At 37.8% G+C, this 57,671-nt stretch carries 33 protein-coding genes and 1 pseudogene (1 of these 34 running past the window's edge); 13 read left to right on the top strand and 21 right to left on the bottom strand.

What is annotated here, in order from left to right; translation table 11 throughout:
* Both CJP74_RS00305 and CJP74_RS00300 read right to left on the bottom strand, forming a co-directional pair.
* Positions 1 to 6,253 carry the 5' portion of a hypothetical protein gene (locus CJP74_RS00305; RefSeq protein WP_119496280.1) on the bottom strand. The gene continues 1,160 nt to the left of window position 1, outside the view, so only the first 6,253 of its 7,413 coding nucleotides appear in the window; it begins with the start codon at positions 6,251 to 6,253; its stop codon lies off the left edge, out of view.
* A 113-nt stretch (positions 6,254 to 6,366) separates the two neighbouring features.
* A complete protein-coding gene (locus CJP74_RS00300) occupies positions 6,367 to 7,737 on the bottom strand; it encodes a metallophosphoesterase family protein (RefSeq protein ID WP_119496279.1) in 1,371 nt (456 codons plus the stop codon).
* Between the two features lie 1,369 nt (positions 7,738 to 9,106).
* Between CJP74_RS00300 and thiI the strand changes: the two genes are divergently transcribed.
* From thiI to CJP74_RS00285, 3 genes are read left to right on the top strand one after another with little or no spacing between them, the layout of a single operon-like run.
* Positions 9,107 to 10,642: a tRNA uracil 4-sulfurtransferase ThiI gene (gene thiI / locus CJP74_RS00295; protein ID WP_119496278.1), complete on the top strand. Its 1,536-nt coding sequence runs from the start codon at positions 9,107 to 9,109 to the stop codon at positions 10,640 to 10,642.
* A gap of 3 nt (positions 10,643 to 10,645) precedes the next feature.
* Positions 10,646 to 11,389, top strand: coding sequence for a 16S rRNA (uracil(1498)-N(3))-methyltransferase (locus tag CJP74_RS00290; protein WP_119496277.1), 744 nt, complete (start codon positions 10,646 to 10,648; stop codon positions 11,387 to 11,389).
* 13 nt (positions 11,390 to 11,402) lie between these two features.
* Complete coding sequence (locus CJP74_RS00285; RefSeq protein WP_119496276.1) at positions 11,403 to 18,167, top strand: hypothetical protein; 6,765 nt, start codon at positions 11,403 to 11,405, stop codon at positions 18,165 to 18,167.
* Positions 18,168 to 18,309: 142 nt separating this feature from the next.
* Here CJP74_RS00285 and CJP74_RS00280 read toward each other — a convergent pair whose 3' ends face one another.
* The 5 genes and pseudogenes from CJP74_RS00280 to CJP74_RS00265 all read right to left on the bottom strand — a co-directional run bounded on the left by CJP74_RS00280 (position 18,310) and on the right by CJP74_RS00265 (position 24,605).
* A complete protein-coding gene (locus CJP74_RS00280; protein WP_119496275.1) occupies positions 18,310 to 18,843 on the bottom strand; it encodes a hypothetical protein in 534 nt (177 codons plus the stop codon).
* A gap of 818 nt (positions 18,844 to 19,661) precedes the next feature.
* Positions 19,662 to 20,201 carry a hypothetical protein gene (locus CJP74_RS00275; protein WP_119496274.1) on the bottom strand — a complete coding sequence of 180 codons (540 nt, stop codon included), beginning with the start codon at positions 20,199 to 20,201 and terminating at the stop codon, positions 19,662 to 19,664.
* Positions 20,202 to 20,972: 771 nt separating this feature from the next.
* Positions 20,973 to 21,050, bottom strand: a complete 78-nt coding sequence (locus CJP74_RS08330; RefSeq protein ID WP_427909960.1) for a hypothetical protein — start codon at positions 21,048 to 21,050, stop codon at positions 20,973 to 20,975.
* Positions 21,037 to 22,419 (bottom strand): annotated as a pseudogene (locus CJP74_RS00270) (BspA family leucine-rich repeat surface protein); the annotation flags it as partial. The gene CJP74_RS08330 and the pseudogene CJP74_RS00270, both read right to left, overlap by 14 nt.
* Positions 22,420 to 22,808: 389 nt before the next feature.
* Positions 22,809 to 24,605 (bottom strand): BspA family leucine-rich repeat surface protein, encoded by a 1,797-nt coding sequence (locus CJP74_RS00265; protein ID WP_119496272.1) that lies wholly within the window; start codon positions 24,603 to 24,605, stop codon positions 22,809 to 22,811.
* 433 nt (positions 24,606 to 25,038) lie between these two features.
* Here CJP74_RS00265 and CJP74_RS00260 point away from each other — a divergent pair, with 433 nt between their 5' ends.
* Entirely contained in the window at positions 25,039 to 26,064 is a 1,026-nt protein-coding gene (locus CJP74_RS00260; RefSeq protein ID WP_119496271.1) for a DNA cytosine methyltransferase, read from the top strand.
* A gap of 42 nt (positions 26,065 to 26,106) precedes the next feature.
* Here CJP74_RS00260 and CJP74_RS00255 read toward each other — a convergent pair whose 3' ends face one another.
* Positions 26,107 to 26,733: a hypothetical protein gene (locus tag CJP74_RS00255; protein ID WP_119496270.1), complete on the bottom strand. Its 627-nt coding sequence runs from the start codon at positions 26,731 to 26,733 to the stop codon at positions 26,107 to 26,109.
* A 69-nt stretch (positions 26,734 to 26,802) separates the two neighbouring features.
* On the bottom strand, positions 26,803 to 27,399 hold the full coding sequence (locus CJP74_RS00250) for a hypothetical protein (protein ID WP_147397028.1): 597 nt from the start codon (positions 27,397 to 27,399) through the stop codon (positions 26,803 to 26,805).
* Positions 27,400 to 28,003: 604 nt separating this feature from the next.
* Between CJP74_RS00250 and CJP74_RS00245 the strand changes: the two genes are divergently transcribed.
* From CJP74_RS00245 to CJP74_RS08015, 5 genes are all read left to right on the top strand, one after another.
* Positions 28,004 to 28,630, top strand: coding sequence for a hypothetical protein (locus CJP74_RS00245; RefSeq protein WP_119496268.1), 627 nt, complete (start codon positions 28,004 to 28,006; stop codon positions 28,628 to 28,630).
* 46 nt (positions 28,631 to 28,676) lie between these two features.
* A complete protein-coding gene (locus CJP74_RS00240; protein ID WP_119496267.1) occupies positions 28,677 to 29,288 on the top strand; it encodes a hypothetical protein in 612 nt (203 codons plus the stop codon).
* Positions 29,289 to 29,997: 709 nt separating this feature from the next.
* Positions 29,998 to 30,690, top strand: a complete 693-nt coding sequence (locus CJP74_RS00235) for an HAD-IA family hydrolase (protein WP_119496266.1) — start codon at positions 29,998 to 30,000, stop codon at positions 30,688 to 30,690.
* A gap of 68 nt (positions 30,691 to 30,758) precedes the next feature.
* Positions 30,759 to 32,120 carry a transcription termination factor Rho gene (gene rho / locus CJP74_RS00230; protein ID WP_345788745.1) on the top strand — a complete coding sequence of 454 codons (1,362 nt, stop codon included), beginning with the start codon at positions 30,759 to 30,761 and terminating at the stop codon, positions 32,118 to 32,120.
* Positions 32,121 to 32,224: 104 nt separating this feature from the next.
* Positions 32,225 to 34,459 carry a Dam family site-specific DNA-(adenine-N6)-methyltransferase gene (locus tag CJP74_RS08015; RefSeq protein ID WP_222986779.1) on the top strand — a complete coding sequence of 745 codons (2,235 nt, stop codon included), beginning with the start codon at positions 32,225 to 32,227 and terminating at the stop codon, positions 34,457 to 34,459.
* A 27-nt stretch (positions 34,460 to 34,486) separates the two neighbouring features.
* Here the strand turns inward: CJP74_RS08015 and CJP74_RS00215 are convergent, their stop codons facing one another.
* The 5 genes from CJP74_RS00215 to CJP74_RS00195 all read right to left on the bottom strand — a co-directional run bounded on the left by CJP74_RS00215 (position 34,487) and on the right by CJP74_RS00195 (position 38,934).
* The gene (locus tag CJP74_RS00215; protein WP_119496265.1) at positions 34,487 to 35,065 is read right to left on the bottom strand and encodes a hypothetical protein; all 579 of its coding nucleotides are present in this window, start codon (positions 35,063 to 35,065) and stop codon (positions 34,487 to 34,489) included.
* Positions 35,065 to 35,682, bottom strand: a complete 618-nt coding sequence (locus CJP74_RS00210; RefSeq protein ID WP_119496264.1) for a hypothetical protein — start codon at positions 35,680 to 35,682, stop codon at positions 35,065 to 35,067. Before CJP74_RS00210 ends, CJP74_RS00215 begins: the two co-directional genes overlap by 1 nt.
* Positions 35,683 to 35,747: 65 nt before the next feature.
* Positions 35,748 to 36,413: a hypothetical protein gene (locus CJP74_RS00205; protein WP_119496263.1), complete on the bottom strand. Its 666-nt coding sequence runs from the start codon at positions 36,411 to 36,413 to the stop codon at positions 35,748 to 35,750.
* Positions 36,414 to 37,176: 763 nt separating this feature from the next.
* Positions 37,177 to 37,407: a hypothetical protein gene (locus CJP74_RS00200; RefSeq protein WP_119496262.1), complete on the bottom strand. Its 231-nt coding sequence runs from the start codon at positions 37,405 to 37,407 to the stop codon at positions 37,177 to 37,179.
* Between the two features lie 558 nt (positions 37,408 to 37,965).
* On the bottom strand, positions 37,966 to 38,934 hold the full coding sequence (locus tag CJP74_RS00195) for a carbohydrate kinase family protein (RefSeq protein WP_119496261.1): 969 nt from the start codon (positions 38,932 to 38,934) through the stop codon (positions 37,966 to 37,968).
* A gap of 653 nt (positions 38,935 to 39,587) precedes the next feature.
* On the opposite strand from CJP74_RS00195, the gene CJP74_RS00190 reads away from it, so the two are divergent.
* The gene (locus tag CJP74_RS00190; protein WP_427909959.1) at positions 39,588 to 40,685 is read left to right on the top strand and encodes an alpha/beta hydrolase; all 1,098 of its coding nucleotides are present in this window, start codon (positions 39,588 to 39,590) and stop codon (positions 40,683 to 40,685) included.
* 681 nt (positions 40,686 to 41,366) lie between these two features.
* Here CJP74_RS00190 and CJP74_RS00185 read toward each other — a convergent pair.
* The 4 genes from CJP74_RS00185 to CJP74_RS00170 all read right to left on the bottom strand — a co-directional run bounded on the left by CJP74_RS00185 (position 41,367) and on the right by CJP74_RS00170 (position 45,353).
* Positions 41,367 to 43,283, bottom strand: coding sequence for an ATP-binding cassette domain-containing protein (locus CJP74_RS00185; protein WP_119496259.1), 1,917 nt, complete (start codon positions 43,281 to 43,283; stop codon positions 41,367 to 41,369).
* Positions 43,284 to 43,546: 263 nt separating this feature from the next.
* Positions 43,547 to 44,104: a hypoxanthine phosphoribosyltransferase gene (gene hpt / locus CJP74_RS00180; RefSeq protein WP_119496258.1), complete on the bottom strand. Its 558-nt coding sequence runs from the start codon at positions 44,102 to 44,104 to the stop codon at positions 43,547 to 43,549.
* A 98-nt stretch (positions 44,105 to 44,202) separates the two neighbouring features.
* Positions 44,203 to 44,457, bottom strand: a complete 255-nt coding sequence (locus CJP74_RS00175) for a hypothetical protein (RefSeq protein WP_119496257.1) — start codon at positions 44,455 to 44,457, stop codon at positions 44,203 to 44,205.
* 368 nt (positions 44,458 to 44,825) lie between these two features.
* Complete coding sequence (locus CJP74_RS00170) at positions 44,826 to 45,353, bottom strand: DUF805 domain-containing protein (RefSeq protein WP_119496256.1); 528 nt, start codon at positions 45,351 to 45,353, stop codon at positions 44,826 to 44,828.
* A 273-nt stretch (positions 45,354 to 45,626) separates the two neighbouring features.
* Between CJP74_RS00170 and CJP74_RS00165 the strand changes: the two genes are divergently transcribed.
* From CJP74_RS00165 to CJP74_RS00155, 3 genes are all read left to right on the top strand, one after another.
* The gene (locus CJP74_RS00165) at positions 45,627 to 46,853 is read left to right on the top strand and encodes a cation diffusion facilitator family transporter (protein WP_119496255.1); all 1,227 of its coding nucleotides are present in this window, start codon (positions 45,627 to 45,629) and stop codon (positions 46,851 to 46,853) included.
* Positions 46,854 to 47,168: 315 nt separating this feature from the next.
* Positions 47,169 to 47,582 carry a DUF805 domain-containing protein gene (locus CJP74_RS00160; protein ID WP_119496254.1) on the top strand — a complete coding sequence of 138 codons (414 nt, stop codon included), beginning with the start codon at positions 47,169 to 47,171 and terminating at the stop codon, positions 47,580 to 47,582.
* Between the two features lie 219 nt (positions 47,583 to 47,801).
* Positions 47,802 to 48,347, top strand: a complete 546-nt coding sequence (locus CJP74_RS00155; protein WP_119496253.1) for a DUF805 domain-containing protein — start codon at positions 47,802 to 47,804, stop codon at positions 48,345 to 48,347.
* Positions 48,348 to 48,448: 101 nt separating this feature from the next.
* Here the strand turns inward: CJP74_RS00155 and tsaD are convergent, their stop codons facing one another.
* The 3 genes from tsaD to CJP74_RS00135 all read right to left on the bottom strand — a co-directional run bounded on the left by tsaD (position 48,449) and on the right by CJP74_RS00135 (position 56,968).
* Positions 48,449 to 49,585 carry a tRNA (adenosine(37)-N6)-threonylcarbamoyltransferase complex transferase subunit TsaD gene (tsaD, locus tag CJP74_RS00150; RefSeq protein ID WP_119496252.1) on the bottom strand — a complete coding sequence of 379 codons (1,137 nt, stop codon included), beginning with the start codon at positions 49,583 to 49,585 and terminating at the stop codon, positions 48,449 to 48,451.
* Positions 49,586 to 49,674: 89 nt separating this feature from the next.
* On the bottom strand, positions 49,675 to 55,122 hold the full coding sequence (locus tag CJP74_RS00145) for a two-partner secretion domain-containing protein (protein ID WP_119496251.1): 5,448 nt from the start codon (positions 55,120 to 55,122) through the stop codon (positions 49,675 to 49,677).
* A gap of 958 nt (positions 55,123 to 56,080) precedes the next feature.
* Entirely contained in the window at positions 56,081 to 56,968 is an 888-nt protein-coding gene (locus CJP74_RS00135; RefSeq protein WP_119496249.1) for a glutathione S-transferase C-terminal domain-containing protein, read from the bottom strand.
* Positions 56,969 to 57,671: the final 703 nt, after the last annotated feature.

The following is a 57,671-nucleotide window of genomic DNA, read 5'->3' as shown; positions in this document are numbered from 1 at the left end:
ATGGCGTTTTGGTGATGGTTGTACGCCAAGTATTTAGCGACTCAAACGGCAAGGTTATTTGTCCTTTGGCTACTCTTGGCAGATCTTGCAGTTTTTCCAATACATGATACTGACGCATTAAGGCATTGAAAAGTTTTTGTTGCAAGATTTGGGCATGAGCCCTAAAGGTAGCTAAAAGTTCATGACTTTGTTTGCCTAAATAAGTACTTTCTTCGCTCGTAGCATAAAGTAAGTGTAAAGGACGAGCTGGTAAATAAAGAGCTTGTGGCACTTTATCTTGCAGACGCAGGGTCACCAGATTACGAGCTACTTCACGCTCACTAAAGGCATGAGCAAGGTACAGCTGTTGCAGGCTATAGAGATCCTTGCCTGGGTTTTTACTGAGGAATAGATCCCAAACACTGCCCACTTGTTGCCAGTTGTAGTTAGCTACATAGGTTAAATCGAACACGCGTGGATCGGCGTTACGTTTTTTCCCTTCAAAAAAGTATGGCAGAGTTTTATACCAACCTTTTTGCAGTTGAGCAATTTGTGGAGCGCTAAGAAGACCTGGTACACTTGGGTCAACTTGGATTACCTGATTCTCTATACTCGCAAGTGGGAGATAGAGAGGGATAAATGGAGCCAAGTGTTTGTTTTTCAGGTACTCGTTATATTGATAGTGAATACGACGCGCCTGTTTGTACATAGGGTCTTCTTTATACTTAAGCACACTTAAATTGAGTTGGAGCTTATCTTGTTCGTCTACATCATTGTCATAGTCTTTATGGAAAGCATGGACAATGGCAGGCGTACCTTTAAATAAGTGATACTCAGGGTCGAGCAATGCTGTACTTGCACGTTTAGCTAGCTCTTCCGGGTTATAAGTAGCATAAGCATAGGTTAGGTTAAAGAAAGTATTATTCAGGTGCTGACTTAAGAGCACATCATAACGCACGCCAAGTTCGCGATTAGGATCTATATGGGCATCACCTTGACGACCTAACTCGAGTTTGCCTTGATGATACAGATTATCCAGGGTTTGCTCGAGGTGCAGACCTAATTGCTTGCTTGGCTCTTTGTCTTTACTTAAGTAAGGAGCTAAGCTACTAAAGTATTTAGCAAAAGATTTATAGAATAAATCAATTGGCGTGTACTCTAAAGCATGCCAAGGAGCTAAATTAGTTTCTTGCTCTAAAGCTTTAACTACTTTATCAAGTTGTTTTTGCATTTGCTCGAGGTTAAATACTGGCGTATTTAAGAGCTGAGGCAAAATAGTAAAGTAGAGGTAAGCTTTAAAGTTGGCATTAAAGCCATTGCTTGGAGCTTGCTCTAACAATTTTGCAGTTTCTGGATCTGTTGCGAGCACTTCTTCGAGTTGAGCTCGGCTTAGACCAGCTTGCTGCCAGAGGTAAAGCAATGGAGCAGCTGGGCTATTTAAGTCAAGCTCGCCTGCTAAAGTAGGCACTAGCTGTGGAGCAGTCGCTTGTCCAGCAATGTAAAAACGACTAAAGATCCCTTCGGCAATAGCATCATCGCCTCTATAACCAAACTCAGGATAGAGCATTGCCAAGCTCGAAGCAAAGACACGGCTTGGATGAGTCGAAAGAAAACGACAGGCTAGACCAGTTTGGGCTTTAAGGTTCAGATGTTGCACTAAGGCTTTTAACCAACGCACACAGTAGGCACTGGTGCCCTTACCTGGAGTAAATACCCCCTGAGTTAGTGACAATTGCAGTTGGTATCTTGCACTTTCAAGCAGTTCCTTTTCTTGGGCAAAGAATTTTTCTAGGCTTTGCCAGAGCAGAGGCTCTTTGCTTTGAGCAAATTGTTCTAAGCTTGCCAGTTTGAGGTTTTTATTGCCTACATAAGCTGGATCTTGCGCCTGAGCGATAGATTCAAGGGCATAGCTTGCACTTGGAGCCAAGCGCACCCCGCTAGGTAAATAAGCACTAAAGGCATTAACTGTGTCTACGGCAAAGGCATAGGTGCTTGGCTCTTGCTCTAGGTTAAGGTTAGCTAACCAGAGAAGTTGCCCATCAAGTTGGGCAATATAATCAAGAGCCTGCTCTAGTTGTTTGGTGCTCAGTTGTTGCACCAGTTGCTCGAGGTTATCTGGCACCCCACTGCTAGTTAACTGATTTAACCATGCTAGTTTGCCTGTAGGGCGTCGAGTTTTGTGTTGAGGTCGCACTAACAGACGAGCCTTTTTCACAAAATCAGCGAGTTCAGTTTGACTAAACTTAGTTAAACGCTTAAAGAGCTCTTCGAGGTTTTCCCCTGGATTAAAGTAAGTAAGCATTTGACTAAGAGGGACTTTATAATCTTGGAGCTGTGCCTCACTGAGGTCATAGGCTACTTTAACCGCAGGTTCAAGAGCTTTTAAGTAAAGAGCGAGGTTAATGCGATCTAGTTTAGAGTTAATAAAGTCTAAGCGATCGCCAAAGAGCTGATAAACGAACCAGAGTTCTAAACTCGTTGGATCTACTGGGTAAGGTAAAATTTGCCCTTGTTTTTGGGCTTGTTCTCTTGCTTGCTCAAAGTCTTGCGCTTGGAGATTATGACGCCATTTTTGTTGATAGCTTTCTAAATCTTGCTCTAATAGAGTTGGTTTATGCTCAATTGGAATAGGCACCACAAAAAGGTGTGTATCTTGTTGGGCATATAAAGCACTGCGTTCGTTTAAGGCTGGAATTAATAAAGCCTTGCGCAGATGCTCGCTCATAAAGCTTAATTTGTCTTCGAGCTCTTGAGCTAGAGTAGTGAAAAAGCCATCGGCAGCTGCCTTGCTCGCAATAAACACACTGTTAGTCACCGTGAGATCTAAACGGAGACGCTCATAGAACTCATTTAAATGCACATAGTTAGCAAACACATCCGAAGCATTACGCATTAACGGCTGTTCGTCATAGGCAAATAAATTAGTGTTATTGCGGAAGCGAAGCATGTTCACCGCAGGATCAGCATCATAGGTATAAACTTGCGGATCCAGTGTAGCACTAGCAATATATTGCCAACGCGTGGTTGGTAAGTTATAGCTATTTTGTAACTCAGCTGGCGAACTAAAGTCAGCAAATACTTGCCCAACCTTGGTTTTTTGTCTTTTGGCAAGGCTAAGCGAAGCTTGCCCCAGAGTTTTAGCTTTGAAGTTACTTGCTTTTTGTAGTTTAACTTCTTGAGCAAAAACATCAAGATAGAGTTGGTTTTCTTTACGATTGTATTTGCCGCGACTAAAGCTATCGAGTCCCAGACTAACAAAGTAGGTTAGGTTTTGTGGACGCATTAAGTAGAGATCCACATTTTCCATAATATAGTAAACGCGGTTATACAGGGCTTTCATGAGAATATTCTCATAGCTCTTACGCGGTGGTAAACCTAGACCTACGCCACGAATTTGGTTGTGAGCAAATGCAAAGTATTGCTTGAACTTATCAGCAAGATTTGGGTACTCTAACGAAGGTAGAGTGTTCGTACTTAAGTGATAGTAAACATTACCTAGTGCCCCAAAGCCCTTGCCTCCTGCTTTAAAGTATTCTTTGGCAGTGTTATAACGCCAAATTAATTGCGGGAACATTTGCATCCAAGCTTGTAATGGAGCCTTGAGAATAGCCTCTTCACTGGCAAAAGACTCAAGCATGCGCTCAGGTTCTTCGAGGTAACTAATTTTATTGCGTTTAATTTGCGCTTGATACTCGTGTTCGATTTCCTGCATTACCGCAGCTACGGTTGGATCTTGAGTGCTCACTTGCAGTTTGCGTACTGGGTAAGAAGCATCTTTTTGCTTTTTAAGCTCAACCAGCTCCATAGGGCGTTGCGTCTGAGCGACAAACTCAGGCTCTTGATAAGCATAAGGGAAGTCAGCCGGATCCTGATTAACGAGCGGGCTCAAGCTCACTTGCAGACGTTGCTCTGGAGCTAAGTGCGGATTTAAGCGTGCACTTATGGTCGCAAGGTTATTGCTACTCATTGGACTAAAGCTTTGCTTGTACTCGCGAGCTAAGAAAATATTTGCTAAAGCACTGCGGTAAATAATTTGCTCATAAGCCAGTTGTCTTGGCTCTTCTAAATAAGCAGGAATATTTAAAGGGGTCAGACGTAAGTCTTCTTGCATTGCCTTATACTGCTCGAGACGCAGACGCAGGCGAGCACTACCTGTAATGAGCATAGGCTCATACGGGTTATAGTAGGCCGCATTATAGTTAGTAAAGCCTGGATAATTGTACTCCCCAAATAAACGCGAAGTTACGGCAAAGGTTGCAGGGTTGAGGAGATAAAAGCCTTTACTAAACTGCTTGTACATATCCTTACTTGAGTCATAGTTAGACTCAAGCATAATGCCCAGAGTAAAGTCTTTACTGCGTTTTGCTAATAAGGCTGGGTCGAGGTCATATTTACCTATTGGACCAAACTGATTTGCCCAAGTAAGAAAATGGCTATACTGACTCAGGTTCACTAGCTGTTGTAAACGCGTACGTTGCTCTTCGCCAATTAAAGCTTCTTGATAAGCTTGAGCTACTTGACGCTCTTCAAGGCTATTGCCTCTTCTTGCCCAAAAACCTTGAATTAGTTTGCTTGCATGTTTAAAGCCTCTGCCTAGTTGTCTAAACGTAAGCGGAGTGTTTACTTTTTTAAGGACGAGATCAAGCAGATCTAAATAAGCATAGCGAATGCCAATTTGGCTAATTTGGGTAGTGACATAATTAGTAAAAGGAGCAAAATCCACTAAAGCTCGTGGTAAGTTTGCGGTGCGCTTAAAGTTAATTGGCTCTTTAGCAGGAGCAATTGGCTCTTGCTCTAGGTGTGCCAGTTCCATAAAGTAAAGATAAGAGTCGAGATCTTTTAAGACATCTTTACCATAAAACGGACGCGGAGTTAAATAAGGAGCGACACTTTTTGCTCGCTCTAAAGCAGGTTCTGGCAGTTTAAGGCTCGCATTAAAGCGTAATTCCCCACCTTGTTTTAGAGCAAAGGCGTTAGCTAGATTGAGATCATTAAAAATCTTGTCAGATGCCGTCTGTAAGGTAATTTTTTGCTGATAGTAAAGCTGGAGATACTCTTTAGCCGCGTGCGCAAAACCAGGGAACTTTTCTTTTTCTTGGCTCGTAAGTTTTTTCGCAAAACTCGCGTCACTCAGAGCGAGATTAATTGGCGTTGTACTGTAAGTTAAACGCTCGCCATAAGCTCGAGACAGAGATTTTACACCCCCAGTGTTTTCATAGTCGACAGCAAAGGCAGTACGCTCATAGGTTCCTAACCAAGGTAAGTCAGCAGCTTTAAACTCTTTACTGAGTTTAGGATCCATACCTGTCATATCCTCAACCAGCGGAGCTTTATCGCGTAAAAACTCAGAAAGGTCATCTACCGACCAGTATTTGAGGTTGTTTTTTACAGCACCAATAATATAGTCATTGACCATTTTTTCCACGCGATTATGGTGTCTGAACTTAGTTTCACTGCGTTGATACACCGTCACTAAGTCCTCTTGAGTTTGGTTAGGACGCAGGTGATAGAGAACTTTTACAGGATCCTGGATATTTTTGGCAATCGGGTTAGTAATAAAGCGCTGATAAATGGCATAAGAAACAGCGTCCCCAAAGTAAAATGGGGGCTCAATAGTATTTTTCTTGCGCGCTAACTCCATATATGCCGCGAAAATATCACCCTTTTCTGGCGGATTACCTGGATTATGGTATTTATTGTCGTGTTGCCAACGTCTTTCGCGCGGTGCCATACCCTTAAGGCTCGAGCTATAAGAGTTAGGATCAAATAGATTATTTAACTCGGTATGGTAAAAAGAAACACGATAAGGTTTAGCAACCAGAGCAGGAAGAGCGTCATATTTTACAGGTAAAGGCAAACTCTCATAGGTTGGCATTAAACTTGCTGGCACATTTTGGTAGAGGTTGTCATATACCAGACGATAGAGGCTCAGGTTATAGGTTGAACTTGCTAATTGGGCAAAAGGAATTACTTTACGAGTTGCCTCTTTACCAAACGGACCGCCCTGCACTAATTGATAGTCAAGCAATTGTGAGGGAAAGGCATTGCTGGCAATAAAGTTAAATTCCACTATTTGCGGATAATTATCTACCCCGAGTTCAAAAACAAACGGCATACTATGGAAGCGAATGTTCTCTATCCCACGGTAAGTATAGGCTTGCTTAAAATCAAGACTTTGAATAGTATTGGCATTTAATAACTCTTTTAGGTCAGTTAAAGAGTTTTGCCCATGTAAAACAAAGACTTTTAAGCGCGGTAAAGATTGTTTCGACATAAAAATTTGGGAAATAGTTATTTTTCTTTTTAGGCTTAGACTTAGCGGTAAGCCATATCTCTATTTTACCAGTTCTACTCGCTTTAAGGGGAAAAAAAAGCCCTTAAACTAAGTTAAAGGCTAATAAAGGCAAAAGCAAAAGTATTAACTATTTGTTCTTGGCTATAAGCTTGCTGCACAAGCAAGCCAATTGAGGTTGGACTTTGCTTGGTTTGTGTCCAAGCTACTTTTTGTCTTACTTGTTCTTGGGCTTGCTGTTGCCAAGATTTAACCGCTTGGGCTTGGAGTTGCTCTTGGTGGGCAAGATCTGCCTCACTGAGCCAGTCTGCCATAGAAGCGGTGTAAAAATCTTGGCGAGTAAGAGGTAAAAGATTTTGGCTTAGAGCGTCAAGTTTAGCCCAAGCTTGCTCAGATGCATCAGGTTCTTGCTTAATTCCCGCAGTAAAAGTACGAATTTTACCCACGGGAATAGGGTAAAGATCATCTACTTCGGTGTAAATGCTTGGGGTATTAACCTGGTTTAGGTTACCAAAAGCAATTTTTTGTTCCCCACTAGCATAAGCTTGCACTTGGGGGTCGGCAAGGTTCCAACTAAGAATTCTTTGTCGATGAACATGACCATAGACAAGGAGATTAGCTTGACTTAACTGGGCTAAAAAATGGGTGTAGTTTAAGTCGATATCTGCCATATCCAGACTTGAGAGCTCGCCCCAAGTTGCGGTAATTTGGGTTTGGCGTTCTTCGTGCTCTTGACGTTTACGCTGCGATGCTGCTGAAATTCTTTGGGCAATTTTTTTTACCAACCAAGTTGGGATCAGTTTTTCCACTCCTTGCATTAAGCCCGAACGAATAAAGCGACGATATTTTTGGTAGGCTTCATCGCTAAGGCAGAGGTTATCGCCATGACATAACCAGAGGCGTAAACTATCCTCAGTTTTGGCAAGAGGGGCATGCTCTTGTAAGCGGTGCTTAAACTCGGCACACAGTTGTTCACGCTTGCTATAGGTTTGTTCATTGCTGACAATACTGGTCAGACTAGGAGATAAATACTGGTAGTAAGCCTGAGCTCCAGTTGCATTAGTACTAAAGTCAACTATAGTGTTTTCTGGCAAAAAAGTAGCTCCTATGCCTTGACTAAATTTTTTCCCTAAGAGAAAATCGCGGTTGCCTACCATAAAGAAAATTTCTACTCCAGCCTGGGCTAGAGTTTGTAAGCTTTCTTGATAGGGTTTAAACCAATCGGGAATAAAGTCGCCAATGCCGAGGGCGAGAAAGTCACCGAGGATATAAAGGCGTAAATGGCGTTTAGTATTTTCCCTTTTATTGTTTTGGGCTAGGGTAAGTAGTTGCTGGATAAAAGCAGCAAACTGCTGATTTAGTTCAGCAGTTGATTCTTGTAAGTGTAAATCACTTATAAAAAAATTATAAATCCAAAGGTTGGCGTAGTTTTCACGTTCAACCTGAGTAACAAAAGGTAAGGCCATAGCTTTTTTACGGGATAAAAAATAGATTATTACGCAATTATTTTAACATAAGAGAAAAAAACCAAGAGCAGGTCACTCTTGGTATTTGCAATTCACATACTATTTTAGGTGTGTAGCCTCGTAGGTGACAGTATGTGAGCCGAATCTCTCAAAAAAATTGGGAGCTACCAATTTTTTTTAAATATCCTAGAGGCTACACATTGAGATATAAGGTAAGGCAAGAGGTATGCAGGCAGCCATCTGAGTTTAAGTAACTAAAGCTTGCCGTGCCGAATTTAACTTGCCAGTCTCTGCGAGCTAAGTTGTACCTAACTAAAACAAAATACTTTGCGAGGCTTGTTATCTAGGCAGATTTATACTTGTTAACTAGCCAGACTAGTACTTGTTATCTTTCCTGATTTGTACTTGTTATTTAGCTAGATTTGTACTTGTTATCTAGCATAGGCACAATTACTATTTTACATAGGTACTGTGGTTATCTTGTAGAGGCATTATTACTATCTTGTATACGTACTATTGGTAAGCAATGGACGTACAGCAACTAGCTATCTCAAGGGAGATATTGCTAAATAGCTTAAAGGGCAAACATTTTTGTTGTTAGCTTAGGGAGATTATTTTGCTCGTGAGAAGAATTATCTTGGCTTGTGAGAAGAAGTATAGGGGTAGTATCTCTCTTGAGGGGAATTATAGATTTTTAGCTCTGGGGAGTTATTAAGTCTGTTTTAGCTCGAGAGGATGCTTTAGCTTTTTTAGCTGAGGCTGATTTTTTATTATTTATTATTGGTTAAGGACTAAAATATTATCCTTATCCTCTAATCTCATTATAGAGAGTAAATGCAAGTTTTATTTTGTTTTTTTGTCAAAATGTGACCTAGATCACACTTTCTGAGAAAAAAATGAACATTATTGGCAAAAAAAACCTAAAAATCAGCTTAAAACAAGGAGATAAAATTCAGCTTAAAGCAAGGAAGTAGAAAAATAACTTGAAATAAGAAAATAAAAAACAACTTAAAGCAAGAATATAAAAATAAGCTTGAACTAAGAAAAATGAAGTTAGGGAGCAGTTTGTATTTGGGATTTGGTAACGGCGGGTTTAGAGTTTTATTTTAAGGTACAGTTGATTCAGAATTTTGCTAAGAACTTGCTCTCTTTTTTGTTAAAGCCTTGCCTAGGTTTTAGCTCCGGGTTTTCTTGCTTGCTAAGGCAAGTTGGCTAAGGCAAAAAAGCGAGCTAAAGTCGCGGAAAATGCGACAAAATGCTTTTGCGGGGATTGGCTAAACGCGGTATAATAGACAATACTTGAAGTTATTTTCTAACTCAAGGAAATTGATATTTAAGTTAGTATTTAAAAACCTCTACAAGGATAGATATGTATTTGCGCATTAAACTGCATCCTGAGATAGTGACCAAGTCAGACTCAGTACGCAAGCGTTTTGTAAAAATTCTTTCATCAAACATACGTCAAAGTTTAAAAACTTATAATCTTGATTGTTCCATTCAACCTAACTGGGACAATATTCTCGTGCGAGCAAAATGTGATCCAGCGTTATATCCTGTATTTGTGCAGATTCTGCGTCAAGTACCTGGAATTCAGAAGATCCTAAAAATTAAGCTCGTGCCTTTTGTGGATATGCATCAATTATTTGAGGAAGTGTTAAAACTTAATGCTCAACGTCTGCAAAATAAAACTTTTTGTGTGCGGGTAAAACGTAAAGGTAAACACCAAGTACGTTCAATCGATATCGAACGCTACGTTGGTGGTGGCTTACGACAAAATATTCCTGGGGCTAGTGTAAACCTTACCAAGCCTGAAGAAACCGTACAAATTGAAATTGACAATGAGCAAGCTTTTTTAATTGAGCATAGTTTTTCTGGTTTAGGGGGCTTCCCAATTGGTACTCAAGATGCCGTACTCTCAATGATTTCTGGGGGTTACGACTCAGCAGTATCTTCATGGCAAATGATTCGTCGAGGCTGTAAACTGCATTATGTCTTTTTCAATCTCGGGGGACAAGAGCATGAGTATTATGTAAAACGTATTGCGAGAAAAATTTGGCAAGGCTACTCAGCTTCGCATAATGTAAAATTTGTTACCGTAGACTTTTACCCAATTATGCTCAATATTGCCAATGCCGTAAGTGATGGTTATACAGGCGTGTGCTTAAAACGTATGTTCTATCGCGTGGCTAATGCCATTGCCCGTCGTTTACGCATCGATGGTCTGGTAACAGGTGAAGCTCTAGGGCAAGTAAGTTCGCAAACACTAAAAAACCTTGCCGAAATTGAACGTGTAAGTGAAATACCAGTCTTACGTCCATTAATTGCCATGGACAAAGAAGAAATTATTCGCATTGCCCAGCAAATCCAAACTGCCGAAATCTCGGCACGCGTGCAAGAGTTCTGTGGCATTATGGGGAAAAAACCAACCATAGCTGCCGACCGTGCTACTTTAGAGCAAGAAGAAAGTAAACTTGATATAGAAGCTCTAGTAGCTCAAGCTTTAGATTCAGCTAAAGTAGAAAGTTTACGTGACATTGCCAGTCAAGATTTAGCTCACATAGAGTCGACGCAATTAACTTTTGTGCATCACTTAAATCCTGCTACTGACGTGGTAATAGATGTACGTGACGCTGAGACTTTTGAGCAAGCTAATAATCCATGGCCAGTAAGCGTGCTTAATATACCTTTCTTTGCTTTAGGAGAAAAGTTTGCTGAATTAGATCAAAGCAAACGTTATGTGCTTTACTGTACTAAAGGCTTACTAAGCCGGATTCAGGCAGTAAATCTCATTGAAAATGGTCATAAAAATGTTGTAGTGCTGGCTAAAGACTTTAGCTTTGAGGATCCTTTAGTTAAAGGACAAGCTGACGACACTACCTCTTCCTTAACTTCGAAATACAAATAGATTATGCGTTTATATCGTACCTATCACCCGCAAGTGCTTGAAGTAAGCCTACCTTATACTTTAACCTTGAGCGATGATTCTTTTCAGCATCTATGCAAAGTGTTACGTTTAACTGACGGCGAACAAATTCATGTTGTTGATGGCTCGGGTGGTCACTATGTGGGTACTCTAGTTAATGTGGCAAAAAAATCTGCCCAAGTAGAACTGCATGAATATGTGGTGGCAAACAATGAGTCGCCTCTACATTTGCATTTAATTCAAGGTATTTCCCGTGGTGATCGCATGGATCTTACTATCCAAAAAGCAGTAGAATTAGGGGTAAAAGAAATTACCCCTATTTTTACCGAGCGTTGTGGGGTAAGCCTGAGCGGCGAACGCCTCGCTAAAAAAATGGCACACTGGCAAGCAATTATCGTTGCTGCTTGTTTGCAGAGTTATCGCGATAGCATTCCTCGTTTAAATCCAGCCATTAGCATAAAAGAGTACTTTGCCCAAGTAAAACCTCAGGATAAGTGCCTCTATGTTAATTTAAATCCTTTTGCGGGGCAACGCTTACGCAATATAGCTCCTGAGTATGAGCAAATTAATCTGCTCATAGGCTCAGAAGGTGGCTTATCCGAGCAAGAAATTGCCCAAGCAAGCGAGGTAGGTTTTACCGATTTCAATTTAGGACCGCGCGTTTTACGGACAGAAACAGCTGGGCTTACTGCCCTAGCGATTCTCCAAGCTCAACTTGGAGACTTATAGACGAGAAATTGCCATGCAAAATGTCTTAAATAAGTATTTTGTTTTTCGGTATTCAGCAGCTAACTTTGCCCTCAAAGAAGATCATTATTATTTAATTGTCAGCAATCAACTTGAGCGCAACTATCGGCAAAAAGGTCAAGATGCCGCGGGAGTAAATAGCTTTGCTAGTGCAAGCTTTTTCCAGCAGCCGCAAAGGTATCTTGCCGTTCGTCTCAACCAAAAAACAAAATCTACTTTTAACCTGCATGTAGACCCTAATTTGGCAGCTCATGCAGGGACTAACCTCAACCAAATTCCTCTTTACCGTGGTGGCCGCGGACGAGAAATAAACCTCATGGTTTACGACAAGGGAGCACAAGCAACCTATTTTCTCGAACAAAAACAAACTCTACTTTTTTTAGGAGCAATTCGCAGATATTGCCTGCAGTATGACCAAAGAGTAAGAACTCTAGGTTATGATGCGCGTAAGCTTGTGCGTTTATACCAAAAAAGCCAAAAGTGCCCTGCCTTTAAAGCCAAAAGCAAGGTAATAAAACAAGAGGCACGTGGCTATTTACATAATTTACAAACCAGTAAAAAACGCTTACAAGAGTTAAGTAAACGCCAACGTACAAGTTGGAATGAAGCGGCTCCGTTTTTAAGTAGTAAACCTGCTTTAGGTAAAATGCTGGGCTTTGCTGAGCAAATAAAGCAGTATCTTGCCTCGGAGTTTACTTCTGCCCCACCAACGCTAGGCATCTGCTTACGGATTTTACATCTTAACTTTAGTTGCAAAGGCTTTTGTGCTCCCAATATAACTGTAGGTTCGTCTTACGATTTACATTTTGATTATGAGAAAGTTCCTAATCTGCCGAGCATTAATTGGTTAATTCCTTATAAAGATCGCCAGAGTTTACCTACATTTAATGGCGACCTTGCCCGCTACTATTGGGGGAATGAGGTATATGCCCTATTTGATGTAAGCAAGTATAGTTTTGCTCCTTACTTAAGTAACACTATTAATGCCGAAGGTGCTTTATTATTTCCAGAGCAAGCCTATGCCAGCCTCGGGCAGTATTTAGGGGTAACGACAAGCAGTAAAGCTCTCAAAGATATAGAAAAAAGTAAAGACCTGGAGCATCCTTATACCGCTGCTATGGTGCTAAGTGGAGATATTCTCGAAGCCCTAGCGAACCTAGGGCAAGAAGAGTTAGCTCCTTTTGCTAATTTATTAGCTCGTCTGGGCCAGCAAATTTATGCTCAGGCAACTAGCGAGAAAAAATCAAGCAAGCTTCCGAGCCCTGAACAACTCAAAGCTAAAGCGCAAGATTTAATTGCAGACTTTATTACCTGCATAGACGAGCAAATAAAAACTTGTTATGGGCGTAAAAAAGGCAAAGACAAGCAACTGAGCTTTGCCGAACTCACGCGTGATTTAGGGCAAGATTATGTTTCTCCATTTGCTCCTGCTCCTGAGTTAGGTGCTTATGAGTATCTCGAGGCTTTAGCCCATGAGCGAGAAGAAAAGCCAACTCTGCTTGATTTTAACTCTTGGTTAAAACTTCCTGCCTCTGCCAAAGAACAAAGTTTTGCCCAGGCTGTTTTACCTGCCCATGCCCCAAGACTAGTAGTGCAAAAGTTTAACAAGCGCTTAGATGACGTAATCCTCCAACTCGAAAGTTTATTTGCCTTAAAACTAGAAGCAAGTCGCTATAAGCTCGAGGAGTTTGCTTCTTTACCTGGGCAATATAGCCAAACGCATAATAATCTAAGCCTGCTAGGCAAGAATAGCGAGGACTTAGCTCCAGGCATTCAAGAGCACCTAGAGCACATTCTCAGTGCTGCTCAAGGTAATAGCTTTTTAAGCTATAAAGATGCTAGCGAAAATCAACCTTTTGCTCGTTACTTTGCTTATTTACAAAGTGATGATCCGCACGCTTTTGCTCACTTGCGTTATCTCGAACAAGAGCTGAGTTTAAACAATGCTCAACTTGAGTTCTATAATCGCTACTTAACCTTGCAGTTTGCTTTAGGTTATTTAAATCTCAATGCTTATTTTGTCGCTCGTTTACGTGGTCTCGAAGTTGCTTATGCTCTGAGCCTCAACAAAGAAAAAAGCAAAACTAAAGTTAAAGCTGCTAAAAAAGTTGATCCTTATGCTCTGGCTTTAAGTGACGGCTACCTGAATGACAAAGTAGCTCCTTTAGTAAGAGCTCTCTATGCTCAATTTAAGCAAGAGGGCATTCTCGGTAAAACACTGGCACAGGCTTTACGTCAATTAAGCCCGCGCCCGCAAGTGCTGCGACAAGAGCTTGACTTAGGGCTTCCGAGTCCACAGCGCTTAGATTATATTTTGCCTCGCATTGGGCAAGAAGTTAAGCCAGTGGTGGTTGAAGCTGAACCAAAAGCAAAATCTTGGATTGCCCTAGCACTCGAAGGACAAGTGCCTGAGGGAGTGAAAGTAACAAAAATCACTGACGTTAAGCAGATAAAGAAAATCGAACCTCAAGTGCAACCTCTCCCAGAGCCAGAACAAGACTTGCCAACTTTTGCTGAACTGGGCGAGCGAGGCGAGGAAATTATTGATCTTAACTTTATTAAGCGTAATCTCCTGACCTTTTTAAATCTCAAGCGTCAGCAAGATGCCAAAGTAAGCTTTTTACAACAGCCATTTGCTGATAGTTCACGGGTGGTAAACCCTATAGGTTTACTCTCATTAAGAGATGTTGCGGGCTTAAAAGATTTAGAGATAAAAATCTATGTCGGGGTTGAGCTTTTAAGTTATTTACCAAAAAGAATTTCAACCTTTACTAATCCAAGTAAATATCCTGAGCTCTATACCGTGCCAACGAATAGTGAGGCTATTTTCCAAGGTACAGAGCAAGCTTTAGCTCCTTATAAGGTGCAAGCGCAACTGCCTATGGGGCATTTACAAAATCTGGCCTACAACTATGCAGGTTCGGTAATTGGCAGTGCTCTATTACGCAATCGCCTCGGGCACTTTGCCGATAGAGATCGCCTCTATACCTATCAAGTTTATATTCCCGAAGAAATAGATTTTCTTACCCTAGATTATGGCATGCGGGAAATAGCTTCGGTACAACTAACACAAGCAAGCAAAGCCTATGCGATGGGAGCAAAAACCTGCTCTCAAGTGCTAAAACGCTTGCAGCAAAAGTACCCAGGCAAGCAAGCTTTTAAGAGCTTTCCAAGTTATGGTGAGGCTTTAGGGCAAGCTCTTAGCCATTTTGCCCAAGAGCGTGAGATTAAAAAAGGTAACGAGCAGTTTAGTCTCGAGCAAGGACGCCATATTTTACAAAACTTTGGTAACTTGCTTTATTACCAAGTAGAGCAATTGGTTCAGCCTTATGCTTTACCTAATCACCATGCTACAACCATTCACTATTTAGGCTTACTGGAAAAAATTAATAAACTCTATAACTCTTGGTATAGCAAGCAAAAGGTTGAGTATTATTTTACTGGGGAGCAAAGTGGTGCCAAAGGACAAATAGCTCCGCCCCTGCCAGTAAATGGTGAACGCGAGCAAAAAGCGATTTATGAGCAATATCAACATTATGAGAAAATTGTAACTCATATTAAAACTGCTTATGGCAAGGCTAAGAGTACGCGCAAGTACTTACGCCATTTTTACGCAGGCATTGCAGGGCAGTATACAGCTCTAGCTCATAAACTTCATGCTCTGGGGTATCCAGTTCCAGGTAAAGAGAAAGCAAAAAGCCCTGAGGCTGCTGCTCATGAGTTAGCCATTGCTAAAATTCGGGCAAGATTACGCAATCAGCCGCATATTGAAGTACCTCTTGAGCCACCAACGCATATTTTAGATAAGGCTGCCCGCTTAAAACAAAAGCAAATTAGCCAAAAAGTGCTCGAAGAGATTCTCAAGATCAATACCAAGGCTGAGCAATATGTTAATTTACATAACTTGCCTCTCATTAAGCATGTGCCTGAGTTTGCTCCTGTGCGCGAGTTTGTCGAAGAAATTTCCCAACAAACGATTAACGAACTCAAAGATAACTGTCGTCGTGCTTTACGTGATCTCTATCGTAAAGTACTGCTCTGTAATCTAGAAAAACGGCAAATGGTGGCAGCTCAGCGTCCTGAGCTTTATGCTGTGCGCATTCATGCTCTCGAAGACAAGATCTGGGATTTAGAGCTCGATTGGTGTCGTTTAATTGCTCGTTTTGTTTGTATGGGAGCAAGCCAAAAAGAACTACGTCCTGAGTTCTTTAACTATGCCTTACATGCAGGCATGCGCCCTTATTTAGTAGCGCAGGTAGAAAAAACGGTACGTGACTATATGGGCACGCGTAAGTTTATTACGGCAATTGAAATTCTCGAAAAGAGCTTTATCCCCCATAAAAGTGCGTATCGCCGCAATAAAGCCTTACGTGAAGCTCTTAGTCGTTCTTTACGCGAGTATCAATCCTTTAAGCGCGATGGAGCAAATGTACCAAGCCGAGAGCAAGTGCTTAGTCAGTATGATGAGCCAGTAAAACCTCGAGCGACGCCAAGAGAGCGCAAGTATCGCTCGTATCGCGATCGTATTGAAGACTTTTTCTATGAACAAACCTATGAGCGAGTTTTTAATCGTAATTATCACGATACCAAAGACGCCTTTGATGATTTCAATCTGGAAAACGTCATGGCACAAGTGCTCGAGGGTTTAAGTGAAATAGAAATTAGTTTAGACGACTTTTTAGATTTGCCTCTCGAACGCATCAAGGCCTTGCTCTTAGAGCCAAGGATCTATAATCGCATAGTTTCGCGTTGGTTCGATTTTGATACGCCATTGCTCAAAGAGATTTTAGCTAATACTTTAATGCGACATCTCTTTAAGTTCTGTCGCACTTATCATCAGCATGGTTGCAAAGTTCATGTTGCCGATCCTCTGCTCTATGCCCACAACTGGTTAAGAGTGTTCTATAACCTGCTTGATGAGCTCTATTACTCGCAAGAGATAATGCTCAATGATGCCAAAATGCGCATGTTTACGCCATGGCAGAGGTTACAAGTGCATCATCAAGTGCTCGACAAACTCATTGGCTTTATTCATGAGGCTGTAGATGAAGTAGAGCAAGAGTTCAAGCAGTTCAATAGAGTAAATATTATTGTCAAAGAGCAACTTGCGCAAGCCAAAGAAGAGGCCTATGCCTTCTTAAGCAAAAAGTATGACAAAGAGCAAGCTTCCTTAGTTAAAGCTAAGAAAAAGCTCAAGCAACTCGAGACTAAAGCTCTAGAAGGCTTAGATGAGCACATGCAAGATTTAGCTCTTAACCAAGCTAACTACACGCTCAAGCATTTAACTAAAGTACGCAAGTTTACTCTCGATCCGGTGCCAAGACTCGAGTATGAGTTAGTAAAACGCTATCGTCAGAGTCTCCAAGATGCTACTTTAGATAATATGCAGTTCTACAACCTGCATCAATATATAGTTGCTGAGAAAGTAGAGCAAATAAAAGAGCAAATTGCTAACTATCGTAAGTTTATGCAAGTAGCTTACAATATTAGCGATGCTGAGCTAGAAGCTAAGCAAGCCCAACTAAGCCAAGTGGAAATAGCTCCTTACTTAAAAGAGCATTACAAACTGCAACATCTTCTCTTGTTAATTAACCCGATTAGTGAACAAGAGTTAGCCCAAGTGCGACCTTTAGATTTTGCGAGTTTTAATGCCCTGCTCTTAGGACGCATGCAACAAGAGCAACCGCAAGCCCCAAATCAAGGGATTTGGCAACTGGCACCTGAGCAAGAAAGAGATGATGCCATAGCCACAGTCTATCGGCAAATTCTTACTCAGCTCGAAGACAATCCTTTTGCTGATTATGAGCAAGGGCAAGAGTTACTCAAACAAATTCTAGCTGGAAAAACTGAATTCAGTCTAGAAAACTGGTTGCAAATGTGTAAACTCAACCTGAGCTTAGGTCGGAGTCATGCGGGCTTTACCCATGCTTTACTCGCTTGGTTAATTGCGAGTTTAACTAAATTAAACTATGGTCTGGTATATGCAAGTGTTGCTCACCCTGAGTTTTTAACCTTCTATCGTGAGTTTAGTGTTGACTATACCTATTTACAACGACAATACCAACATTTAGCTCAAGGAGGTAAAGGACACCAACGCATAGCTCCACCGCAACTTGAGTATCCTGTAGCTGCCTTACGGGAGTTAGATACTTTTGATGCAAGAAGATTTGTGAGCATGCCAGATGAGTTTAAGAGCAATGCGTTTGTTTTATTTGCTCTTAAAGCAAGTAACAAATACCAACTTAAGCAAAAAGCTTTTGCCAAACAAATACCAGCAGTATTTGCCGAACGCTTTAAACTCAAGCCTGAGCAGTATCCAGCCCTCTATGCTGACTTTGCTCAATACTTACAAGAGCAATTCTGGCAAGGGCAAGCTTACACTGCTTTAGTGCACTGGGTTAGCTTAAAAGACAAGCTGGGCTACAAGGACTTTAACCTAGCTTTTGGTAGTCTTTACCGCTTTAAAGACAAGGTAAATAACTTGTATACTAGTCCTTATTACTGGAATAGTATTGATTTAACGCAAATTATTGTTCCTGTTAATAGACGTCAAGGCAATTATGCTGATCTTGTTGCTTACTTTAACTGGCAAAAATCGGTCTTTGAGGATCAGGGTGCCCGGATCCAAAGATATCTTTCTCATCGTCGTAAGTTTGAGAGAAATTCAACTCCTTCAGCTACGGCACAAGAGGTTTGGGAAAAATGGCAAGAAGAATTTGCTAAGCCTAAGCCTAAGGACAAGACTGATAAAGAACAATAACTTAATAAAAAGCAATAACTTAAAAGAGCAGAGGAATTATTCCCCTGCTCTTTTTTTTTGACAAAAAAATACCACTGCCCAAAGGCAGTGGTACCACTGTAGTTAGATATCCCCAACTAACCACAGATTTTCATAAGGATGATTAGAATTTAACACCAGCGTATAGTGCGTAAGTATATTGACCACGGTTTTCTGATGAAGCAAAGTCTTTAGATAAAGAAGCTGCTTGTACACGTACACCAAAGTCTAAGTATTTACCGTAAAGTGAACCTACTTCTAAAGCACCGTAAACACCACCTGTGTGTTTGCTGAATTCATCAGAAGCACGAGTTTGTTGGTAACCTAAAGCAAAACCTGCATATGGAGTAAAGTCAGTTGAAGTTTCCCATAAGTATTTAGTTTTTGCACCCGCACCAAAGTTGTAGTAGTTAACTGAGTTTTGACGACCGTAGTTGAAGAAAGCTTCACCACCTACGTACCAACCGTAGTTATTGAATACGCGGTAATTGTAGTCTGCATTTACCCCGTATGATTGTACGTTTTCACCTAGAACACGTTGACCACCTACTACACCGTGTACTGTACCAAAGTGTTTATCTAAAGAAGTAGCGTTAGCTAATGTTGGAACTAAAGCTGCTGATAATGCTGCTACTGAAACTGCTAATAGTTTTTTCATAATATAAATCCTTTTGTTTTGTTTAAGTTGTGTTTAAAACAAATAATTAGTTGTGGACTAATCGCTCAAGCAAGTGTGGTTGAGAACTTTATATTTAAATGTTTGTATTTTTTTCATTTCTTATTTTTTGCTTGCTTGAGTGATTACTCACTTATGATTATAGACCAGCAAAAAATAAAAATAAAGCAAAAAAGAAAAATTTTTCTAAAAAAATGCAATTTTTTAAGAAATTCTTACATTTGCAAGTTTTATTTTAGAAAAAATCTTGCAAATGAGAGTGTTTAACTAAGTGTACACTTAATTAAATAGGTTTTTGTATTTTTTAGCAGAGAAAAATAAGATCGCGAGCAATATTAAACAAAAGTTGAGGCAAAGTTGGAGAAAGTTAGGAAGAGGTAGGTAAAGCTAGGAAAGTAAGTCCAGATAGATAAAGCAAAGGTGATAAGCTCAGGGAGACAAAGAAAAATTGATCCAAAGTTAGAGAAAGTTAGGAAGAGGTAGGTAAACTAAGGAAAGTAAGCTTAGATAGATAAAGCAAAGATGATAAGCTCAGGTAGATAAAATAAGTCAAATAAAAAAGCAATCTAAGTTCAGGAAAAAAATAACTCAAACTCTCTTTAAGTTAACTATTTAAATAATTAACCAAACATTAACTAGATAACTAATTAATCTAAATAGCTATTAACTATTTAAATTACTCCTAACTAAAAGCACCGCAAATAAAAAAATTCCTCAGACTTTAAAACGTTCCATAGAATTTGAACAATAATAAAAGCACTTGGTCTTGACCAAGTGCTTTTATTTTTAAATCAGTTTGATTAGAATTTAACACCAGCGTATAGAGCGTAAGTGTATTGTGCACGTGAAGCACTGTCAGCAAATCCTTTAGATAGAGATGCTGTTTGTACACGTAAACCGAAGTCAAAGTGTTGACCGTATAATGAACCAACTTCTAATGCACCGTAAACACCACCTGTGTGTTTGCTGAATTCGTCAGAAGCACGAGTTTGTTGGTAACCAATAGCTAAACCTGCGTATGGAGTAAAGTCAGTTGCTGTTTCCCATAAGTATTTAGTTTTAGCACCTACACCGTAGTTGTAGTAGTTAACTGAGTTTTGACGACCGTAGTTGAAGAAACCTTCAGCACCTACGTACCAACCGTAGTCATTGAATACACGGTAGTTGTAGTCACCGTTTAAACCGTATGATTGTACGTTTTCACCTAAAACGCGTTGACCACCGATTACACCGTGAACTGTACCAAATTGTTGGTTTAATGATGCAGCATTAGCAAATGAAGGAGCAACTAGTGCAGCTGCTGTTAAAGCTGTTGCTGATAAAGCTAATAATTTTTTCATAATTTTTTCCTTATGTGTTTTGCTTTATATGTTTTTTCTTACCCTAAGGTAAGGGGGATTGAATAATGAAGTCACAACCTCATTATGCAAAAGTATCTAGATTTCTCTAGACAACTATGTTGTCGGATTAAATTGTAGAATGTTTAATTAAGTTACCTCGAACTTAACTTAATTAATCATTCTCCTGTTGTTTTGTTGTGTTACTTAGCTTTTCTTACTAAACTCTAGCCTAGGGTTAAAAGCTATGGTTGAGTAAATGCTTGCTAATTATATTCCTCTAAAATGAAAAAAGTAAAGAGAGAAAATTGCATAGTTTTGCTAACTTATTCTAAATTAAGACGTAAAAAACTATATTCAGCTTGTGCAAGACTTGGAATCACAAGCTATTTCTCTTTAGTTCTTTATTTTTAGAGTGCTAGAATAATTTCTGTTGTTTGAATGCATTTGCTTTATGAATTGTTTACGTGCCTTTTATACCCCTAGAAAAAATGATTTAAAGAGAAAAATTCTTTAAATTGTTAATAATTAGAGTAAATTTTACTGAAGAAAATTGTTTATTAAATGAATTAAATCCCTGGAAAAAATAAAATTCAAAGCTTAAATTCAAGGGGTAAGATTATATACAGAACTCAACAAATAGCTTAAAATGAAATTACCCTAGAATAACAATCTCAATACTAGATAAGACTAATAAAGGTAAAATTAAACTTAGACCCTAAAAAGGTACCCCTAAAATTTTTAGAGGTACCTTATTTAAGCTTAATATGAAAGTTATGTGGGATTTAAAATAGTAAGATTACTAGTTCTTGAATCTTGGGGCATAGTTAGGATTAAAAGCCGCAGCTCCAAATAGTATTCCCTTATATTCTGTAACTTTGGCTACATTCCAATTTCTTAAATCACTTATAAAATTTCCAGTAAATGCGAACATATAACTCATATCAGTAACATTAGATACATTCCAACGGCTTAGATCACTGTTAAATTTTTTCGCTCCGTTAAACATAAATGCCATATCAGTAACTTTACTCACATTCCACTTACTTAGATCACTAGTAAAGTTTTCCGCTCCAATGAACATTCCAGCCATATTTGTAACATTAGAAACATCCCATTGGCTTAAGTTACTATTAAATTTTTTCGCTCTATAAAACATGGCTTTCATATTAGTAACTTTGCTAACATTCCATTTACTTAGATCACTAGTAAAGTTTTGAGCGTCATTGAACATTACATGCATATTTGTAACATTAGAAACGTCCCATTGGCTTAAGTTACTGTTAAATTTTTTTGCTTTGTTAAACATGGCACTCATATCAGTGACTTTGCTTACATTCCATTTACTAAGATCACTAGTAAAGTTTTCCGCATCTTGGAACATTCCTCTCATAGTTGTTACCTTAGAAACATCCCATTGACTTAAGTTACTATTAAATTTTTTTGCTTTGTTAAACATAAGTTCCGTATTAGTAACTTTACTGACATTCCATTTACTTAGATCACTAGTAAAGTTTTCCGCTTCACTGAACATAGCATACATATTCGTAACATTAGATACATCCCATTGGCTTAAGTCACTATTAAATTTTTTTGCCTCGCTAAACATAAATGACATATTAGTAACTTTTCTCACATTCCACTGGCTTAAGTCACTATTAAAATTATTTGCTCCGTTAAACATACCTTTCATATCAGTAACTTTGCTTACATTCCATTTACTCAGATCACCAGTAAAACTTTTAGCTCCATCAAACATATTTTTCATGTTTGTAACATTTGCTACATTCCATTTACTCAGATCTTGGTTAAAGTTAGAAAGAGCAAACATCCCAGTCATATTTTTGACTTGAGAAACATCCCACTTACTTATACTTATATTTTGATTAAAATATGTACTAAAGAACATAAATGCCATGTTTTGGACATGCGATACATTCCAATCACTAATATCTTTAGGAAGAATAAGATTATTACTAAATAGATGACTCATGTTAGTGACATTGGAGATATCTAATTTTGAGATATCATTTGGGAAGTAAGAACAAGCAAAGGTGCCTTGCATAGATTTTACTCGGCTAATATCTAAAGTGTATAAGTCGATATTAAATTTCCTAACTTCAAGAAAATAGTTGCACGTATAGTAAACTGTACCATCATCGAATTCATGTTTTTTTAGATTTCCAGCAAAAAGAAAGTCAATGTTTCTAATGTAAGCCATGTTAATAAAGCTTAAATCTAAAGGTTCTCCTTCTTCATCATTAAACTTTTCTACATAAACATCTAAGAATCTTTTTAGGTTCTCGGTTGTAGTAAAAGTTAATCTTACATTAGTTGGGTCTATTCTTTGTCCTTTGATTTCTTCAGGAAGCTGATCAAATGTAACATCTTTAAGCTTATATTGATAATTGTAGTTTGGGTTAGCTCCTGTGTCTCTAAATTGATAGTAATTATAGTAAACACTAGCTCCAATAGCTAAAGCAGAGCCAATAATACTTAGGCTAATAATTATGTTTTTTAGTTTCATATGCATTTAAGTTGAGAAAATATTGTTTATAAGCAAACTCTATGGAGTTTTTCAAAGTTTACATAAAAGCTATTATTTTGAGGTTAGTTCTTGAATCTTGGAAAATGGTAAATATTAAAAGCTTTAGCTTCATATATTATTCCACCAAATTCTTTAACCTTGCCTACATTCCAATTTCTTAAATCACTTCTAAAATTATCTGTTAATGCGAACATATGAGTCATATCAGTAACATTAGATACATTCCAACGGCTTAGATCACTGTTAAATTTTTTTGCTCCTTCAAACATATATGACATATCAGTAACTTTACTCACATTCCATCGACTTAGATCACTAGTAAAGTTTTGAGCGTCACCGAACATAGCTTTCATATTTGTAACATTAGAAACATCCCATTGGCTTAAGTTACTATTAAATTTTTTTGCTTGGTTAAACATATATGCCATATTAGTCACTTTGCTCACATTCCATTTACTTAGATCACTAGTAAAGTTTTCCGCCAAATTAAACATAGCTTCCATATTTGTAACATTAGAAACATCCCATTGGCTTAAGTTACTGTTAAATTTTTTTGCTCCGTTAAACATAAATTTCATATCAGTAACTTTACTCACATTCCATTTACTAAGATCACTAGTAAAGTTTTCTGCTAATTGGAACATAGTATTCATATCTGTAACATTAGAAACATTCCATTGACTTAAGTCACTATTAAATTTTTTTGCTTTGTTAAACATAAATTTCATATTAGTAACTTTACTCACATTCCATTGACTTAAGTTACTATTAAATTTTTTTGCTCCTTCAAACATAAATGCCATATCAGAAACTTTACTCACATTCCACTTACTTAGATCACTAGTAAAGTTTTCTGCTTCACTGAACATAGCATACATATCTGTAACATTAGAAACATCCCATTGGCTTAAGTCACTATTAAATTTTTTTGCTTCGTTAAACATACCAAGCATATTAGTAACTTTGCTCACATTCCATTTACTCAGATCACTAGTAAAGTTTGTTGCTTTGTTAAACATACAATACATATTAGTAACTTTGCTCACATTCCATTTACTCAGATCACTAGTAAAACTTGTTGCTCCATCAAACATATTTCTCATGTTTGTAACATTTGCCACATTCCATTTGCTGAGATCTTGATTAAAGAGAATTGCACCTGCAAACATCCCATCCATATTTTTGACTTGAGATACATCCCAATTACTTATATCTTGATTAAATACCTCTGCCTTAAAGAACATAAATGCCATATTTTGGACATTAGAGACATTCCAATCACTAATATCTTTATGAAGAATAAGATTATTACTAAATAGATGACTCATGTCAGTGACATTGGAGATATCTAATTTTGAGATATCATTAGAGAAAAGAGTACAAGCAAAGGTTCCTTGCATAGATTTTACTCGGCTAATATCTAAAGTATACAAGTCGATATTGAATCTCTTAACATCAGAAAAATAGTCGCATGTATAGTAAACTGTACCATCATCGAATTTATGTTTTTTTAGATTTCCAGCAAAAAGAAAGTCAATGTTTCTAATATAAGCCATATTAATAAAGCTTAAATCTAAAGGTTCTCCGAATTGATCATTAAACTTTTGTACATAAACATCTAAGAATCTTTTTAGGTTCTCAGTTGTAGTAAAGGTTAATCTTACATTAGTTGGGTCTATTCTTTGTCCTTTGATTTCTTCAGGAAGCTGATCAAATGTAACATCTTTGAGTTTATATTGATAATTGTAGTTTGGGTTAGCTCCTGTGTCTCTAAATTGATAGTTATAGTAAGCAGCTGCACCAACAGCTAAAGCAGAGCCAATAACCCCTAGGCTAATAATTATGTTTTTTAGTTTCATATGTATTTAAGTTGAGAAATTTAAGTTGAGAATATATAGTTAACAGGAAATGCTCTAAAACTGAGAAGAAGAGATGTAAAAATGCGGAAAAAGTTTGGTAAAAGAGTAGCAGAAATATTCTTCTCAAATTTTCTAGAATCTTACTTTTATTATAGCAAGATACAAGCAAATCTGAGGCAAACTCAGTGAGGATTTATAATGATTTTTTTAGAAAAAAACTGCAAAAGAAAGGTTTAGTATTTATCTGCAGTTTGTCTAGGAGAATTTGACTGGATTAGTGAGGATAAAGAGTTTTTCTAAAAACAAAAAACGAGCTTTGTAAACTACTAAAAAGTTTATCGCAAATAACTTGCTTTTCCGTTAAAATAGAAGCTTGGTTATATAGAAAAAAAATAATATTACTTTTTCTAACAACAGTAATGAGAACTTATATATGAATGATAAAAATTATACTAGTATTGAATTATTTGCTGGAGCTGGGGGACTAGCTCTAGGTTTAGAAATGGCAGGGTTTAAGCATCTTGGCTTAGTAGAATTTGATAAGCATGCAGCTAATACCTTAAAGCACAATCGCCCGCAGTGGCATGTCCTTTGTGAGGATATAGCTAAGGTAGCGGAACGTGATCTTGAAGCTGAGTTTGGTATCGAAAAGTACCAATTAGATCTTCTCACGGGTGGTTCTCCTTGCCAAAGCTTTAGTTATGCAGGTAAAAGACTGGGCTTAGAGGATACGCGTGGTACTATGTTCTACCATTACGCAACATTTTTAGCAAAGCTACAACCCAAAATGTTTCTTTTTGAGAATGTAAAAGGATTACTTAGTCACGACAAAGGAAGAACTTTCCAAACGATTCTCGATATTTTTGCGCAACAGGGGTATCAAGTTAGTTACCAAGTGCTCAATGCTCTTGATTATAGTGTGGCGCAAAAACGAGAAAGACTTATTGTTATTGGTATTCGCAATGACTTAGCAGAGCACACCTCTTTTACTTTTCCTGCAAAACAAGCAAAGCAACTTGTCTTAGGTGATATCTTACAAGACGTACCTCCAAGTGAAGGAGCCAAATATTCCGAAGCCAAAGCAAAAATCTTTCAGCTAGTTCCTCCTGGAGGCTATTGGCGAGATATAGATCCAGCTATAGCTAAAGCCTACATGAAAAGCTGTTGGGATATGGAAGGAGGACGCACAGGGATTTTGCGTCGCTTAAGTATGGATGAGCCGAGTTTAACCATTCTAACTACCCCCCAAATGAAACAAACTGATCGTTGTCATCCTAGCCAAGTTAGACCTTTTACTGTTCGCGAAAGTGCAAGAATTCAATCATTTCCTGATTATTGGGAGTTTACAGGAACCATGGCAGCCAAGTACAAGCAAATTGGCAATGCTGTACCTTGTAATCTTGCTCGTGCTGTTGGGGAGCAAATTAAACTAACTCTCGACTCCCTCAAAAAAATATAACTCCACAAAAAAAGCTAAGCTCCAAGAGCCTAGCTTTTTTCTTTACTGGATAACATATTTTTTAAATACTGGAAGTTTTAAATAGTCTTCTAAACTTGGCAGAGTATAGCTATAACCATAGCCTCCATTTTGAGCTTTTTCTAACTCACTACTTGGAAGTAGGTTTTTTCCTGCTTGCACATTTAGACTAAATACTTGCTCAGGCGTTAAACCTGTTAAGAACACGCGGTCTACGGCTAAGACTAAATCACAGAGGTAACTTGCCTCAGGATAGGTAGCAGCCAGTTCTTTTAAAAGGTCGACATGAGGTTTTGCTTGAGTACAGGTGTCAAAGAGAAACTTAAAGCCAGTATAACCTGGAAAAAGAAGAGTATCACCTTCTACTACAGGGGCTTGGTTGGCATTTAAAGTGGTAAATACCTGTTGATAAAGCTCAGCAACATTACTTTTATAAATGTAACGTTGTGGATCTGGATTACGCAGAGTTACATTACTATTTTGCAAGCTGGTATCTAACTGACGTAAATATAAATCATGCTGAGTCATTTCTCGATTAAATTGCTTTAACTGTTCGGCAGAAAATGAATTAGTGCCTTTAAAGTAAAAAATTAGCACAAATGCTACCAGTAAAGCTACGGGCGATAAGATTTTAACTAGCTTTTTTTGCATAACAAGTCTCCTTGACTTGCATAAAAAATAGATCCATATACTTAATATAATAATACAAGATTATTATAATTAAATTTCTTTTTTTAGATCAGCTTTCATAGCCTCAATACGTTGACGACGTTCGCTAACAGCACGAGCTCGATTGGTCTTAGAAGTTCTCTTGCGTGCTTTTTCCAGTTGGCGTTGTCTTTGCGTTTCTGGCTTTACTGCACGACGAGGACGATAGGGATACTCATACACTGGGGTATCTTCATCTAACCAACGTTCATAGAGCTTTTCTAGCGAATCATAAGCCATGCCATGCTTACGTACTAAATCCATTTCTACTACCGCTCGTAAAAAGTTCTTATAACGTCGAGCTACATTCTCAAAGTCTTCGGCAAGTTCACGATAGATAGTAAAAGGTTTACGTCCTCGACGTGACATGTTTGCTTGCATTTCTTCTAAGCAAGCTTCAACATTGAGGTTATTCCGTAATACCGCTTGGACGCGATAACTCATGGTTTTATTTGAAGAACACTTGAGGTCGAGATTTTTTTCTTGGTTTACCCGATTAATATAATTGGTTAAACCGCGATGAAGCTCACTGAGGTTTAAGTGCCGCTTGTAATTAACGCTAGTAATTTTAATCGGCGAGCCATGGGTATCGAGATGTCTTTTCTCCATAGCTTGAATATACTTTATGATAAAAAGCAATTCTACCCGTAGCAGAAAAGAAGCAAGTTTGTTTTTCGGCATAAGTATTCCTGTAAAGAAAGAATGAGCATTATTATTGTAGCAAAAATTACAGCTAAATAAATGAGCAAATGTAAAAAAGAGCTTGGTAAGAAAGAGATAAAGAAGAAAATTATTATTTTGCCTCAGATCAGAAAACTGGTTCAAGACGATTAAGAGAAGCAAAGGCAAGCAAACGAAGATCTTTACACTTTACAGAGGCAAGAGTAAGACTCTAAGACAAGGGCAAGTAAAAAAGACAGTGATAGCAAACAAAGACAAGGACAAACAAAATAAAGTAAGCTCAAGCAAATTTTTGCTATCTAGCTCAAGAGTAAGAAACTAAACTGGTTCTTTTTCTTCTCAAAGTTAGTTTTCTCTGCTAAAAAATTAATCTTTTCTCTTCCCTAAAATCTAGTTCTTTTTCTAATCCCAAGAGAAAAAATTTAGGGCTTTGACTGGAAAAACTTAAAGTTAGTTATATAAATAATATAAGCAATTGCTTATATAGACTATAGCAAAGCATAGTCCAGAATTTTTTATCTCAAGGAAAACTATGACCACAAAAAATATCAAGCATTGGTTAGTAGTTTGTTGTATAACCCTTGCGAGCTTGGTCTTAGCTGGTTGTAATAAGGGAAATCCAGAACAAATTGGTTCTAATTTAACTCCCCCACAAGTGCAAAAATTTGAAAAGGTTTATGCCAAATATGGTCCAGCTTGGATAGACATCTATACTTTATATAATATGTTCGGTCTAGACGCAAATCGCCTCAATGGTCCAGTTAGCGAAAACTCAGTGTATATGTTCTACATGATGTTAAATGTTCCTGATATAGGATCTAAGGTATTTAACAAGGATGAAGAGTTTGTTGCTCCTGCTCTAGACAATTATCGTTTTGCTTATCAAGTGTGTAATCTAGTGTTAGATGACACCGAGCAAATGGATAAATTAGCTCGTATTCCTGATATTAAGCAATTTTGTCAGAATACCAACTACTATTATCGATTATTTATTAGTAATTTTAGTGAAGATTTAGTAAAATCTATAACGGCAAGCATTTATGCGAATAAGATTCCGCCTCGTTTATGGGAAAAAATCCAAAGTAATCAAGCGGGATTCATTTATGTTAATTTAACAGCTGCCGATTTAGAAAAAACTTCGCCAAAAGACAGATACTAAAAAAAGAGAGGCAACTCTCTTTTTTGTTGCCTTTTTTTATACCAGCATGTACAAATCTATATTTTCGCTAGCTCTTGGCGTAGTGCTACTGGCTCCTGCGTACAGTAAGACTACCCTAACTAATAATGATCTCAAACGCTTTAACCAAATTTACCAAACCTATGGTAAGCAATGGCTCGCAGGCTATCGTGAACTCTTAACCAAAAACATTTCTCCAGGTACTGGAGCTCGCCCTGTAGTTAACTCTCGGACTATGGTAAATGAGGTGGTAATTTCTTTTTACCGCACAATTAATGCCAATAAACGTCCGCAGTTAAAACAAAGCAAGTATACTTTTCCTGCCTTTAATGATTTTACCTTTGCCCAACAAGTTTGTCGTATTGCCCAAAAGTCACCTGCTCAGATGACAAAGCTAGAAAAAAGTAATTTTGTGGCAAAGAAGTTTTGTGAGTACACTACTTTTTACTATGGTCTCTTTGTTGCGGACTTTAAAAGCGAGCAAGTAAATAGCTTAAATGCTTTAGCTAGTCGTAAGTTTTTTACCCAACAACAATGGCAATCTTTAACCCGAGGGCGTTATGGTTTTAGCTATCGTCCTTTAAAAACTAGTGACTTACATTCTACGCGTTTAGGCAAATATGTTATAGCTCTGAAATAACTCAAGGCACAAAAGCCAACGCAAACTCAAGGCACAAAAGCCAACGCAAACTCAAGACACAAAAGCCAACTCAAGGTTATAAGAGCAAACTTCAAGTAGCAAACATGGAAAAAAGTCGATTTGCCTTTTTCCTTGCCTTAGAGAACCTCAAAAGAGAAAACTAAAAAGAGAAACTCAAACGAAAAAGAGAATCTCAAACACAAAAGCTAAAACACAAAAGCTAAAACTCAAAAGCTAAAACTCAAAAGCTAAAACACAAAAGCCTAAACTAAAAAAAGCCAACACAAAAGACAAAAAGCAAACCCAAAAAAGATAAAAAATCTCCCCCAACTGCAAAAAAAATAAAGTGATAATTTTTGCGAAGTTAACCCTCTAAACAGAGGTTAATTGTTGGATTGTCTTTATATATTTAGATATCGGTAAATTTAAGTAAACTCTTTATTTATCCCTAATTTCCTAGGGTTGTACTACTTGCAATTATATAATAAATTAATTATAATAAGAGGTTCTAATAGCCAAAAAAATATCTGTGTTCATGGATATTTCCTCTGCTTTCTGCAAAATAGAGTTTTCAACTCTATTGACTAATCTCACACTCTAATTTACATAATCTCATTTTTTTCTAGCCGTTTGTTTTTCATACTTTTGTTGTTGCTACTTTCTTTTCTCTAAAATAAATAAACAAGAATATATAAGGTAGAATTTTATTATGTCAGATAAAGAATTTACAAGTATTTTAACACCAGAAGTTATAGACAAATATCAAGGGTTAATCTTTGATATGGACGGTACACTGTTAAATACCTTAGTCGCTCATGGTAAAGCTTGGGAGCTCACAGGGGAACATTTTGGCAAAAAGTTTGATGTAGATGTGATGATTAAACTTACAGGAGCCTCCCCTCGTACTATTGCTCAAGGCATGGTAGAAGATTCGGGCTTAGATCCAAGTTTAGTAGACAAGGTACTACAAACTAAAGTTGAACTCGTTGATCATCTTTTAGTAGATCTTACCGAAGCCTTACCGGCGTATGAGTTAGCCCGTCAATATCAAGGCAAAAAACCAATTGGTATAGGTACAGGAACCTATCGTCAATTTGTTGATCATCTTGATCGTAAGTTCGATATTTACCAAATTTTTGGTAGAGAACACACAGTTACCATGGAAGATGTAACCCGCCATAAACCAGATCCGGAAACCTGGTTAAAAGTAGCTCAAAGTTTACAGATTGAGCCTCAGCATACTTTAGTTTTTGAAGATGGCGCTTTTGGGATAATCGGTGCCTTAGCTTGTGGCATGGATGCTTTTGATGTAGTTCATAATAGATTCTATTACGCTCGCGACTATGAGAATATCGAGCAAATTAAACAAGCTTTAGCTCAACGCCCAATATTTGCCAAATAAACTGCTAAGGAATAGGTTTTCCTTAGTGTCTCCTTAATCAACCCTTCAGAATAATAATCCAGCCCTCTATGCCAAGAAAACCTTCAGTAGCAACACTTAAAAAAAACCCAAGCCTTGAAGCAATGAAACAACTAACCGTAAAGCAATTATATGATATTGCTGAGGCGTTAGGCATGGATACTTCTGAACTTGACCGCTCAGCCCGCCAAGAAGTAGTGTTTAAAATCTTAAAACACCAAGCTGATCAAGGTGTTGAGGTTAAAGGTTCGGGAGTTCTTGAATTACATGCAGATGGTTTTGGTTTCTTAAGAAGTGCCGATTTTTCTTATCTGGCAGGACCAGATGATATATATGTATCTCCAAACCAAATTCGCCGTTTTAACTTACGTACAGGGGACACGGTAAATGGTTTGATTCGTCCACCTAAAGAAGGTGAACGTTATTTTGCTTTATTACGCGTTGATGAAATCAACGGTGAAGAAGCAGAAAAAGCAAAAAACAAAATTCTCTTTGAAAACTTAACGCCGCTTTATGCTAATGAAAGATTTGTCTTAGAGCGCAAAGTAGTTAAAGAAGAAAGCGAAAACATTACCCCACGTTTAATTGACTTTTTAGCCCCAATTGGACGCGGTCAACGTGGTCTAATTGTTGCTCCACCAAAAGCAGGTAAAACCGAGCTGTTAAAATCTATTGCTATTTCTATTGCCCAAAACTCTCCTGATACAAAAATTATTGTTCTTCTGATTGACGAACGTCCAGAAGAGGTAACAGAAATGATTCGTACGGTTAAGGGCGAAGTAGTAGCTTCAACTTTTGATGAGCCAGCAGCACGTCACGTACAAGTGGCAGAAATGGTAATCGAAAGAGCAAAACGTTTAGTTGAGCACCGTAAAGACGTAGTAATTCTCTTAGATTCAATTACGCGTTTAGCTCGTGCTTACAACACTGTAACTCCAGCTTCAGGTAAAGTGCTTTCTGGTGGTATAGATGCTACAGCTCTACACCGTCCAAAACGCTTTTTCGGGGCAGCTCGTAACATTGAAGAAGGTGGCTCTTTAACAATTATTGCTACCGCTTTAGTTGATACGGGGTCAAAAATGGATGATGTAATTTACGAAGAGTTCAAAGGTACAGGTAACATGGAGTTACACCTCAGTCGCCGTATTGCTGAACGTCGTATTTTCCCTGCTATCGATGTACTTCCATCATCAACTCGTAAGGAAAACCTCATGGTGCCTCAAGATGATGTAAATGTACAATGGGAAATGCGTAAAATTCTTTCTGACATCCCGAATGATATTGAACGTTTACAAATTCTGCGTACAGCTATTGAAGAAACAAGCACTAACGAACAAATGCTTGAACTTTTAAAGAAAAAATACGTAGAACCTGAACTGTTTAAAGAAGCTCAAAAAGCTGTTGGAAAATAACCTTAGACCTCCGCCTTGGCGGGGGTCTTTGCTTTGAGCAAAATACCTCTAAAAAAAGTATAATAGTAGAGTCTAAATAATTAACCACACCTTGAGGAACAAGAATGCAAATTGAGAAAGAAAAGTTTAAGCTCGAACAACGTCGATATCTAGGCTCCAAACAAAAGCTCTTGCCTTTTATTGCCCAAGTAATCAACCAACACACCCAAAATGTACAGAGCTTGGCTGATATCTTTGCGGGTACGGGCGTGGTAGCTAACTACTTTGCCAAGCAAGGCAAACAGATTATTGTCAATGATATTTTGCAAGCTAACCACATGATTTATCAAGCTTGGTTTGGGGAGCAAGAAGTAGAACAAGCCAAACTAGAAAAGCTCATTGCCGAGCTCAATGCCTTACCTGCCGAGCAAGAAAACTATGTCTCTCAAAACTTTGGTGACAAGTATTTTTCTTTAGCTAATGCCCGTAAAATTGGAGCTATTCGTGAACAGATAGAAACCCTAGAGGTAAATGCCCGCGAGAAGGCAATTTTATTAACTTCCTTACTCTATGCCATGGATAGAGTTGCTAATACGGTAGGGCATTATGATGCCTATCGCAAGAAAATGGATTCTTGGCAAGCTCTGCAATTAAAGATGCCCGAGCTTTTAGAGCAATCTCAAGCCCAAATCTATTGTGAAGATGCCAATAGTTTAGTGCAAAAGATCCAAGCAGATTTAGTTTATATAGATACTCCCTATAACTCGCGTCAATATGGTGATGCCTACCATTTACTAGAAAATATTATTACTTGGCAAAAACCTCAAGTTGAGGGAGTTGCCCGAAAAATGGTTGACCGACAAGCAACCAAATCAAAATACTCAACTAAAGCTGCTCCAAAAGCTTTTGCGGAGTTAATCAAGCATATAGTTGCCAAGTATATTCTCGTTTCTTATAGCAATATGGCACAAAAAGGAGATGGGCGTTCTAATGCTAAAATCTCGGCAGAAGAGATAATTGCTACTTTAGCTACGCGAGGCAAGGTAGAAGTTTTTTCTCAAGCTTTTAAAGCTTTTACCACAGGTAAATCGCAGATTGACGATCACCAAGAACTTTTATATCTTTGCACTGTAGAGGCAAAAGAAGAAAGAACTGGAGTTGAGGCTAGCTCTTTAGATCTGACAACAGATACAAAAGTAACAGCCCAAGAGGAGTTAGTTGCAGTTGCTAAAGCTGCAGAAGTAGCTAAAGCAGAAGAACCTGCTAAAGCATCTGAGGCATCTCAAGATTCAGAGATAACTAAAGAGCCTGAACTAGCGAAAGCCTCTGAGGTATTTAAAGAGCCAGAGCTAACTAAAGATTCTGAGGAATCTAAAAATCCAGAACCAGAGAAAACCTCTGGAGCAACTAATGCCTCAGAGCCAACTAAAGCTACAAGAGCAACTAAAGCAAATACCCCTGAGTATATAGCTTCACCAATTAACTACTCGGGAGGCAAGTATAAACTCCTAAAACAAATTCTTCCTCTCTTCCCTAAACAAATCCGTCACTTCTATGATGTTTTTGCGGGTGGAGCTAATGTAGCTGTTAATGTGGATGCCGAGCAAACTATTATTTGTGATCGCGAGCAAGAGGTAATGAAGCTTTTTGCTTATATGCAAGAGCATGATCTTGAGACTATGCTCAAGCAAATTGAAGAGCTTATAGCTACTTACGAGCTTTCCAATACAAAAGAAAAAGGCTATGACTTTTATCAAGCTAACTCTTCAGCTGGTTTAAAAGAAGTTAACCAACAAGCCTATTTACAATTGCGAGCTGATTATAATCAGGGCAAGTTTAAAACAGATCCTGAGCTAGTGTTTTATGTGCTTCTTGTCTATGCCTTTAATAACCAAATTCGCTTTAATGCCAAAGGACTGTTTAATATGCCTCCTGGCAAGCGTGATTTTAATGTGCAAATGGAGAAAAAGTTTAAGCTCTTTAAGCAAGCTTTAGATAACAAGCAATTGCATATTAAGTGCCAAGACGGCATAGCTTTATTAGAGCAAATTGATAATCCTCAGGATTTTGTTTATCTTGATCCGCCTTATCTTATTTCTACGGCTAGTTATAATGAAGGACAAGGTTGGACACTCGACAACGAACTTGCTTTACTAGAAGCTCTAGATGAGCTTAATGCTCGTGGGGTAAAATTTGCTCTTTCTAATGTGCTAGCGCACAAGGGCAAAGAAAATACTCATTTGCAACAGTGGGCACAAAAGTACAAGATTCACTATTTAGAGCACCACTATAATAATTCCAATTATCAGTCCCAAGCGGGCAAGCACCAAACTATAGAAGTGCTTATTACCAATTACTAGAAAAACCTCGGCGTTTGCCGAGGTTTTTTATTCGTGCTCTAAAATATAGGGAGCAAATCTAGTACTTTTTAATTCGCTAGCTTGAGGTAAAGCATAGTTAAAGCCCAGTTGATTCTTTTGCCCCAGTTGCCAAACTTGAGGCGAGCTTCTCCGTAATGCCCAAAGATTAAGCGAGGCTACTTGCTCAGGACTAAAGCTTTCAACCATCAGTTGATAGTAAAAAACAGTTTTTTGACAAAACATTTGCAGTGCGGGAGCAAGAACTTGCTTACTCTCTAAAGCTCGACTACAACTTTGTTGGGTCAAGACAAACTCCTCAAAGTGAGGTGCCAAGAGTTTTCCTTCTTGCACTTGGGCTTGAGAGTTGCTATTGAGAGCTATGTAAAAGCCTTTGACATATTTATCGATCAAGTCTTGAGCACTGGCTAGAGGAGCGGGCTTTTTCGCAAAATCGAGTTGGGAAAAAGAGATCAAGGCATACCAACTATGATTGTACTTTTGTGCTCTTGCCTCTAGGTTAGCTACTTCATTTGGCGTAAGGGGTGGTGATGTAGAACAGGCACTAAGCATAGCCACCAGAGCCAAGAGAAGAAATTTCTTTTGCATTATTTAGTCACGTAAGGAGAAAGATTACTCTTAGTTAAGTCCGCCGTGGTTGGTAAAGCATAGGTAAAGCCATACTTACCATCAACGAGCTCGACCCATTTGTCCGTAGGAATATAACGTTTTAATGACCAAGCATTTAGTGAAGCTACTTGATCGGCACTAAAACTCTCTACCATTAATTTATAGTAGAAAGTAGTATTGCGACAAAATTTTTCAACATTGTCAGAAATTTGCGTGAGCTTATTCATTTGCTCAGGGTATTTTAATGCCACTTGGCAAGTTTTTGCCGCTTGAGCAAACTCGGCAAAGTGAGGAGCAATAAATTTTCCGTCTTTAAATTCAGGGGTAGAGTTAGAGTTAAGGGCAATGTAAAAGCCTTTAACATAGCGATCTAAGATTGCATGAGGACTTGCTAGAGGCTTAGCAGGAGTAGTGTAATCTAGTCCTGTTACCGAGAGAATTAAATAACCTGCATTCCAACTTAGACTTTGGTTGTCATAAATTTGGCTAAATTCTTCGACCTCAGCAAGCGAGAGGGTTTTAGGAGCTTGATCACAAGCTCCTAACATCAGGGCTGAGGTAATAATTATAGGAAAAATGAGAGTTTTCTTTGCCATTGTTACTATTTTTTACTTTATTAGGTGAGGCATAGCCTCAGAGAATAAGTATTTATTTAATGTATTTATTCTTCACCTTGAGGAGGTAGACCACTGTCAATTAAGCCCAGTTTAAGCAGATAGTCTTGATTTGGGGCAATATAAGTAAAGCCTGCTTTGTTCTCAACTATTGCTTGCCATTGAGCAGCGGTCATATAGTCTTTTTGCGAGAGTGCATTGAGACTATAAATTTCTTCGCGTGATAAGCCAGCGGTAAAAGGAGTTACCATAGATACAGCCATAAAGCACACGCCCATGGCGTTTTCATTGGCTTTTTCTAGTACCTCAAACTCTTTGTCATCTTGCGGGAAAAGACAAACATTAGTGTAGAACTCTAATTCAGAAAAGCGTTCTGGAAGCTGGTAGTTTCCTTGCACAAATACCGCAGGAACATCGCCATTAAGTACTTTATAGTAGTCTACGAGCAGATTAACTACAGCTTCTGGATCAGGGTTTTCTTGATCAATATCTTCAAGGTTGAGTTTTTCTAGGTTATTGCCAAGATAATCTAAAGCACCACCATCATCAACAATGGAGCTAGTCATTTGCCCAAATTTGCGTAAAGTTTTTTCATCTAAAGAAGTTACCTTGTTTGGGTCTAAATTATTAGTAGCAACAGTTTGTTGTTGCTCGCCACAAGCAGCAAGAAGTGTAGCTGTCCCCACAACGAGGAGGTATTTGCTAAAATTCATATCTAATCCTTATGATTATTGGGAGAGTGTTTTTCTCTAATAGTATACTATGAATTGAGCAAGCAAAACCCTCAACTTTACAGTTGAGGGTAAAAAAGTGCAAATTTGTTTTTATTTTCCTGCTGTAGGATCTACATATGTGAAACCATCTTGGTTATTCACAATTGCATTCCATTCTTTTTCACTCATGCTATCTTTTTGCGTATAAGCATTGTAACTTAAAATTTGCTCACGCGTTAAACCTCGGTTGGTTGTTTCAATAATTGCCGAAGTTAAGAAGCAGTAAGAGATTATATCTGGATCTGGTCCATTAAGAACAGCTAGAGCTTTTGCATCTTTAGATTGACAAAAGTTAGCGTAGAACTCAAAGTTTGAGTAGCGTTGTGGAAGAACATAGTTGCCATTTTGGAAAACAGCTTTAGTTCCTTGGTTCAGTTTTTGATAAGTTGCAAGTCTGTCATTGAGCTTAGCAAAATCATTTTCAAGCTTTTTCTCAGGTTCATTTTTAAGAAAGTCTTTAGTAAGCTGATTGAATTTTGCGACAACAGCATCATCAACTTCGGTAATCTTGTTTGGATCTAGATTATATGGAGCTGATTGACTTGTTGAAGCTGTTTCACCCTATTTGTTATCCTCGCCACCACAAGCTACTAGAGGAGTTGCTAGCAGAAGAGCTAGGAAAATATTTCTTAATTTCATAATGCTACGACCTAATAGAGTTTAAGAGAGAGTTTCATTGCGTGTTTTCTACAAAAGGAGAAGCTTAGATATCACTTGTCTCTGGTAAGTGATGATATTTCAATTTGATTTCTTGAATTTGTTGAACAAGATTCGGGTAATCTAACTGCTCACAAGGAGTACGAGAAATATACACACTCAAGCGAGCGAGGTATCTTTGATCACGATTTGAAGGCAAGCGGAGACGCTTTTTTACCATGCTTTCGGTAAGCAAGGCAAAATCTAGTAAGGCAGCTTTTTGTTGTAAGGTGCACATAAATTATTCCCAATTGTTATAGTGATGTTTGATTGATTAAAGCTATATACTATTTAAGATAGCATAAATATTTTGCTTTGGAAGGAGTTTTGTGCGAAATAATTTTCTTGTAAAAGTTAGATAACGGAATTTGGGGCGAGGCGAAGGTTGGAACTAATTTTATTCCCTGACTATTTACTATGAGAATTAGTCTTTTTTTTGTTGTAAGGGTAAAGGCAATTAAGTTAATTATTTTACTTGAGTTCTGCAAATAAAAGCGTGTAGAAAAAAGAAAACTCCTGAAAAACTCGAGAAAAATGCAAAAAAATAATTAAGCAAGAAAAAAATAAAAGGAAAAAAAGAAAAGGCAAAGAAAAAATCATAAAAAGGCAAAGAAAGAATAAAGCAAAAAAAGAAGAGGTAAAGAGAAGGTAAAAGGCAAAGATAAAGAAGTTTATTTAGCAGGGAATGCCAAAGGAAGAATAAGAGAAAAAAGAAAAGACCAATCTTGTCTCAAGTTAATCTTGTCTATTTGTCTAGTAAAGCTAAAGGACCAGCAGTTGCTGGTCCTTAAGTAAATTAGTTAATTGTATCTAAAGCTTTTACAGGGATAGTTTTCTTTTCGTAAGCGTTAAGCACAAAATCAATATCAGGGATAGCATTACGCACACCTTGTTCTTGAATTTTAATTGCTGAAGTTAAAGCAGCAACGCGTACGATTTTAGATAGTTCCCAACCTTGAGCAATACCGTAGCAGAATGCTCCGTGGAAAATATCCCCAGCACCTGTAGTATCAACAGCACGTACATCATAAGCTGGATATGCATGGAGTAAACCATCGTCAAGGTAAATACCACCACGTTCACCTAAAGTGATTACTGGTTTATTACCTGGAGCACAAAGTTTTTCCATAGCTTCTAAAGCACGAGCAAAGTTGCCTGGGTGAAGATCGTTTTCGTTAATAAGTTTTTGGGCAAACTCTTCTGAAGCTACACAATAGTCAACAAGGTGTAATAAATCTAATACTGGTTCACGTACAGCATCGGCATCAATGATAACGATTTTATTGTGTACACGTGGAATAAAGTATTTACTGATTTCAAGTTCGTGACCATCAAGAAGGATAATGTGAGTTTCAGGTTGAGCATTTAGTTTATCTGCAAGCTCGTTTAATAAAGCGTAGTCTTCTGCAGTTAATACTTTGCTACCGTTGTTTTTGTGGGTCACAATAGTACGAGCAGCTGTTTCAGCACTTACCCATACTGCTGAAAGTGGAGATACTTGATTATCGTTCATAATCACGTAATCTGTATTAACTCCAACTTCATTGTGTTCTTGATTAATCTTACGTCCGTAGATGTCATCTTTTAAGGTAGTAAGAATGTAAGTAGGAGTTTTCCATTTTCCTGTTACATAAGCTGCATTACCAGCTGGGCCACCACCTGACTCTAGGAATTGCGTAGAGAAGGTTTTTACGTTTTCGGCTGGTGTTTGATCAATAAAGAAAAATTGATCATAACAAGATAGACCAATATGTACAATAGCCATTGTCTTAGTTTCTCCGATTATTTAGCATAGTCGGTCTTAATAGCTATTCCCCTACCGACTAACGCCTGAATAAAAAATTTTTAGATGTGTGTCTAGTCGTGTTAATTATACAGGAATCAGACCGAGGTTTCTAAAGTTTTTATTTTTAAACTACTGCATTTAGATATAAGAAAAATGAACAGAGAATAAGTACTTTTAGTTCCTAGGTAGAGTTAGTACTTTTGTCTTGGACTTTTTTAGAATGGATATAGGGTGAGAAAAAAGCTAAGAAGGAAAAGATAAGAAAGAAAAAAAGTAAGCAAGAAATAGTTAGCAAAAAAAGTAAACAAAAAAGCGTTAGCAAAAAAGTAAGCAAGAAAAAGTAAAGAACAAGAGAAAAAAAGAGAAGATAGAAGATAACCCCAATCTCGCAAGGTCTTGCGGTATTGTTGAGTTCAACTCAACATACTTTTACGATTTTCGTAGTTTATCAACTAATATAAATTTACTATAATAGATCACAGATAAAGCAAGATAAAAAAGTTAAATATTATTCTTACTTTATTCAAGTTAGCTTGATCTAATTTAAGTTAACTTCCTAGATATATTTTTTACCTAAACTCAAAACAAAAACAACAGAAGAAAAACAACTTATCATCTTTTAAGGAAAAAACATTATGTTAAAAAAACGAATTCTTGCTACTTTAATTGCTGGTGCTTTAAGTTCAACAGCTTTTGCGGATTTAAGCATTGTAACTAACTCTAATGTAGCTGTGGGCGCAGAAGCTTTAGCTCCTGTATCTTTAGTTTCAAATTGGGACAAAACCTTTGCTGAAAATGCTAATGTAGCTCACCAAAAAGTTACTTTCAAAAATCGCTACGGTATTTCAATTGTAGCTGATTTATATTATCCAAAAGATTTAGATCCTAGTCGTCAATATCCTGCAATTGCTGTATCAGGTCCATTTGGAGCAATTAAAGAACAATCTTCAGGTTTATATGCTCAAACTTTAGCAGCTAGCGGTTTTGTGACTATTGCTTTTGATCCTTCATATACAGGTGAGTCAGGCGGTTTCCCACGCAATATCTCTTCTCCAGATGTAAACACTGAAGACTTTTATGCTGCTGTAGACTTTTTAGGTAGCCAAGCTTTTGTAAATCGTGAGCAAATTGGTATCCTAGGTATTTGTGGTTGGGGTGGCTTTGCTTTAAGTGCAGCTTCAGCTGATACACGTGTTAAAGCAGTAGCTACTACAGTAATGTACGACATGAGCCGTGCTATTGGTTATGGTATGGGTTCAGGTGGAGACTTATACGGTACTGAAGTACGTCAACAAATGAAAGAAGGTATAGCTACACAACGTTACCAAGACTTTACAAACCGTACACCAGCTTACATGCCAAACGCATTTAAAGGCGATATGAATAATGATCCTGTATTATTAGAGTATGCAAGCTACTATGCTACTGAGCGTGGATTCCACGAGCGTTCAATTAACTCTAATGCAGGTTGGGCTTTAACTAATGCTAATAGCTTTATTAACTTCCCAACTTTAAGTAAAACTTATGAAATTACAGCTCCAACTTTAATTGTTGCGGGTGAAGTTGCTTTCTCACGTTACTTCTCTGAAGATGCTTTCAAAGAAGTAGGTGCTAAAAATAAAGAACTTCTAATTGTTCCTGGAGCTAACCACGTTGATCTTTACGACAATGTAAACAAAATCCCATTTGCTAAATTAGTTGAGTTCTATCAAACTAACTTAGTTAAATAACTAAACACAAAAAATTCATAATTTTATTAAACAAGTTGAGTGGGCTTAGAGAAATTCTCTAAGCTCATTTTTTTGCGATTTATTTTTTTGCTATTTATTTTTTTTGTTTTTTAAGGCAAAAAATAAGCTTTTAAACTATTTTTAGCCTTGCTTGAGTGCCTAAAAAAGTATAATAACCCTTTAATTTAGTTGCCTATTAAAAGCTTTTTCTTGCTCAAAGCTAAGTTTTAGTTTATTTTGTTTTTATTTTGCTATTGTAAGAGATTGATTATTAAGAAAAATTAACCATCTACTGTAAGCTAACCTTAAAAAAGTAAATTTTTTATTAAATTTTTCTTAATCTTTAATAAATAATCTTTTTAAGAGGTATATAATATTAAGTAACAATAAAAAAATAACCTATTTTATTGCATGAGGATTTAACAGAAGCGCCAACTTCTGCCTCATACGCCTCTCAACATAAAAGTTTAATAAATATTTATGTTTTTTTATTATTTAAATGCCCGCGGTGGAGTCTAATTTATTTCTTAATTTGACTTCACTTTTTTTCTGCCAAGACGAAAAAAAACCTAGGAAGCACTGCTTTCTAGGTTTTTTACGTTTGGGAAGAAAAGAATTTAGTTGTTTAGATTAAATTGTTTATTAGCAAAAAAGCTAAAAACTATAAACTAATGATCCTAACTAAATAACTTCTCCAGTTCTTTCCCGTTTTTCTTCGAGTTCTAACCAACGTTCTTGCAGTTGTTCTGCAAGTTGTTCTTGGGCTGTGAGCTCTTGCGTTACTTTATCAAGTTCAAGATAGCCATTTGGATCCATACTTAGACTTTCAATTTTTGCGGTAAGCTCAGCAATTTTGCTTTCAGTTTCCTCGAGTTGGATCGGGATATTACGTAAGTCTTGTTTTTCTTTGTAAGATAAACGTTCGCTACGGTTTTGTACTCTTTGTGGTGCAGGTGTTGGAGCAACTTCAGGAGCCTGAGTTTTAACTGGCTCTTGTGGGGCTAAGAGTTGCTCATGCAGAGCAATATTGTCGCTATAGCCACCAACATACGGATAGATCTTACCGTCTTGCATAAACCAAGTTTCCACCGCAACATTGTCAATAAACTGACGGTCATGCGAAACTATAAGAATAGTACCTTGATATTCACTTACTAGATCTTCGAGCAGTTCTAGAGTTTCTATATCTAGGTCATTGGTTGGCTCATCGAGTACGAGCAGGTTGGAAGGTTTAGCAAGAATTTTTGCTAAAAGGAGACGGTTTCTTTCTCCCCCCGAGAGGCTAGCTACCTTAGAGCGAGCCTTATCAGCTGTGAACATAAAGTCAGCTAAATAACCTATGGCATGACGCATATGTCCATGCACATTAGCTTCCACTTTCCCATCAAACACATTATCTATAGCGGTTTTTTCTAGATCTAGTTCAGCACGGAGTTGATCAAAGTAGGCTACTTGTAGGTTAGTGCCTATATGCACTGAACCTTGACTCGCTGGGAGTTCATGCAGCATTACCTTAATAAGCGAACTCTTACCGCAACCATTGTCTCCGACTATGGCAATGCGACTTTTGGCAGAAACGCGATTGGTAAAGCCAGAGAAAATAGTGCGTCCGCCTAGTTCTAAGCCGAGGTTCTCTATCTCAAATACCAGTTTGCCCGAACGCGTAGCTTGCACATTGATACTACCAAAGTCACTGAGCTTACGCATGTTTTGTGCTTCAACACGCATAGCTTTTAGGGCTCTAACGCGTCCTTCATTACGAGTACGGCGCGCTTCGATGCCTTTACGAATCCATTTTTCTTCTTCGGCAAGGTTTTTCTCAAAGAGAGCTACTTGTTTTTTCTCATCTTCGAGGCGTTTGTTGCGTCCTTCGAGGTAAGAGTTAAAGCTCCCAGGGTGGTCATAGATGTGCCCACGGTCAAGTTCGACAATACGTGTTGCCATATGATCAACAAAGGCACGGTCATGGGAAATAAAGACTATTGCCCCTGGAAAACTTTGTAAAGTAGTTTCTAACCACTGAATTGAACTAATATCTAGATGGTTAGTTGGCTCATCAAGCAAGAGGACATTTGGGTTGCTCACAAAGGCTTTGGCAAGTTCTATGCGACGTAACCAACCGCCAGAAAATTCTTGTAGTTTACGATCGGCAGGTATGCCCAGTTGCTCTAAAGTAGCAGTAATGCGTTGTCCGATAGACCAGTAGTCATGGGCAGTGATTTCTTCTTCAAGACGAGAAATAGTAGCTGCTAGTTCAGGGCTTGAGGTATGACTAAAGTCTTCGAGAGCCTGCTGGTGTAGGCTCAGCACTTGATAGGCTCTTTGTGCCCCTTGGCTTACATATTCTAGGGTAGTAATATCTAAACGCTCTGGCGGATCTTGGCGTAAGTAGGCAATTTGCACTTGGTTTTCTAAAATGCGACTGCCTGAGTCTAGGTCTTCACTACCAAGAATTACTTTAAGGAGCGTCGACTTGCCCGAGCCATTGCGCCCCACAATACATACACGTTCATGTGCTTCGATACTAAGATTTATCTGGTCGAGAATAACATGATTCCCAAAAGATAAATTAGCATCAGTTAATCTTATTAAAGACATAAAAATTTTACTTGCTAAGGTTTTTTTGTTAAATATTATAGCAAAAAAAAAGATCTTCCAAACTCAGAGTTTAGAAGATGGGCAAAACAAAAAAAATCCTCTAAACTAGGTGAGTTTAGAGGATTAGGAAAAAAAAGCATAATAAACTTACGAAAAATCAAAATGACCATATTTATTTAACGAAAGTTTACGACGATTTTGATAACGATGTTTGTATTATACAATACAAATTTAAAAAAGAAAATAATTATTAAACTAAAAAATTATTTACTATCTTCGATGTAACCAATAGCAGTTACATTACGATATTTTTGTGCAATCTCAAAACCGTAACCTACAGTGAAACGGTTTTCTACTTCAAAGCCAACCCAATCAACAGGAACGTCAACTAAACGGCGAGCTGGTTTATCCGCACATGTAACAATATGTAAAGATTTTGGATTACGGTCAAGTAATAATTTACGTACTTTATTTAAAGTATGACCTGTATCGATAATATCTTCAATAATTAACACGTGTTTACCTGAAATGTCAGTATCTAAATCTTTTAAGATTTTTACATTTAAAGTTGACTCAGTACCGTCACCGTATGATGAAACAGTCATGAAATCAATTGTTAATGGAATTGTCATTTCACGAGTTAAATCAACTAAAAAGTATACTGCACCACGTAATAGACCTACACATAATACTTCTTCACCTGGGTAGTTTTCGTTATAAAAACGAGAAATTTCTTCCCCTAGTTCGGCATTACGTTTTTTAATTTCTTCGTGGTTAAACCATACATGGAAATTTTCAGGAGTAAATTGTTTTAGTTTCATTATAAAAGTCCAGATCGATTGATTAGCGCGATTATTACCTAATATTATATAGCAAATGAAAATAATTTTGGTAAAAAAATAGGGGAAAGTATAGGTGTCTATTTAAATTTTTGCCGTAAGAGTTCGTCAATATTTAGAAAGGTACCCAAATATTTTTTCCGTGTCTTTTTATAGAGAGGATCCTGAGGAGTGGCATCATAGAAGATTGGATTTTTTTTAATTAGATTCTGGAACTGTTCTTCTCTTTGTCGGAGAAACTGCTCAAAAGCTTGGCGATCCTCTGGTTCAACCTCGAGAGTTAGTGCATCAAAATTAAAAGCCGCAAAATCTTTACTAAACTTACTTTCGCTCATTATATTTTTCTCGTCTGTTATTAAATTACAAAAAAACCTAAACCATAATAATTTTATTATAAACAAATTAAGATGCTTTTATAGCAAAGGAGATACTGGAAAAATAGTTTGATTAGTTTAAGTAATTGATATTTAGGGGATAAAATTTTGCTAACTGCTACACAAAATAGAGGGATTTAAGGGAATTGTCTTTTTTAGGGCAAGAAAAATTCTTTGATAATTGGCATTTTTTAGGATAATAAAATCCTTCAGTAATTGCCTTTTTTAGGGTAAGAAGGTACTAGGGGGGTGTCCTTTTTTTTAGATACCTGCTAATTGGCTTTTTTAGGGCAAAAAAAACTCCCTCAACTCAAGTTAAGGGATAGATTTTAATTTTCCTCTTCCTCTTCAATTTTGAAGATTTCTTCAACAAAAGCAGGACGAACTAAAAATGGGTCTTTAGTACGATATTTATTATCCTCTTCTTGCCCTTGAGCAAGAATGAGTATTAGGGTAAATAAGCCACTAATCGTAAAGCCAAGAGTTACAAGGACTACCGAATTATGGCCAAGAATAACAAAGAGTGCGGTAATAGCTACAACTATTGGGAAAAAAGCACCCGAGTAGCCCATATCATGTAAGCGTCTTACATATGAACTAAAGGTAGCAAGAATTATCGCAAAAGAAAAGGCAAGGAGAATTACCCCAAAGAGTAATGTAAGTAAGATAGCAAGAGTAGGATTACTTACAAAGCGTTTAATATGAAAAACAAAAACTGCTAAAGCCGAAGCAAAGATTACTTGAATAAAACAACCAACAATAAAGTACACAAAAGTACGACGAGATTGATGGCCGTAAAAATTAAAGAGGTTCTTGTAACTCAAACCTATAACTTTAAGGAAACCAGCTTCTTCCATCTCTCCCCCCTTATTGTAGAGAACATGATAAAACTTTAATGATGCTATCTATTATAGCACTATTAGCAAGTCTTTTGTGACAAAGGCTCGCTATTGTCAGGTAAATAAGTTAATGATCTTTAGGAAAAAGTTAGTTTAAATCCCCCACACTATTCAAGGGTAACTAAAGGTGCAGAAAAAAAGAAAGGAGAATTTTATTTGCGTATAATAATAGAAAAGGGGGTATAAAAATCACTCTTTTAGCAAAAAGGCTAAGTTATAAGGATTAGGATTATGTCAGATCATCATCACCATCATCATACGCAAAATAAAAAAGTCCTACTTGTCTCTTTTGTGATAATTGCCTCTTATATGTTCGTGGAGGCTATAGGGGGATGGCTCACAGGGTCTCTGGCTTTACTTTCTGATGCTGGGCATATGTTTAGTGATGCCTTTGCCTTAGGGGCAGCCTTACTAGCATTTAAATTTGCCGAACGCCCTTCGGACATAACGCGCACCTATGGCTATAAACGCCTTGAAACGCTTACTGCCCTGCTCAATGGTATAGCTCTGATAGTAATTGCCGTTTTTATTTTTATTGAGGCAATTGACCGTTTTATTAAGCCACCAGAAATAGCTAGTGTGGGAATGCTAATTATTGCCGTAATTGGTTTAATTGTAAATCTGGCAGTGGCAACCTATATGCTACTCCATGGCGATACCCATGCCAACCTCAATATGCGAGGAGCTTATTTACATGTAATAGGCGACTTACTTGGTTCGCTAGGGGCTATAGTAGCTGCTTTACTGATGTTAGCTTTTTCATGGTACTGGGCAGACCCCGTAGCAAGTATAATAGTAGCAAGTTTAGTTTTTTCTAGTGGCTGGAAAATTTGTGGCGAAGCTGGCAATATCCTCCTAGAGGGTGTAGACAAACAGCTAAAACCAGCTAAAGTGGAAGAGGCTATTAAAAGCGTAGAGGGAGTTAACTCAGTTCATCATTTACACCTTTGGTCGCTAAGTAGTGGCATTCATCTTTGTACTTGTCATGTGGTAGTAAACCCAAATCTCACCGTGGCTCAAGCCCAAGAACTAATAGCTCGCATTAACCAAAGCCTACAAGGCTATGGTATTTATCATGCAACTATTCAAGTGGAAGGGCAAATCACCAACCAAGGTGAATCTCTAGGGTGTGAGGAATGTAACTGTGGTACGGAACATGAACATGCTCATGATGATCATTATGGGCAGGAGCATGAGCACGAGCACGAACATGCACACGAGCACGAACACGCACACGAGCACGAACATGCACACGAGCACGAACATGCTCACGAGCACGAACATGCTCACGAGCATGAACATGCTCACGAGCACGAGCATGCACAGGAGGACGAGCATGCACAGGAGCACAAACATTCTCACGAGGACGCTCACGAGGGTGAGAATGTCTCCGAGGGTGAACATGCTGCAACTAAAGAACAGCAAGCCCACCCCGCTAATACCCAAGCAAAAGAGTAAAGCTTTGCCATAAAGAGCTATTTCTTGCATGTAAAGCTCTCAGCCTTATTTTTAGCAAAGATAACTCTTGGCTATTTCACAAAAAAATAGCAAAAACTAAGAGCTAGTCTAGAGTTCTAGACTAGCTCTTTTGCAATTTTTGTCTTGCTCGCTTTAAAAAAAGCCCAACTAATTTCCTCAAAATAACCTAAATTTTTTCTCATTTACCCGAAAATATCATAATTGTTCTCTAGAGTTATTTCCTTTCTCTTGCTCTTTATTTTATAATAAGAGCAAAAGACTTTAATTAACGCTACATTTAGATAATTCATTTTTATGTCACAAACAACGCAACCTACATGGCAGGAAATAATTGCTGTCAACTGGAGAAATCCACTAAACTTTTATGCCTACCAAAAGCGTAGAGAGTTAAACTTATATTTGCTTTTTTATATTCTAGTTACACTAGGAGTGGGAATTACTCTTGGGGTTCTAGCTAGACTTTTTCCTGGCTTTCAACAATCGTGCCTTGTAGCTTTTGTTTTTATTAATGTATACCTTGTAATTGGGGTAATAAGTGCTTTAGCTCGTCGTTTAAGAGATGCTGGGCAACATCCTCTCTGGGTACTACTTTTCTTTATTCCAGCAGCTCATTTACTTTTTGTTATAGCTTGCATGTGTTTTCCAAGTAAAGACCAAGATAATAAATATCGCACAGTACCTTTATTCCCGCAAGAGCAATCTCGCTAAAAAACACAAGGAACGGGCGATCTTAGGGTATAATATAAATAATTCTACAAATAATTTTTGCTTTTTAAATGACTAGTTTCGAGGCTTATAAAGCTCTCGAATACTGCGAGCCTAACCTGCAAGGTTTTACCGAATTTCTCTCTTGTTTGTGTGATTTTTGTTAAATCTATTTGTCTTAAAACAAAAAGTAGACTCCAACACAATAGGAACATAACAACTATGGACTTTAAACAAACACCAACGGAAGAAGAACAACCGACCATTGGTACGTTATTTAAAGATGTGTATCGCCAAGCGCTTGACTTTAATGGTTATGAACGTCGTCGTGAATATAACTTAAAAATACTCATTTCTTGGGGATTAACCGTGATTTGGTTTGTCTCGACTTATCTTCTTTCGTACTTTTTACTGCCTTTTACCTCATTAGGACAAGAGCAGGCAAGTGCGGTAGCTATGAGTTTATTTAATCTAGTCTTTGCTGTAATTTGGCTAGCTTATCTTTTCAGTAATGCTGCCCTAATGGTTAGACGTTTACATGATTCTGGGCTAAGCGGATGGTATATATTCTCTTTTGTATTGCCTCTAATTGGGCTATTTTTACTTTTCTACCTCTGCTTCAGACCATCAAAACGAGAAAATAACCCTTATAAAACAAAACCTGCCTATTCTTACTACATCAAAGAAGATGAAGAATGGTTTAAGCATGCTTACGGTCAACGAAACACTTATAGTTTCCACGGTGACACGCGTAAACATGATCATTAAAAATGAACCTCTAGTTGGGACTAGAGGTTCATTTTTATGTTTAAGTTTTGCTTTGTGCAAATTATACTTTTGCCTGTGCATTAAGCTGTTACTAACTTGCATTAGGCATTAGTTGCCGAAGGTTCGTCTTTTAATTCTTCTAACGACCAACGTGATCTAATATCGCCAAGGTTAAATTTTTCTCCTTGAGCATAAGTAGGTTTTGTTTCTTGTTGCACCCCAAAGCTACGGATGTATTTAGCAAAGCCAGCTATAGCAATCATAGCTCCATTGTCAACGCAAAAACTTGGACGAGCATAAAAGAGTTTTACGCCTTTGCGGTTAAACTCTTGGGAAAGCTCAGCACGAAGAGTACGATTTGCTGATACTCCACCTACCATGAGAATATTCTTAATCCAAAAGCCATGTTCTTTGTGGATTTGTTCTACACAGCGTTTGATTTTAATTAAAAAGGTACGTACTACCGTATTCTCAAAGGCACGAGCTACGTCAGCTTTATCTTGCTCGCTAAGTTGCCCATCAGGACGTTGAGCTTGGAGTTCAAGAATTTTATTGAGAGCTGCCGTTTTTAAGCCTGAAAAGCTCAGGTCTACACCTGGACGATTAATCATCGGAGCTGCAAAACTAAAGTCTGGATTACCTTTTTGTGCTAGCTCAGAAAGTAAACGTCCGCCTGGGTAAGGTAAGCCAAGAAGTTTAGCCGTCTTATCAAAAGCCTCACCTACAGCATCATCAACAGATTGTCCTAGAACTTGATAGTCATGGTAACTACGAGCATAAACAAATTGACTGTGTCCGCCAGAGATTAACACGCCCAGTAAAGGAAACTCTGGTTTTTCTTCTTCAAGAAAAGGTGCAAGTAAGTGACCTTCAAGGTGGTTAATCGCCAGAGCAGGAATATTTAAGCCCAGAGCAAGAGTTTTAGCGTAAGTAGAACCAACTAATAAAGCTCCAATTAGTCCAGGACCCGAAGTATAGGCTACTGCACTAAGGTCTTCTAAACCTATGCCTGCTTGGGCTAGGGCTGCGTCTACTAAAGGCTGCACACGTTTAACATGGTCACGGGAAGCGAGTTCAGGTACTACCCCACCATAAAGAGCGTGTAAATCAACTTGAGAAAAGAGTTGATTGGCTACTAGACCTTTAGCCCCGTTATAAATAGCTACTCCTGTTTCATCACAGGAAGACTCGATAGCAAGGATATTTACTTGCTCGAGGTTTGGATAAGTAGTTTGCATAAAAATAATCTGTTCTGTCTCTATTACTTTTGTGTTGTTTATTATAACAGAGGAAAGCCCTTAAAGCATGCGCTTTAAGGGCTTTTAGTTTATTGACCTACTTGTTCAAGTAATTGACGTTGTTCTGAGGTTAAATCAGGGTTACTTAATAAAGATTGGATCGTTTGGGTACGAGGATCTAAATTAAGTTCTCGAGAAACTTGATCAATTACCTGAGTTGCAGTTAAATTACCTGTAATAGTAATTGTTTGCGTAGGTAAGGTTAATGGAGCTACTGGTAAGTCTTGAGCATTTGGTGAGAAGTTAGCATAACCACGGTTGAGGTTACGTATATCTGCATTACTTTGCACAAACCAGTAACGATTTGGCTCACGGAAAGCATCTGGTGCTTCAAAGTTTGCCGGTAATGGTGGTAAATCTAAACCTGGTTGACCTTCACCTGGTTCTACTGGAGCAGGCTGAACTGGAGTCGGAGCTGGCTCTACAGGTTGAACTGGAGTTGGAGCAGGCTCAACAGGCTGAACAGGAGTTGGAACTACTGGCTCAACAGGATCTGTTGGTTGCTCAACTGGATCAGTAGGTTGATCTACAGGATCAGTTGGAGCAGGTACTACTGGCTCAGTTGGAGCTGGTTCTACTGGAGTAGTAGGTTCAGGTTCTACAGGCTCAGCAGGTTTAGTTTCACTTGGATCTTTAGGATCTTCAACTGGAACTGTAGGTTGAGTTTCACCTGGTTCTTTAGGTTGCTCAACTGGTTCTGTAGGTTGATCTACAGGAGCAGGCTCTACAGGTTCACTTGTACCTGGTTCTGTTGGAGTTGTAGTACCTGGATCTTTAGGATCTACTGGAGCTGGAGCAGGTTCTTCAACTGGATCAGGCTCAACAGGAGCTGGATCAGGATCTACAACTGGCTCTTTAGGTTCTGCAACAGGATCAGTAGGTTGAGTTTCACTTGGATCTTTTGCTTGCTCACCTGGTTCTGTAGGTTGATCTACAGGCTCAGTTGTGCTTGGATCTGTTGGTGTTGTACCTGGATCCGCTGGAGTAGAAGGATTTGTAGTCTCACCAGTACCAGGATCTTTAGGATCTGTTGCAGGTTCCGTACCTGGGGTAGTTGGATCTGCTGGTGCAGGCTCAACTGGTTCCGCAGGAGCTGGAGCTGGTTCCGGCTCTGGTTCTGGCTCTACTGGTTTAGTTTCTTCAGGTGGATTTTCATCTTTGTTAACTAGTGTAGGGTTAGATTTTGCTAACTCTTCGTCACTAATTCTCTCACCATTGATGGTTGGAGTGTTTTTCACTTCACCTTCATTACCTGAAAGATTTGGAGTAGTTTCAGTACCAGTAATAGTTATAGCATCAAGTTGTAGTTTATTTCCAGTTAGATTAACTTCTTTTGCATCTACTTCTAGATTCTCAAAGTTATCAATTTCACCAGAGGCAATAGTAGTAGTTGCTGCTTTAATGCTTAGTTTACTTGAACCATCTCCGTCAAAGATTGAACCTTCACTTTTAACTTCGTTTGTAGCTACCAGTTCAATTTGTGGAGCATTGAGCACGTTATTTTCTAAAGTCAGGTCATTACCTGCATTTAAGCTGAGATCTTTAGTAGTAGTAAAGGTATTAGCTAACTTGAGGTCACCTGTAGTCTCAATACTAGTTGTTCCGCTATTTTGAGCAAAGACATTAGTGCTACCAGAGGTTGTGAGGTCAGTTGCTTTAACCGCAAGATCTCTACTAGTGATACTAATATCTTCAAGGTTTACTGTACCATGATTGATATTAGTTTCCCCTTGGGTAACGAGACTAGTGTGACTAAGGCTTAGTTGAGCTTGAGTATTGTCAGAGTTAACCTTATCAAGGTTAAGAGCTCTACCTGTAACACTTAACTGATCAGCAGTTAAGCTGTCAGATTTTAGGTTAACGGCACTACCATAACTTCTGAGATTTGCATTATTTAGTGTTGCTGTAGTCGCATTTATCGCTAAAGGTGCAAGATCAGAATAAATAGTAGAGCCTTGCAGGTTAAGGTTTTCCGTGCTAATTTGTGCGTTTTCAGCATTGAGTTGAGAACCTGCTACCGTTAATTGCTCACTAGCATTAATTTCGAGTTCTTTAGTGTACGTAGTTAAAGCATTTAAATTAGCCGTATCAGTATCTAGGTTGATGTTACCAGCAAAAGCAGTTACGGTAGTACTACCTACTTTAAGGTCTTTTGCTTTGACATCAAGATCACCTTGATAAACTGTAAGATGTGCTTTTTCAAGGGTTACTTCACCTTGATCTAAGGCAAATCTTAAACCGTCAGTTGCGGTAATTTCCGTATCTTCAAGAGTTAGGCTTGCCCCAGCTTCTTTATTAGTGAAGGCTACTTCACCTGTTGCACTAATATCTGCGTCATCTAATTTAGTAGTTTTTGTATCAAGATATACATTTTCCCCTGTAAAGCTTGTTCCTTGCTCTGCCGTAGCACTGTCACCACGTAGATTTAGGTTCGCTTGTGATTCAAGGGTAGTGTTATTTAGGATCGCAGTTTTCGTTGCTAAAGTTAAATCATCTTTAGCTTTTAGAACACTGTCAGTAGCAGTGAGTTTTCCTCCTACTACTTGGAGCTCATCAGCTGTGGCATTTAAATTAACCTTGGTAAGGTTAATGCTACCTGTACCTTCTACTTTAAGAAGACCGTTATTAGCAGTTAGGTTCGCATTAGTAAGGTCAACGTTATAACCTTTAACGCTTAAAGCATTAGTAGCATTTACAGCTTTAGTCGAGTCAGTATTGCTAATAGTTAACTTAAATTCAGAAGTTAAACTAGCATTGTTTCTAATCGCATAACTTGAATCTTGACTCGTAAATGCTTGTTTTGTCGTTACATTTAAATCCGTTGCCGTAAAGCTGTCTTTTTTACTAGTTAAGCTGTCAGCTTCTAGATTTATGTTTTTAGCACTTAAAGAGTTGTTACTTAACTCTGCTTGGCTAGTACCAGTTAGATTTAAATTGTTTTCTAGAAGAGTAATAGTATTATCTTTTAACGTCGCTGTACCTGTAGCTGAAACATTTAACGCTCCAGCAAATAGAGTGAGATGCGAACCTTCGAGTTTTAGGTTAGCTGCCGTTAGATTAATATCATCGCTCATGCTTAGAAGCGTAGATCCACGAACATTTAAGTCAGTTTTAGCTTCAAGGTTTAGATCAGCTTCTGGGTTTAACTCTAGGTTTTCTACAGTTACACTACCTTGGCTAGATTTAACAGAAATATCTTTTTCTACTGTTAAATCAGGATTAGTTAGAGTTACTTTATCTTGCCCTGTAATAGTTAAAGTCTCAGGGGTTTCAATTGTATCTTGATTAAGAGTTAAAGTACCTGTACTAGTTAAGCTCGCAGCTTGTCCTGCTGTTAGAGTTGAACAAGTACTTGTTAAAGCAGTTGTTGCTTGTAGATCAAGCTTACCATTTGCTGCTTTTAAGGTAGCTTGGTTTAAGCTCACTTGGTTAGCTTTAAGCTCAAGGTTACCTTCAGTTGCATTAAGAATAGAGTTTTGTAAGTTAACTGTAGCATCAGACTCTAGTTTAAGGCTACGAGCCTCTACTCTTGAGTTACGCGTTAGAGTTACTGCCCCTTTACCGTTAGTTACAAGACTGCCACCTGTATCTACTGTGGTTTGATTGAGGATAAGAGCTTGGCTTACCGTTAGGGTAGAAGTAGTACCTGTATCTCTACTTAAGGTAAATAGAGAGCCATTTGCAGTGAGGTTAGCTGCTACTAGTGCTACTTTATCAACAATAAAAGTTGAATTTCTACTTGTAATATTTGCGTTTACATCTACTTTAAGTTCTTTTACTTCAAGTAAAGTTGAAGAGGTAAATCTAGCATTTTTACTTTGTACGCCAGTTGTACTAGTGAAGTTAAAGTAAGCTAAATCGTAAATATTAGTATCTTGTAACTCTAAATTATTAGCATGTAAAGTTAAACCATAGAGATGATTCCCTTCAACGTTAGCATTATCAAACTTAATGGTTGAGTCTACACCAGCTTCAGGGTTAATCTGCAGAACTACATTGGTTTGTTTAAGTTGAGCAGTGAGATCATCGTCTTTTAAGTAAGAGAAGAGTTTTGACTCGTCTTGGGCAACAGTGTATGAACCAGATTTAAGGTCTTCACTATCCCCAAAGTCATAAAACTCGGCAAAAATCGAATTTTCTTCCTTGATTTTGTCGTAAGCAGTGCTATTAAGAACTTGTAGCTCATGCGGGTCAATTAACCAAGTCCCTTGGGTACCAAGAGTACTGCGTGTATCTACATCTACCCCATCCAGACGAATTACTTTCCCTGAGGTTTCAACCAGACCACCTTGACCAGTTTCTGAAGTAGCAAGGAATTTACCTGCTACTGCAGCTTGATTTCCCCATACAACTATATCTCCAGCATCACCAGTTGCTGAAGTGTCAACTACAGCTCCTGCTTGCACTAGAGTTTTACTTGCGAGTTTAACTTCGCCTTTACCGAGAGCATCACCACCGATACGTACCAGTTGGTTAGCTTTAAGGTGAGCATTACTTTCTACAGCTACTACACCATTTGCTAGAACATCAATTTGTCCTGCAACAATAGCACCATTTACAAGGCTTGTATCCCCACCATCGAGAGTAACATGTCCTTGGGCACTAATAGTAGCAGTTTTAGCTGAGTCAGCTCCTGCTACAAGATCAGCAAAAGGTTTTGCTGTAGTATAACCATGTGCCACATGGTTAGCTGCTAGTCTTGCTTTTTTACTAACAATTTCCCCAAGGTTAACCGCTTTATTGTCTGCCGTTACTTTATAAGAGATTAATGGGTTATCTAAATCTTGAATGGTAATTGACTGACCTGCCAGTAAGTACACAGTACCATTTTTTGCTTCAAGAACGCCTGTATTTACTACTTGACCCCCTACCAGAGCTAGAGTGCCATCATCGTTTACTTTAATAACCCCTTGGTTCAGAACTTGAGCCAGAGCTTGGTCTTTGCCTTGGTTAAACACATAGTTGCCGTTGATAAAGTCTTCGTTGCTAATATCAAGGGTCGATGCCACTAAAGACTGCACATTAACTACAGAGTTTTCCCCAAAAACAATACCTGCAGGGTTTACGATAAATACTTTACCGTTTGATTCTAAAGTACCAAGAATTTGCGATACACTTCCGCCTAACACACGGTTTAAAACCGCAGAGTCAGAACTTTCTTGGATAAATCTTACTAATTCATTGCTATTAATGTTGAATTTATCCCATTCGAGAATGGCATTTTTACTATTGGTAATGGTGGTCACCAAACCATTAGTAACTAAATTCGCATTTCCTGCAACAACTTGAAATGGAGTTTGTGCCAGAGCTTGGCCAAATGAAAAAGTTAGAGGAAGAAGTAGGCTGGCTAATTTAGCTAGACGTGTAGAGAGTTTAAGATTGTTACCTGACCCAGAAATAGCATTAGTAGCAATTTCGGAAACTGCATTCATTTGCTTAGTCTGGCGGTTAAATTTGAGTTTAAAAATTTTATTCATATTTATTAAGTATTTTATTTTATTCTTCTGCCAAAAGAATAATTTTTAGTGGATACTTCTCAAAAGTAAAAATTACCAATTCTTTTAGGTTTGAGAAATTTAAAGTCTTAAATAAGAGGGAATTAATTACCTCTTAATATATAAGTATAGCAATTTTTTTGCTTTTGTAAGAGTTTTTGTGAATCTTTTTGAAAAAATTGTTTATTAAATGAATAGCCGTCTTTATGTAAAGTAGCTAAAAATGAAAAATTTACCGAAGAAATAAGCGATAAAAAGCAAAAAATCGTCGTAAAGTAACAAAATTAAAGGAGAAAAAACGGGAAGAAAAAAATGGTAAATCGAGGCAAGAGAGTTAAATAATCAAAGGGCAAAAGAGTCAGAGAGAAAAATAAGAAATTTGCAGAGAAAATCAGAAGAAAAAAAGAGAAATATAAAGGAAAAAATAGAGAAAAAAGAGAAATAAAATAGAAAAAAGAGTAAAAAGTAAAGAAAAAATATATAAATTGACGAGGAAGAGAAAAAATGAAAAAAATAGAAAAGAAATGAGAAATGTTGTAGCAAAAGAGAGAAAGGGTAAGTGAAGAAAAAATAAAAAAAATTTGAAGAGAAATAAATAAAAAATTAACCCCAAAAAAAAGAAAAAATAATGGTATAGGTTATTTTTTGCATAAAAAAACTAGCCTAAATAATCAGGCTAGTGGCAATACAAAAACAACTTAATATCATTGAGATATTTAGTTGGGTTTGTCCAATATATCGCATTTAGTATAACACATTTTTATTTATGTAATCTTCCCCTAATTCGCATGGATTGGGGAAAGGATACTATGCTTAAAATTTATAAAACTAACCAGAAGTTCTATAGAAAAAAATCCTTCGAACTTATTAAAATGTTCGAAGGACTTTGTTAACAGCCTAAGCCTTAGGCTCGGCCTAAGGCTTAAAAAACGACGATTTTTTATTTTTCTAACCAAGGTAAATAAGGACCAGCAGGAACTATTCGACTTGGATTAACTTTATTAAATCTAAAGTAATAGTGTTCTTTTATATAGGCAATATCTACGGTTGCTTTAATGCTTGGAATAGAATAAAGATCAAGCATATAGCGATATAGATTGGTAAAAGAACTTAGAGGTTTGAGGTTACATTTAAAGAGATCAGCGTAAACAGCCTCAAAACGAATTAAAGTAGGGAAAAGGAAAAAGTCACTTACAGTAATCTCTTCGCCAAATAGATATTTTTGTTGACTAAGACGTTGGTCTAATTCAGCAAGACTAGCAAAGAGTTCTTCTACTCTTTTATCATAAGTGGCTTGGTTACCTGCAAAGACACCTACAGCATATACTTTACTGGTAATATTTGCATTTAGCCATTGGTTAAGTTCGAGAATTTGTTCTTTAAGAGCAGCTGGTACAAGCTCAACAGGATTGCTTGCTAGTTCGAGCCAGTCTTGAGCAAGGGTAACTGCCAAAAAGGCTGAATCATTGCTGGCAATAGTTTGTTCTTGCTTATCCCAAAAGCATGGTACATCTACTCGTCCTGTGTAATCAGCTTTGGCTTTAAGATAGACATCTCTTAGATAAGGCAAATTATACAGTGGATCTGGATAGGCTTCACTAAATGGCCAACCGTCATCGAGAACATGCGGATCAACACTAGAGACACTTACTTTATCAAGTAAGCCCAGATAACTGAGTGTTAAGAAGACACGATGTGCCCAAGGACAAGCATAAGACATATATAAATGATAACGTCCAGCTTGTGGCAGAGGAGCTGTTTTAAAAGAATCAGCTTGTTTTAATGGAGAGTCAACGGCACTCCATTGACCTTGGTTTAATTGCCCCATAATTGTTTCCTATACTTAAAAGCTTTTTCTTCTATTCTACCGAAGTTGTCAAGGCTTGGCAAGGGATGAAGCAAGAGCAAGTAGTAATACTAGAGACAGGCTCGCGAGAAAAGAAAAAAGAATATAAAGGAGTAAGGTGGGGTAAAAAAATAAAGCCAGCTACTTACATAAAAAAAACTAAAGCCACCTGTAAATAAAAAAATAAATAAACATCGATAAAAAATCCTAAAACTAAGCTCAAGATGCTAAATTCTGCGGTAAAGAAAAAATAAATTACAAATTCTTGCCCCCAAATGAAAAAAAATTTAAAAAAAATTTTGCCCACCTTTATTAAAAAAATGCCAGCTCTTTTTATATAAGCATCACGGGGTCAATTTATCTTATACATATGTATAACTAACTAATTTAAGCAACTAGCAAGATAAGTGATTGATTTCTCTCTGTTTTATTTGTCTTTTTTCAGGTAAAGTTTGATGGAAAAAGCCACCTCTCGATCTTATATAACTTATATAAAAAGCTAGACTAAGATTATATAAGTTGAAGAAAAATCATAGAGTTATTTATATAGTTAAATGCCTATATACGCCCCTTGACGGGATTTTATTTTTAGTTTAATATTGGTTATACCAAGCAAGCAAAAGGTTACTTAACCAACGCTAAAGATAAAGTTATATATTTTTTCCGGGACTATAGCTCAGGTGGT

Origin of the sequence: Psittacicella melopsittaci (genome assembly GCF_003585925.1) — a bacterium.
Classification (GTDB): domain Bacteria; phylum Pseudomonadota; class Gammaproteobacteria; order Enterobacterales; family Psittacicellaceae; genus Psittacicella; species Psittacicella melopsittaci.
The sequence above is the reverse complement of the archived record's forward strand: the minus strand, read 5'-3'. Positions and strand labels throughout refer to the sequence as shown.

Bases quoted from the DNA above. Each gene is read 5' to 3' on its own strand.
- CJP74_RS00145 (WP_119496251.1), bottom strand. From the start codon at position 55,122: ATGAATAAAATTTTTAAACTCAAATTTAACCGCCAGACTAAGCAAATG.
- hpt (WP_119496258.1), bottom strand. From the start codon at position 44,104: ATGAAACTAAAACAATTTACTCCTGAAAATTTCCATGTATGGTTTAAC.
- CJP74_RS00250 (WP_147397028.1), bottom strand. From the start codon at position 27,399: ATGGAGAAAAGACATCTCGATACCCATGGCTCGCCGATTAAAATTACT.
- CJP74_RS08015 (WP_222986779.1), top strand. From the start codon at position 32,225: ATGCAAATTGAGAAAGAAAAGTTTAAGCTCGAACAACGTCGATATCTA.
- CJP74_RS00240 (WP_119496267.1), top strand. From the start codon at position 28,677: ATGTACAAATCTATATTTTCGCTAGCTCTTGGCGTAGTGCTACTGGCT.
- CJP74_RS00160 (WP_119496254.1), top strand. From the start codon at position 47,169: ATGTCACAAACAACGCAACCTACATGGCAGGAAATAATTGCTGTCAAC.
- CJP74_RS00255 (WP_119496270.1), bottom strand. From the start codon at position 26,733: ATGCAAAAAAAGCTAGTTAAAATCTTATCGCCCGTAGCTTTACTGGTA.
- CJP74_RS00300 (WP_119496279.1), bottom strand. From the start codon at position 7,737: ATGGCCTTACCTTTTGTTACTCAGGTTGAACGTGAAAACTACGCCAAC.
- CJP74_RS00210 (WP_119496264.1), bottom strand. From the start codon at position 35,682: ATGGCAAAGAAAACTCTCATTTTTCCTATAATTATTACCTCAGCCCTG.
- CJP74_RS00185 (WP_119496259.1), bottom strand. From the start codon at position 43,283: ATGTCTTTAATAAGATTAACTGATGCTAATTTATCTTTTGGGAATCAT.
- CJP74_RS00205 (WP_119496263.1), bottom strand. From the start codon at position 36,413: ATGAATTTTAGCAAATACCTCCTCGTTGTGGGGACAGCTACACTTCTT.
- CJP74_RS00260 (WP_119496271.1), top strand. From the start codon at position 25,039: ATGAATGATAAAAATTATACTAGTATTGAATTATTTGCTGGAGCTGGG.
- tsaD (WP_119496252.1), bottom strand. From the start codon at position 49,585: ATGCAAACTACTTATCCAAACCTCGAGCAAGTAAATATCCTTGCTATC.
- rho (WP_345788745.1), top strand. From the start codon at position 30,759: ATGCCAAGAAAACCTTCAGTAGCAACACTTAAAAAAAACCCAAGCCTT.
- CJP74_RS00155 (WP_119496253.1), top strand. From the start codon at position 47,802: ATGGACTTTAAACAAACACCAACGGAAGAAGAACAACCGACCATTGGT.
- CJP74_RS00290 (WP_119496277.1), top strand. From the start codon at position 10,646: ATGCGTTTATATCGTACCTATCACCCGCAAGTGCTTGAAGTAAGCCTA.
- CJP74_RS00195 (WP_119496261.1), bottom strand. From the start codon at position 38,934: ATGGCTATTGTACATATTGGTCTATCTTGTTATGATCAATTTTTCTTT.
- CJP74_RS00170 (WP_119496256.1), bottom strand. From the start codon at position 45,353: ATGGAAGAAGCTGGTTTCCTTAAAGTTATAGGTTTGAGTTACAAGAAC.
- CJP74_RS00235 (WP_119496266.1), top strand. From the start codon at position 29,998: ATGTCAGATAAAGAATTTACAAGTATTTTAACACCAGAAGTTATAGAC.
- CJP74_RS00275 (WP_119496274.1), bottom strand. From the start codon at position 20,201: ATGAAAAAATTATTAGCTTTATCAGCAACAGCTTTAACAGCAGCTGCA.
- CJP74_RS00215 (WP_119496265.1), bottom strand. From the start codon at position 35,065: ATGCAAAAGAAATTTCTTCTCTTGGCTCTGGTGGCTATGCTTAGTGCC.
- CJP74_RS00245 (WP_119496268.1), top strand. From the start codon at position 28,004: ATGACCACAAAAAATATCAAGCATTGGTTAGTAGTTTGTTGTATAACC.
- CJP74_RS00285 (WP_119496276.1), top strand. From the start codon at position 11,403: ATGCAAAATGTCTTAAATAAGTATTTTGTTTTTCGGTATTCAGCAGCT.
- thiI (WP_119496278.1), top strand. From the start codon at position 9,107: ATGTATTTGCGCATTAAACTGCATCCTGAGATAGTGACCAAGTCAGAC.
- CJP74_RS00175 (WP_119496257.1), bottom strand. From the start codon at position 44,457: ATGAGCGAAAGTAAGTTTAGTAAAGATTTTGCGGCTTTTAATTTTGAT.
- CJP74_RS00135 (WP_119496249.1), bottom strand. From the start codon at position 56,968: ATGGGGCAATTAAACCAAGGTCAATGGAGTGCCGTTGACTCTCCATTA.
- CJP74_RS00265 (WP_119496272.1), bottom strand. From the start codon at position 24,605: ATGAAACTAAAAAACATAATTATTAGCCTAGGGGTTATTGGCTCTGCT.
- CJP74_RS00200 (WP_119496262.1), bottom strand. From the start codon at position 37,407: ATGTGCACCTTACAACAAAAAGCTGCCTTACTAGATTTTGCCTTGCTT.
- CJP74_RS00280 (WP_119496275.1), bottom strand. From the start codon at position 18,843: ATGAAAAAACTATTAGCAGTTTCAGTAGCAGCATTATCAGCAGCTTTA.
- CJP74_RS00165 (WP_119496255.1), top strand. From the start codon at position 45,627: ATGTCAGATCATCATCACCATCATCATACGCAAAATAAAAAAGTCCTA.